Below are 56,546 nucleotides of genomic sequence, written 5' to 3' on the forward strand. Positions count from 1 at the left end.
GTCCCCGCCGAGTTCCACGAGCACCTGCTCGACATCAGCCACGGCCACCCACTCACCCTGTCCATGCTCGTCGACGCGGTGCGGCGAGGCGGTGGCGTTCCGCCACGCACACTCGGGGACCTGCCCGACGTGGTGCGCGGATTGCTGACCCGCACCCTGGACGAAGTGCCGGGTCCGCGCCATCGGCTTGCGTTGGAAGTCTGCGCGCACGCCAACGTCATCACCGAGACCGTCCTGCGATCCGTGCTCGGCGACAACGCCGGGGAGCTGTTCACGTGGCTGCGCACGCTGTCGTTCGTCGAGGAGGGTCCGTACGGCCTGTTCCTGCACGACACGGTCCGCGACATCCTTGACGCCGACCTGCGGTGGCGCGACCCGAAGCGTTACGCCGAGGTGCACACCCAAGTGCGGGCCGACTTGGTCGCACGGATCCGCTCGGCGCCCGACCCACGCGAGCAGCAACGGCTCCTGGCCGACGCCATCGTCGTGACCTGCCCGCGGACCAGGCTCGCCGCATACGTCGCGGCCGCCCGGCCGGTCGATCACCATATCGATGCGCTGCGGCCGGAAGACACGGCCCCCATCGTCGAGATGACGACCCGCGCTCAGGGGGCGGAACAGGCCGAGCTGGTGGCGCACTGGATACGGCGCCAGCCCGGAGCCTTCCGAGTCTTTCGCGGACCGGACGGGGAGCCACAGGGGTTCGGCGCCTGCCTCGAGCTGTGCGCCGAGGATTTGGGGGTGGATCCGGGCGTCGACAGCATGTGGCAGTACACCCAGCAGCACGGCGCGGCACGCCCCGGCGAGCACGTGCGGGCCTGGCGGTTCTTCCTCGACCGTGACCGTGAGCAGGCTTCCTCGCCGTCACTGACCCTGTTCGCCGTGTGCCAGATCCTCGACATCCTCACTCATGACCACTCCGCCTGGACGCTGGTGGGGGCGTACGCGGATGCCGGAATGTGGGAGCCGACACTCGGCTATCTGGACTTCTGGCCGGCAGCCGAGGCGGCGTACACGATCGGGGACACCACCTACCCGGTCTTCGTCCACGACTGGCGACGCACCGGCCTCACCGAGTGGCTCGAACTCACCGCGGCCCGCGAGGTGGGCGCCCCGGCCCGGCCGGCGCAGGAGCAGTCAGCCGAACTCGTCCTATCCCAAACCGAGTTCGCCGAATCGGTCCGCGCGGCGCTGCGCGATCTGCACGCGCCGCAGGCGCTGCGGCGCAATCCGCTGATGAGATCGCGGGTCGTGCGGTCATCCAGCTCAGGGCTCGAGGAGCTCCTCGCGATGGCCGCCGAGCCGTTGCGGGCCGACCGCCGCGGCCTGTTCGAGGTGCTCGACCGCACCTTTCTGCACCCGGCCGGCCCGCAGGAGCGCGTGGCCCAGTCGCTGCACCTGTCCTTCAGCACCTACCGCCGGCACCGGGACCGGGCGGTGGCTCACATCGTGGACTGGATGTGGGAACGCGAGGTCTACGGACACCAGATGGACACCGCTTGACCTGTTTCTGGACAGGAGGAAGCGCCGAGCATTCGTCTCGTGCCAAACGAAAACAACGAAACCGCAGTCGCCCTCGGCGCCGGCTTCGCCGGTCTCCTCACCGCCGCAGTGCTCACCAAGTTCTATCGGCAGGTCACGGTCGTCGACCACGACCCCGCCTCCGGCCAGTACCGCCGGGGCGTCCCTCAGGGCCGGCATGCCCACAACCTCCTTCCGGCCGGCGCGCGAGTCACGCACTATGCAGGACAAGCTCTAAGTCAACCCAACCGAAAAGCAGCGCCTGCATGCTTTAGGGCGGAATCATGAATACTGCTGAACCGGAGGCAGCTTCTATTCATGATATTTCTCCGCAAATGGCTAATCTTCGGGCCCACTGGCTCGCCTGGGGCGGCTCCGACTCGATCCAGGAGGATCTGGTCGTTTACCGCAGTGGCCTCCAGCACGGACTGCTAAATGGTGTCCTGAGGCTCAGCGGTCGTAGTGTTCCTGAGGCCGCTGCTGATGCTGAGCAGCAACTGGCCAACTTGCCCTGGCGATGGTGGGTCGGCCCGGACAGCGACGCCGGCGTGGCAGAGGCATTGCGGGAACGCGGCTACAGCCGCAACGGCAGCATGCCAATCATGGCAGTCCGACTCGACCAGTTGTCTGCACCGCCTCCGCCCGCCAGCCTCATCATCGAACGCGTCGATGGACCGGACGGTGTGACGGACTACGTCGATGCCTACGCGTCCTCTTTCGGAGTCGGCCACACGCTTCAGACCTTGGTAGTAGACGCTGAATCCAACCTCCGCACCGATCTCGGCCGCCTAATCCGCTTGGTCGGGCGGATTGACGGTCGCGCGGTGGCTACATCGGCCGTGCTGATCAGCAACGGTGTTGCAGGTGTCTACTGGGTCGGGACACATCCCACTTATCGTGGGCGGGGCATAGGCGCGGCGCTCACGGCGGCGGCAATGGTCATTGGACGCCAGCATGGAGCACTCGTCTGCACTCTGCAGGCCAGTGACCTGGGCGCGCCGGTCTACCAGCGGCTGGGATTCACACAGGTGAGTGAAGTCGTGCTCTATTCGCCGCCATCGGGACTGTGACCAAAACTGCGCTCGGAGGTGGCAGTGAGGCCTGATCCGGCTTTTTAAGAAGCCGCAACTCACCCGATCATGGAACGGGCGGATCGAACAGGTTTCCCGCCGAGGTGATCTTCCCGTTGTGTGTGCATCAAGGCAGGGCCTCTCGGTGGCTCGGGGATGCGAATCTCAGGGCGAGCAAGTCGTAGGTCACCCGCAGCAGTATGACGCGGGCAGGGCCGACGAGGGCGGGTCTGCCAGACCTAGGAAGAGAGGAACGACCGTGATGCCGCGTCCGGGGTCCAGCATCGCTCCGCTGGTAGCAGCCCGAGCCCTTCTGGCCGGCCGGGAGCGGATCACGAGGACGCCTGGTGGATCTCATCGTCCGGCAGGGGCAGACCGGCCCAAGTGGCGACAGCCGCAAGCAGAGCGCCGTAGACCCAAGTTTCCTCCGCCCCACCTGTTCCGGGACGCGACGATGGCGGTGTGCGGCAGAATGACGCCCACCGATGTGCAATAGCGCAGCCGTGACCGCAAGTGCCCTATCGCACGCGGTCCTTGGGCGTGCGAGGAGAGGAAGACGTGAGCGAGAACCAGAGCGCCACCGCCGCAGTGCAGCGACTCGACACAGGGACAGCGCACAACGCTCGCGTGTGGAACTACTGGCAGGGCGGCAAGGACAACTACGAGGTCGACCAGCAGGTAGGCGATCATGTTGCCGGAATGATCCCCGTCATCCGCGACATCGCGCGCGCCGACCGGCAGTTCCTTGGCCGCGCCGTGCGCTGTCTGGCAGAGGAGCACGGCATCCGTCAGTTCCTCGACATCGGCACCGGCCTGCCCGCCTTGGAGAATACCCACGAGATCGCCCAGCGGATCGCCCCCGAGTCGCGGATCGTGTACGTCGACAATGACCCCATCGTGCTCGCGCACGCCCGCGCCCTGCTGACCAGCGCCCCGGAAGGCGCCACCGACTACATCGACGCCGATGTGCACGACTCGGACACCATTCTGCGCATCTCCGGACGGACACTCGACTTCACCAAGCCCACCGCACTCATGCTGCTCGGCATCCTCAACTTCGTCCTTGACGGTGACGAGGCGCGGGCCATCGCACGTCGGCTCGTGCAGGCACTGCCCCCCGGCAGCTTCCTCGTACTGACCCATCCCACCACGGAGCCCGAACTCGGCGGCGACCTCCAGCTTGAGGCGATGGAGTTCTGGAACGCCAACGCCAAACCGCCGGTCACCGCCCGCAGCAGCGAGGAGGTCGCCCAGTACTTCGACGGGCTCACGCTCCTGGAGCCCGGGCTCGTGTCCTGCTCGCTGTGGCGGCCGGAGCCCGGCGAAGAGCCCACGGTCGTACCCCAGCTGGGAGCCGTGGCGCTGAAGCCGTGATCTCTCGCTTCACCGCGCTGCCACACGCACTCACCGGCGGGCCCGCCCCTCCAGCGGCGGAACGAGGAGATCGACACCTTCAGGTTTCAATTCTCCGCGTCATCGAGGCTTGCAGTAGTCCTCACGCTGGTCAGCGGAGAACGGGCCCGTAGCGGGCGGTTGCCTCGATGCAGGTGTTGGCCAGGAGGCCGACAAGAGCGACATGGGTGCCGGTGCCCCGGTGATCGCATCGAGGAAGCGCTGCAGTGACGGGCGGACCGCCGACGGAGCGGCCAGGCTGCCGAGGAGCCGGATGCGTTCTTCGTTCGGTGGGGGATCCGGCGGTGTGTTCCTGCGCAACGACCTCGTCCGGCTGCGGACGGAGGTCGGGGTGGAACTCCCCGACCCAGGAGCCTCGGGCGAAGTGGTGGAACTCCTGGATCTTCCGCTGAGAAGGGGTCGGGTGCTCCCACGTCTCGTAGTCGCCCGGCTCCCAGCGGCGGTGCGGTACGAACACCACGCGCACACCGTTTTCGCGGGCCGCGGCGACCACGGACCGCAGATGGTTCAGGAGATCGACGCTGAGGGCCACGGGCTCCAGGCGGGGCCAGACCTTGCCGCCTTCCGAGAGGAAGTCCTTGTAGGGGTCGACCAGCAGGACGGCCGTGTGGTGAGGACCGTAGGTTTCGGCCATGGTTCCCCCTCGTGCCGGCCCTACTCGGGAGGTTCGGTTCCGGTCTGCTCGTTGATCATGTACTGGGCGTACCAGTCGGGCCAGTCCCGGATCCTCCTGGCCGACGAGTTTCTCGTGTCTCGGCGTCAGCGAGTGAACAGCTCCGGGTTCTTGCGGACGTACCCGGATACTCCTTCGGCGGACCGCCCGGTGATCTCCTCCATGCCGTCTGCCTGGCGGTCATAGCGCCCGGCCGCGTGCAGGCGAGCCATGGTGGAGATGTGCTGGAGCACATGGGCCGGCAGTCCCAGCGCCGCGAGATCGTTGTCGAGCCATTCCTGCAACGGGACGTCGGTGTAGCCGACCGTGCGGTGCAGAGCATCGGAAATCTCCGCGGCCAGAGCGGCGACGTCCTGTGATCGGGGGCCGGTCAGCTCATAGATCCGGCCGATGCGCCCGGCCGGATCGGCCAGAATCTCCTCGACGGCCGCGGCAACGTCACCGGCCGCGATCGGGGAGGTTCTCGCCTCGCCGAAGGGCCACCTGATCACGCCGTCCTTGGCGATCGAGGCAAACACGGTCTGGAAGAGCGGGTTCTCCATGAAGACGGTGGGCCTGACCTGGACCACGGGCAGGCCTGACCAGCCGAGAACCTGCTCGACCAGCCACTGTTGACGATGCTGATGCGACTCGGAGCCGCTGGTGGCGTCCATCTCGGAGACGGTCAACTGCGACATGTTGACGAACGCCTCCAGGCGTCCGTAGGCGCGCGCGACCGCCGCTGTGGTCACGCCGGCCAGCAGATACTGTGCCGACACGGCCATGCCGAAATACATCCGGCCGCAGCCGTCGAGGGCGTCGGCGACATCACGAGCACACGTCAGATCTCCGACCACGACCTCGGCGCCCGTCGCGCGCAGCGCCTGGGCACGGTCGTCATCCCGGCGCACCAGAGCACGCACCTGGAAGCCCCGGCGCCGCAGCCCTTGGACCACGGTTCTGCCGACGGCACCGACGCTGCCCGCAGCACCGGTCACCAGGATGGGCCGCATGCCTGCTTCCGGACTGGAGTCCATAGGGGCAGCCTGCGGCCCGTACGGCCAGGGCGCAAACCGGGGTGACGTCCGGCCCCGGCGGAAGTCAGGCGATCGGCATGCGTCCGCGGCCCCAACCGCGAGTCCATTCCCTCGTCCGCCGTCTCTCCCTGGCACGCGGAGCCATGAGCCCGGCACCTCCGCGGCGGCGCCGCGACCAGCGGATGGACCAGAGTGTGACGCCAGAGGTCAGCAGGGCGTCGACGGTGTTGTCGACCATCGTCGTGACCCTGACCTCGTCGACCTCGGGCAGCGTCACCGAGTCAACAGCCGGTCCCTCCGCGACGCGAGGTGCTGACCACGCCGCCTCGGCCGCCGAGTGCCCATGATCGTCGCACATGCTAGAAGGCCCCTCCCCGCCGATACGGCCAGCCAGGCAAGCAGATCCCGGTACGAGCCGCAGGCCCACGGCGGTCGCGCCGACCGGCCGCAAGCGCCGCGCGGTGTCGTGCTTCCACTCGCGCGGGCGGGACGACAACGTCGATGAGTCCGGTGGCCACGTCGTACACGATCCCTGAGACGAAGACTCCGGCCCGAAGATCCTGCTTGAGGACGTCGACGTCGACGCGGACGGCGGCGACCGGGTCGGTGACTGCCTTGGCGGCCAGGTCGGCGGCCGGCACGTCGAAGTAATCGGCCAGCAGCTCGGGGAACGCGGCCAGGTCCGTGATCCCGCAGTCGGTGTGGTGCAGGACCGCATAGTGGTTGTCGCCCGGGCCAGGGCCGCCCGTTCGGGACTGCACGACCTTCGCGAGCATGCCCAGCGTCCGGAATGTCGCGGGCGTGACCCGTCCTCCGACGTTGCGGATTACCGCTGCCTCGCCGAGCTTGAGCCCGAGCACCTCCGACGGGTCGACACGAGGATCGACGCATCCGATGACCGTCAGACTGCCTTGCGGCATGAGCTTGAGCTGCGCGAATGATCCGCCGTCGGCGAACCCGGCGTTCCGCTTGACTAGCTCATCCGTGTCGATCACTGTGCCGGTAACCCCATCGTGCTTTGAGCCTGGCCCCTGGTGACGCCGCCGACGACCTCCACTTGCCTCCAAGCCTGGACCGCCGCCGCCTCCCATGCCACTCGACTCCGCGCAAACCGTGACCGTGCAGGTCAACGCCCTACGACATCCGACACCGTATGTCAGAGTGTGATGCCTACCTGAAACCTCGACTGCACCTGCGTGATGAGTCGATACGGCGCAGCGGTGCCCTGGGCGAACGGCGGAGGCTTCTTCTGGCGGCTCTGGCACGCTGTGGCCGGACCGGCAGGGCCGCTCTTTACTCGCCGTTCTCGTCCCGGGCGTCTTCGAAGACGAACAGGGGCTTGGTGCCGTGTGCGGGTGCTTCGGCGAGCGTGACGGCTTCGGCGAAGCGTTCGAGCGGGAACGGACGCCCTTGGGGGATGCTCAGCACCTCGTCGACGACGAGGTCGCGGACCTGGGCCAGCGCGCGCAGCGCGATCTCGGGTGAGGCGGTGCCGAACCAGCGGTTCAGCCAGAAGCCGCGGACTGTCTTGGTCTCGTAGATGACCGAACGGGCCTGCAGCGGGATCGTCAGTGCCGCGGGGTCGGTCTGTCGGTGGGTGGAGAGTGCGCCGTAGACCACCAGCTCTCCTCCCGGAGCCAGCGCCTGGGACACCTGGGCGCCGACGGGGCCCGCGACACAGTCGACGGCCTTGTGCACGCCGGCCGGTCCGGCGATCTCGGCCACACGCTGCATCAGGTCCTCGTCCTCGGTGCAGATGACCTCGTCACCGCCGAACGCTTCGATCTCCTCCACGACGGCGCGCCGCCGTACGACGTTGATCGTGCGGATACCCAAATGTCTGCTCAGCTGGATGACCAGGCGGCCCACGGTGGAGCCCGCGGCCGTCTGCAGCAGCCACTCGCCCGGCCGCACGTCGAGTTCGCGCGTCACGAGGAGCAGCGCGGTCAGCGGGTTGACGGCGAGTTGGCAGGCGGTGGAATCGCTCAGCTGGTCGGGTACCGGCAGGAGCCTTCGGGCGTCGGCCACGAGGTATTCCTGCCAGGTGCCGGCGACGGGGGGCCAGGTACAGCCGGGATCGCGGTGGCCACCACGCGCTCACCGGCCTTCGGTCCTTCGGTGTCCGGGCCCAGGGATTCGATGCGGCCCACGCACTCCATGTTGCCCCCGACAGCGGGGAACTCGGGGGAGAAGCCGTAGCGGCCGCGCAGCACGTGCAGGTCACTGGCGTGAACGGGAGTCGCCTTCACCCGGATCAGGGCCTGCCCGGCTTTCGGTGTGGGAACGGGCCGGGATTCCAGCCGCAGGACGTCGGTGGGCTCGCCGGCCATCACGGCCACGAGCGCGCGCATCGATTGAGGCATGTGTGGCCTTCCGTCTCTCGGCGCCCGGGACGGCTCGGCGTGCTGGCGTCGCGCGGCCTCGGAGGGGACGTGATCAGGACCGTTCGCCGCAGCGCACCATCCCGCCCCCGTCGCTCCACGCTACGCCCGCCCCCGGGAAGATTCCCGGCGGCTGACCATCCTTCGAAAGTCGTTCCTCCCAGGGGGTGACCAGGACCCTGGTTCAGAGGGCCAGGCGGCGGATTGCGACTGCGGCCGCGTCGTCGTTCAGGTGGCCGTGGACGTGGGCCAGAAGGTCGTCGTGGAGAGCGCGCAGGAGTTCGTCGGGGTCGTCCTTGGTCCACGCGGGCGCACGTTCGGTGAGCGGGTAGAAGAGGTGGGCGCTGTCGCGCGCTTCGATGACGCCGTCCGTGTAGAGGAGGAGCAGGTCGCCGACCTCGAACGGAAACGTCTGGACGTCGTAGGCGGCGATGCCGAAGGCGCCGCCGAGTCCGATCGGAAGGTGGCTCGCCGCCGGCGTGAGGGGGGTGAGGTGAGTGCCGCGCAGGAGCAACGGCGGTGGGTGGCCGCAGTTGATGAGGCGGACGACCGGCTCGTGGTCGGGGATGTCGAGCAGGATCGCCGTGGCGAAGTCCTCGTCGGTGTCCTGTTCCGTCCCTGAGCGCCACTGGCTGCTGTCCCAGCGGAACGCGGCGTCCAGGTGGACGGCGAGGCGGGGCAGGGTGGCCTGCCGATGGGCGGCCGCGCGGAAGGCGCCGAGCAGCAGGGCGGTGTTGTTGATCGAGGCCAGGCCGTTGCCGCGGACGTCGCCGATGAGGAGCCGGGTGCTGTGGTGGTCGGTCCGTGCGGCCGCGTACAGGTCCCCACCCAGATCGGCTTCCTCCTCGGCCGGGATGTACAGGCCGGCGATCCGCAGCGGGCCGGCGCGGGCGGGCAAGGGCTGCAGCAGCACGCTCTGCGCCGCCTCGGCGACGGACCGCACCCGGTGCAATTGGCGTTCACGCCGGTCCCGTAGCACGCAGATGCCGACACAGACGGCCGAGACGACGATCAGAGCGGCGATCTGAGCCTGGATGTTGCCGGAGGCCAGGCTCTCTCTCAGCACACCGATCAGCATCTGCGCCGCCACAGCGAGCGCTCCCATCAGCGCCGTCACGCGGGCGCCCGCGAACGCCACCGTGATCGCCGGTGCTGCCACCAGCAGCGGCCCGAGGTGAATGTGCGGCGGCGCCAGCACGTCCACCACACAGACCGTGACGATCAGCCCCAGTGGGATCACCATCAGCGCGGGTGCGTGACCCGGCTGCCAGGAACACCGGAACTCCCGCCACGCTCGCAAGGCCATGCCCCAAGCCTTCCACCCACCTTCCCCTACGGGAACGCGCCGCTCCGGAGGCCATCCGCTGCACAGACGACTGAACGCGCCACCGCGCCTGCGCCATGACGGCCTCCTGCCGATGGGCCGCCGTGCACGGCTCTCCTGCGCGAGGGGCGCTGGGCCCTCGCCAGCCCGGTGACGCCGGCCCTGAACTGTGCATCGCATTCGTCCATCCGGGCCACCTATCGTGCACAGTCACACCCAGGAGCGCATCTTGCGCCGCATCCGCCGGCACATCGCTGATCACGGCCAGGCGCCGACGATGCAGCAGATCGGGGCGGTGGTCGGAATGGGCGTCGGTGCACCATTCAGCTCATCGGGCTGGAGGCGCAGGCCGCGATCGTGCGCGAGCCGGGACGGCCCAGAGGGATCCGCCTCGCGTGAGCAGTCCCGGCCGCTATCACCTGCTCCTCACTTCGGGTGGCCGGGCGGTGCAGCACGGCTGGTGGAACCGCTCGGAGGTGGCGTGGGACAAGTTCCGGCGCTGGGTCGGCGAGTATGGCAGCGCGCCCGGCGCCAGCGTCAGTCTCACCGACCAGGACGCCGGTGAGGTGCTGGCTTCCTGGCTGGATCAGGGATATGCCGCGGCGGTGGCTACTCGTCGGCGGACCGTTCCAGGTTGATCAATTCTTCGGGTGCCTCGGCCACGAACGTGGATCCTAAGCGGCGGGTGTGACGGGCCGGCGATCACACTCACCGCTCGATCGGGTACAGCCGCCATGGGTTGCCGGGCGGACCGCAGGCGGGACCTGGTACGAGGATCACGAACTGCCCGCGATCCTCGAGAGGACTCCCTGTCTCGTGTGTTTCGTTCCGACTGCCGCTGCTGCTGCTGCAGTGCCAGGCACTTGGGGGGGACATGCGTGCGGACTCGTGGTCGGGGCGGAAGGACTTGTCCTACTGGGGTCGGCGGCCGGCGGGTGCGCCGTCTGGGGCGTCCAGCATTGCGATGCGGGCGGTGATGCGTTTGCCGACCGGCTCGCGTTGCGCCTCGAAGCCCTGGGCGAGGGCCATCACGATCTCCAGGCCGTGCTGTCCGACTCGTCCGGCATCCGCGGCCCTTGCCACCGGCAGGACTGGATCGGAGTCCCACACCACCACCTCCAGCAGATCACCGGCGATCCGCAGATCCATCAGCACCGGGCCTGGCGCGTACTTGCAGGCGTTGGTGACCAGCTCGCTCACCACCAGCTGCGTCACATCCATGGCCCGCTCGGAGACCGGCAGCCCGTGCTCGGCCTGCACCCCGGCAAGAAAGTCCGCAGTCAGATGGCGCGCCTGGGCGATGCACGTGCCGTCCCCGTCCAAGGCCACCGTGGTCTGTACGGCCTGCGCCTGCGGTGTCACACCGTCCTCACCCACGGGCACTGATTCCATGGCGGCCGCCTTCGCTACCCCGTTCACATCCCCGCGCGTACCCGCATCGGAGCGGTACAGCTCCTCGGTTCCTCTGTCGGCTCTGTCACATCAGGGCATGATCCCAACCGTTCAGGGCACCACTCGGGGCGACGTTTCAGGGTGCCAGTACCACCGGCATGGCAGAAGGACCAATGGCGGAGAACGAAAGGGCCGGGCGGACACCGCAACCCGGCGGGCTGTCCGTCGTATCCGCCACCACCGACGGCATCCGCGTGCTGACCCTGGCCGGAGAGATCGACCACCACACCGGCGACGAGCTCAGGCAAGCCCTGGACGTCTGTGACACCGTCCGGCCCCGCATCGTGGTCGACATGCGGCAGATCGCCTTCATGGACTCCAGCGGCATCAACCTCTTCATCACCGCACACCAGGCCGTCACCGAGCCGGGAGGATGGCTGCGCCCGGCCGGCCCCACCCGAGCCGTGCGGCGCACCCTGCAACTCGTCGGCGTCTGGCGACCGGTTCCGGAGGCAGTTGGTGATCACCTGGCTTACGGATCTCGGTGAGAAACAACGGCACTGGCGTGTCCACGAACGTGGTACGGCCAGCCTCTCGTCAGAGTGGCTGGCCGTCGAAGAGGTCGCCGGAGCCGGGCGTGAACGTCGTGCCGAGGTCGTACTGCGCGATCCCGAAGGGTCGAAAATCGGCATCGTCAAGGACGCGGTAGAGGAACTCGGAGGTGGACATGTCGTACCGGTGCCATGCGCCGACGTCATTGGACCGCGCGAGGACGGGGTACTCGCCCGGCCGCTCGGCATCGATCAGCCAGAAGTACTCGTCGGCCCATTCGGTAGAGCCCCACTCGACCAGTCCTTTGCCGCCCGGCGCGTAGATCGCATAGGGCTCGACGGCGGATACGTTTTCGAGCTTGCTGTCTTGGTCGACCGACAGGTCGACCCGCCACTGTGTCATGAAGTCGAACGCAGCGCCTTCGTCGCGCCCCAGAAAGTAGAGGGAATCACTGAAAACGCCGCCGCCGAACGCCTCGTAGAGGTCCTTGTAGTCCGCCGGCAGCGGAACACCCAGCTCTCCCTCGACCGCCGGCCAGTCGACGGAGATCCCGAGCGGCTCCCACCCGGTCAGTTCGATCACTCGCTGAACCCACATACAACAATCTTTTAGCACCGATCTTCGTTCCGATGTCCCTCAACGCCCTCGAGGCCCGTGGGTTTGAGGAAACCGAAGGCCCTTCAGCCTGAATCCACGGGTCCACCGGTCTGCGTCAGGCTGGTGCGGCGTCAGGCTGGTGCGTCCGTGGGTTCGGTTGGAAAACGAGGACGCTGTGCGAGCCGAAGAGCTTCGGCCGTGACATCGACGTCGACTGGCACCGGTGTTCTGTCGGCGTATTCGAGGATGTCGTAATCGTCGTCGGTTCGGCGAGTTGCTCGGCCAGGTGTAGCTCGTGCCCGAAGCGTCGGTCTGCCCGTCCTACCCCTTCCCACCGCCGTTGCCCGTCTCGCCTGACTGTCTAGGCGGACGCCCGCCCCGGGGCCGCTAAGTGGTCGGCTCCGGAAGTCCTTCGGGGGTTGCCTTCGGGTGGAGGCGGCTTTGAGGAGGGTGTCGGCGGCTGTGGTGCGGGCGTAGAGGACGGAGCGGCCGGCGCGGTGGGCGCTGACCAGGCCCGCGTTTCGCAGTGCGGTGAGGTATTGGGACACTCCGGCCGTGGACAGGCCGGTTCGGCGGGCTAGTTCGGTGGTGGAAGCCGGGGTCTCCAGTTCGGTCAGCAGCAGGGTGCGCGAGCGGCCGAGTACAGCGGTGAGGGTGTCGGCCCCGGCGAGGGTCCGTGCCTGCCAGAGTGAGCCGACGCCGCGTGCCGGATAGACGAGTTGGGGCGGATCCGGCAGCGTCACCCGGGTGCGCAGCCCCGGTCCGGTGAAGGCCGAGGGGATCAGCAGCAGCCCTGCACCCGCCGTCGTGCGGGTCAGCGGCTGCTTGCGGCGGGCCAGCCGCAGCCCGTTGTCGTCCCAGCTCACCGTGGTGTGCAGGTCGTTGAAGAGGTGGCCCGCGCCGTGCTCGGCGACCTGGCGGGCCCGGTAGAAGATGTCCGCGTCCAGCACTGCCCGGATCCGTGCCCAGTAGGGGGCCAGTGCCAGCTCCCAGTACGTTTCGATCTCTTCGGTGACCTTGGCCAGGCGGGTCTGCGGGTCAGCGTGCAGGGCCCGCAGCCGGGGGCCGAGCTTCCCCTGGTGGCGGGCCAGGTGGTCGAGGTCCTGGCGTACCCGGTCGGCGGGCGAGGCCAGGATCGCATCCCGCTCTGCCGCCGGCGCGGGGGCCGGTCCGGCGGGGGCCGGGTTGAGGAAGTCGGGGACGTAGCCGGTGGGCGGGATCAGCTCGGAGAGCCAACCCCGGTCGAGCCCGGCGGCCACCATGCGCGGCCTTACCTGGTCGGCCCAGGACCGGTGGACCGGATGCTCGGTGCTTGAGGTCAGCAGCCGGAAGCTGGGCGCGACCTCCCACATCGGCGAGACGGCGAACCGTACCTGCGCGAGATCGCTCGCTGAGAACGCCAGCTCTGCCAGGACAACCACTCCTCAATGGATTCAGATATCCCTTAATCAATGGCCGGTCAGCCTACCGTGTGGAGATCATCCCGCCATGACCTCACAGACGATCACCGCGGCGGCATCGGGCACCTGGACGCTAGGCGACCGCACGGTCAACCGGATCGGATTCGGCGCGATGCGCCTGACCCAGCACGGCGAGGCGTTCGCGCCCGACGCCGTCCCGAGCGACCGCGACCTGGCGGTCCGTGTGCTGCGCCGCGCGGCCGAACTCGGCGTGAACCACATCGACACCGCCGCGTTCTACTTCTCGCCGCTGCGCTCCGCCAACGAACTGATCAACCGGGCACTGACCCCCTACCCGGACGACCTCGTCATCACCAGCAAGGTCGGACCGGGACGCGATGCCTCGGGCCAGTGGCTGCCGCACGCCACCCCCAAGCAGCTTCGCGGCCAAGTCGAGGAGAACCTGCGCCAACTCGGCCGCGACCACCTCGACGTGGTGAACCTGCGCATCGTTGGCACCGACTCGATCGCCGAACGCTTCGGCGCACTCGCCGAACTGCGCAACGCCGGACTCATCCGCCACCTGGGCCTGTCCAACATCCGCCCCCACCACCTCGCCGAGGCCCAGAGCATCGCGCCCGTGGTCTGCGTACAGAACCAGTACGGCATCGGCGCCCGGCCCGAGCAGGAGGAATTCGTGCACAAGTGCGGCGAGCAGGGCATCGCGTTCGTGCCCTTCTACGCGATCGCCGGCGCGGGGCGTGAGACAGGCGCGAACGGCACGGACAGCGACGAGGTGCTCGCCATCGCACGGGCCCGGGGCGTGAGCCCGGCACAAGTCCGGCTGGCCTGGACGCTGCACCACGGGCCGCATGTCCTGGCGATCCCCGGTACCGGCAATCCGGATCACCTCACCCAGAACGTGGCCGCCGGCGCACTGCGCCTCACCCCGGACGAACTCACCGTCCTGGACTCGCTCCACCCTGAAACGGCATGAACAAGACACCCCATGACGTCGTGATCCACTTCTGCCGATCGGCCTGTCTGCCTTGCCTTTTGCTTGCGCCCGCCCGATAGCTTTGACCGCCGAAGAGCGAGACCGGTTGAAGAAGAAGGCATATGGCCACAAGACACCTCACCAGGCCAGGGTCCGGGCACGGATGGTGTTCTTGGCGGCTCGGGGCAGGTCCAACGCGTGGATCGCCGTCGAGGCGGGGGTGCACGTGGACACCGTGCGCACCTGGCGGGGCCGGTTCGCCGACTTGGGCTTGCTGGGCCTGGCCGACCGCAAGCGCCCGGGCCGGCCCGCCGCCTTCACCGCGCTACAGACGGCACACAGGTCAAGACCCTGGCGTGTCAGCTTCCCGCCGCGGCAGGCACCTTTGTCACGCTGGTCGTGCCCGGAGCCGGCCCGCGAGGCCGTCGCCCGCCGGATCACCCCGGCCCTCTCGGCGTCCACCGTGCGCCGCGGGCTGGACCAGGACGCCATCAAGCCCTGGCAGCAGCGCTCCTGGATCTTCATCAGCGACCCCGCCTTCCGCCCCAAGGCCGCCCGCGTCCTGGACCTGCTCATCAACGGGGTCGCCCCGAAAGGCTCCGCATCAACGCCTTCGGGCGGGGAGAGCAACCCAGCGAGTTTGCCCACCCCTGAGTACCGAGTGGGAAATATCGCCATCACCGGGGATGCCGGCCACAGCGGAACCTGGAGCGGGCGAAGGCTCCCAGCGGCCGGACGCGGGGCGGTACCCCTTTGAGCGGGTGCTGCCCTGCGACGAGTTCGCCTCTGCGGCACCCGACCACTGCCCCGTGCCTTCGCCCGGGTGAACTTCCCCGGTACTGGCGAACCGATGTGGATCTCGCTCGCACCGCCCGGCCGCACCCATGACCTGACCGCGGCCCGCACCCACCGCATCATCCGGATCTGCGAACGCCAGGGCGTACCCGTCCTCGCCGACCGCGCCTACACCAGGGCCGGCTCCTGGGTGACCACGCCGATCAGACGTCTTCCGTATCAGGACCTCACCGCGACCCAGCGGACGATCAACCGGGCCCTGTCAGAGGCCCGAGCACCGGTCGAACGACGCGTCGCGAGACTGAAGTCCTGGCGTGTCTTCCGGAGAGCCCGCTGTAGCCCCAACCGCATGACGGTCATCGCCGCTGCCGTCCTCACCGGGAGTCGACTCCGGCCCGGCGTGCCGACGTCCGGGCGCTCGACGGCAGCGGGTGGAGGCGGAGATCCGCGCGAAACCCCTTGAAGGGCAGATCCAGGGCTGGTCAACGGGCATCCGATTGCACCACTGGACGCTAACCAGCTAAACGGCTACGTTGTAGCCAATATTAGAGGTGGCAGGAAACGCAGCCGCCTGGGCTCGAGGGCGCTCAAGCCGCGACCGCACGGCCCGCCAGTCTTCACCAGCGCCCCTTCGTCCACAGCGCCGACCCCCGAGGGGTAGACAATGCCCGTCCTGATCGTGATAGCGATCTACGCTATACGGATCGCGCGCGCCCCCTTGGACGCGCGCCTGAAGAAGCGCCACGTCGGACCCCTGTCGGTCACGACCGGAGCCGTCATGCTCTATCTGGCCTGGGACTGGCTCAGGCCCGAGCGCCTCAGCGCTGTCTATTTCGTCGGCGAGTTCGCCGGCGTCCTGTCCGCTTACCTGATGTCCTGCACCCTGGTACTGGCCACCCGCCTGATGTGGCTGGAGCAGTGGTTCGGCGGCCTGGACCGCATGTACCGCCAGCACAAGCTGTACGCCGTATGGTCCATACTCCTGCTCACCCCCCACCTGCTCCTCCACTTCTTCTCCGGTTTCGACGGGAGCCAGTACGGCTACACCCACCGGACCGCATCGGTAGGGATGAGCCATCTCCTCGGCGCCGTCTCCGCCATCGGCCTGCTGCCGCTCGTCCTCGTCTCACTCGGCCAGGTCGGCCGCATCCTCCGACTGCCCTACGAGCGCTGGCTGTTCCTGCATCGCCTCACCGGCCTGCTGCTGCTGTCGGCGCTGTTGCACGGCTGGTTCCTCGATCTCATCATCAACGGATCCACGCCCCTCCTGGCGATCTACGTCACGATGGCCACCATCGGCATGACTGCCTACACCTACGACGAACTGGTGCTACGGCACAGGGAACCCCGGGCGGACTACACCGTCCACCGTGTCGAGCGGCCGACACCCGACATCCTCGACCTCACCCTCACGCCCACCGGCGAGACGACGCTTCCCGTGACAGGGGGCCAGTTCGTCTACCTGCGGGTCGGCGGCTGGCACGAACACCCCTTCAGCGTCGCAGGAACGCAGGCCGATGGCTCGGTACGCCTCACCATCCGTGCCCTGGGCCGCGGTACACGCGGCCTCTACACGGACATAAGTGAAGGACACCCCGCAACCCTCAAGGGTCCTTACGGCATGTTCGACCACACCCTCGGCGGACCCCGGCAGATATGGATCGCGGGGGGCATCGGCATCGCGCCCTTCCTCGGCTGGCTCACCCACCCCGGTGCAGCGCCGCCCCGCACAGACCTCTTCTACTGCGCCCCCACCGCCGAAGACGCACCGTTCCTCCCGGAACTCACCGCAGCGGCAGCACACCGCCCCGAGTTCCGGCTCCACCCGACGTTCAGCCGCAGCCACGGCCGTCTGACCGCCGAAAGAATCCAGGCCGAGGCCGGACCGATCACCCCCGACACACACGTCTTCCTCTGCGGCCCCGCCTCCATGATCGAAAACCTCACTCGCGCCCTCCATCGCCAGGGCGTCCCCCGCCAGCATCTCCACGCCGAGCACTTCGCCTTCCGCTGACGAGCCGCCGACCACACGAGATCACGCGCTCAGCACCAGCAGCTGTGGCGACGCTCCAGGCCGATCGAGATGACTCCGTGGGCGGGCGGCCTCAGGTTCGCATCGTCCTGGCTGGTCAGGCGTCGTCGCGCAGGTGGGCAAGCCCGCTGAGAAGGAGTTCGAGTCCGAAGGAGAACTCGTCCTCGATCGGAACGGGCATCGACCCGGCGACGGTGACCGTTGCCGGGAACAAGGCTGGATCGACGCTTTGAAAGACGGCGGACACTTGTGCGTCGTCGAGTTGCCCGCCGCTGCCATGACCGTTGACCTGCATGGCGAATCCGAGGACGTAGCGGGATAGGGTGGCAAAGGCGTGCGCGGCCAGTCGCGGCGGGAAGCCGCTGCCGAGCAGCGCGGCGACACAGTGCTCCCGCAGCGCCATGGCGTTCGGCCCCAGGGGAATCTCTTCGACCATCAGGCGCGCCGCGTTCCGGTGCCGGGCCAGGGCCTCGAACATGGTGTGCGCGACCGTCCGCAACGCTTGCTGCCAGCCCATCGCGAGGAGTTCGTCGCCATTCAGTTGCACAGCGCCGAACATGCGGTCCACGACATGGGCGACCAGCGCTGCCCGGTTGTCGAAATGCCGGTACAGCGTCGCCGTGCCCGAGCCCAGGCGCTGGGCCAGCGTCCGCATCGAGAGAGCGTCGGCCCCTTCATCGTCCACGATCTGCAGTGCGGTAGAGACGATGCGCTCCAGCGGCACGGGCGGACGCCCCGGGCGCCGAGCCGATGCCGAGGTCGCTCGCGTAGGACCAGCTGCTGCCACTGAACGTCCACCTCCTCGGGCAGCACCATAACAGCAACACCGTATCCAGTATGGAGAACGCCGGTTGGGCATGGAGCGGCGGCACCCCCTTCGATCAGCCCATCGGCGACCGCTCGTCCGAGGTCGGCGACCGCTCCGATACCGTCCTGGACGTCGCCCAGACTGCCCGCTGGTCGGGTTGCCTCGGCAGGGAAGCCACCGTCGTCCCCGTCCCGGCGCCCTCCACGACGTCCTGCTCTCCCGCCGCAAGCCACCGCGAACACGCCTACACCGTGATCACCACCCGCGGGCACTGGAGTCCCCTGGTGGCACTCCCGGGACGCGCCGGCTTCTCCAGCGCGGCTCGCCCTTAGGGAACTGAGCATCGAAGTTGTCCAGCCGGACCACCTATAGCGCTCAGTCACATCGATAACATGTTCGATGATCTGCCGCCGGACCTGGAGCGGCTGAGCACCTTGCGGGTGTGGCATGCGATGTGGCTGGCCCGCATCGACCGCAAGATCGAACTGTTGCTCAAGTCGCAGGCCGAACAGGACCACGGCCGACGGGCGAAACCCAAGCCGCCCGAGTGGATCGTCGAACTCGGCGTCGGTCGGCCACCGGTACAAATCCACCGGGGCACCTGCTACATGCCAGGAAAACGCCGCCGGCCCGTCGAGCAAGACGAAGCCCGCCGTCTGCTCGCCGACGGCACCAGCGCCTGCACCCACTGCCGACCCGACGCGCATCTCGGCATCATCGACTTAGACCGCCTAACAGAGCCGCATCACGACGCCTGATCTTCACCAATCGCCCACGGAGGTAGTCGTCAGCGGTCGCGTAGGGGTGATCCTGGGCGCCGTGGCGGTGCAGCCACGGTGCGCGCTGTGCACGCCGGGGCTGTCAGGGGCATGACGCCGCCGACGGTCTTACTCAGTGCCAGCGGCCTGGCGGCCGGCACACAGGTCTGCGGGGCGCCGAACCGGCGCCCCGCATCCTTTCGCACCTCTGCTACGGGTGTCCTACTGGTTCGGCTTTGCCGCGCTGATGTCGCCGAGGGCCGACTGCGCGTCCCGTTCGATCGCCATGTCACCGAGGGACACGATGCCCACCGGGTGGCCGCCGTCGATGACCGGCAGACGGCGGACGGAGTGCTCGCGCATGAGCTGCACCGCACGATCGAGATCCTCGTCGGGCGTCACGGTGACAAGATCTTCGCTGCAGGCGGAGGCAACGGTCTTCTGCTGCGGATCGCCGCCCTCCGCCAGGACACGCACCACGAGGTCGCGGTCGCTGACCAGACCGCGCAGTTCGTCGCCCTCCGTCACCAGGACGGCTCCGATGTTCTCGTCACGCATCTTCAGGGCCACTGCCGTCACCGAGGCCTGCGGTTCGACCGTCACCAGCTGGCTGGTCATGATGTCACGTACATGCTGCGTCATGAGGCCTCCCTTCTTCCACGCACTGGGCTGGCACCCACCGTGCTGCACCGACCGGGTACCCGACCGCGCGCCGTACCGCACATTGGGCCATCCCGCAGGAGCTAGTGACTTCCACGGCTGTGTGGCCAGGGCGTCCGTGAAAGATCATGGCCACCCTCGACAAGACGGCGCTCGCGTTCCAGAGTTGCCTTGAGGCGCGTGCGCCTCAAGGCTTGTCCCCGTTCCGCGCCGGGCGGGCCGGGGCGCGAGGAGGGTGCAAAGGTCGATGAAGCGGTAGCCACGGGCGGTGATCGCATCCAGTATCGGGGGCAGGGCCTGGGCGTCGATCACCTCGGTCTGCCCTTCGGGCGCGCCGACGTGCATCTGAGGATCGCCCCGGGGCGCAGGGCGTCAGCGCCCTGCGCGTTCCACGCTCATGACGCCTTCGGTGCCCATCCACCCGCTGTATGTGACCGTGTGCCTTTTTAAGCCCTGCTACGCGACAACCGCCCTTTGACGGCCGCACCACCGGCAAGGGCAAGTTGTCGCCGAGGCGGCATGTATCAGTTCCACAGCAACTCGACCACGGCACGGAGCCTGCCTCGCCAAGGGAGTGCCCGAACATTAGTCAACGAAGGCGGGCGCGGCCACAACCAGGCATGACGGCGGTTCCTTCCCGCGATGTCACCACTGCACGCAGCCGCTACAACACCAATCACCGGGATACCGACGATCGTCAACAGCACCGGCAGAATGCCGCCCTCCACGCTGACCACGACCTCGCCCAGGAAGAGCGGGCCGGCAACAAATCCCGCCAGAAGCCGGCAGAGCAGCCCATGAGAGGTAAGCCAGCCGGGGGCGAGCGCGAGTGTCACACCGAGCAGTAGACCCAGCAGCGCACCCGCAAAGAGGCTGCCGCCCACGAGGATCACTTCGGAGACGAGAGCCGAAGGCACGACGTGCCAGTGCCCCAGCACCAACGCGCCGATCACGCCAGCCGTCCACACGGCACCCCAGCCCAGCGCGCAGACCCCTCCAACGACCAGGCCGAAGCGCACACCTCGCGTCACTACGCCACGCTTCACCGATCCCCCTACTCGCGCCGCAGCTTACGACCGCGGACGCACGCGTACGCAGCAGGGCAGGTCTATCCGTGTCACACCCATGCCGACATATGGCGGAAGGCATCAGGGAACCACTCGGCCACCCATCAACACCCTTCCGACCACGAGTCATGGATTTGGTCCACTTCTTTAGACAAGGATCAGCCCCGGACAGTGCACGCTGTCCGGGGCTGATCCTGAAAACGGTGTGATCGTGAAGGGCGGTCGCCCACGCGGCGAAAGGCACAGCAAGGCTTCAGCCGAACGATCGTCCCTGCAGGCAATAGGTGAGGCCCGGGGACACTGTCCCCTTCACAACCGCGTCTCTCACAACCACCCGCGCCCAGGGAACATTCCCGCCCCACGGCACTGGGCCGACAGCGGGACACATGCAGGTTGCTGTCCCAGCCCGGGAGAAGGCGGTCGAGGCGCTCCGCCAGGAGATGCCAGCATGCCGGCACCGCCGCACAGGCTCTTCGCGGCGGTCTCCTTCTGCTTCGGCAGTTCGTGCACCTCGGCGTCGGCCTCGCCGCGGGCCGCCTTGGCCTTGGACACCGATTCCTGCAGCGCGGCCATCAGGTCCAGCACCTGGGACGGCTCCTCATGCTCGGGCGTCTCGGGGAGCGGCTTCTCCTCGCGCTTCGCCTCGATGATCTGGGTGATTGCCTCGGTGTAGCGGTCCTGGAAGTCGGGGCCTTCCAGCTTGTCCACGGTCAGGGTGTCCATGAGTGCGAGGGCTCCCTCGATCTCCTCGTCGGATACCTGGACCGGCGGTGGCAGCAGCTCGGTGGGGTCGCGGATCTCGTCCGGCCAGCGCATCGCGTGCAGGACCACTGGTACTGGTGGCGACCGGAGTCCGGTGTAAATGAGGAACGGGCGTAGGTTCCGGCTTCATGGTGAGGTTACGCGGTGCGGTGGCGGTTCGGTGTGATCGGCTTTGCGGGGCTGGTGGCGTGTTGGGGTCGGAGGTGGCCGCTGAGGTCAGGGGCGTAGGGCTGTTGTGGCGGATTGGAGCAGGTGGACGAGGCTGTCGCGTTGGGTGCTGGGCCAGGAGCTGAAGCGGGTGGTCAGGGTGGTGTTGATGGCCTGCTGGAACTGGCCGGTGACCGCCTCGCCCTGGGGGGTGAGGTGGACGCGAGTCATCCGGCGGTCGCTGGGGTCGGGTTGGCGGGTGAGCAGGCCGCGTCGCTGAAGCCGGTCGACCAGGCCGGTGATGTTGGTCTTGTCGCAGTGCAGCAGGGTCGCGAGCTCGCCGAAGGACGGCTGCAGATGTTGGGCGAAGCACAGCAGTTGCGCCTGCTGGGGGGTTAGTCCTAGTTGGCGGCTCGTCGTGCTGAACAGGCCATCAATCTCCATGAAGACGCCGATCAGCGTCTCGACGAGTTCGTCATCGGGTGCGGCGACCATGGCAGGCAGTCTACTACCTGGACAGTTGACACCCTCTACCAAATTAGTCGATGCTATGGACTATCCATAGAGTCGACCAATTGGAGGGGTCATGCGTATCGAGGATCGGGTCGCAGTCGTCACCGGCGGATCACGCGGCATCGGACGGGCGATCAGCGACCGGCTCGCCGCGGCGGGGATGCGCGTCGTCATCGGCTCCCGCTACCAGGAGACCGCTGCGCGGGCCGTGGACCAGATCAAGGACGCGGGCGGGCAGGCCACCGCGGTCCGCACTGACATCACCCGCCCCGAAGCGGTCACGGAGCTGTTCGATGCGGCCGAGAGCCAGTACGGCCGGGTGGATGTGTGGGTGAACAACGCGGCCACGGCGACCGCTGGGCCGCTGGCCCGCGCCACCGATGACGACTTCGACCAGTACCTGCACGCCAACGTGCGGGCCACGTTCGTCGCCCTGCGCGAGGCCGCGCAGCGCATCAGCGACCACGGCCGGATCATCTTGATCTCTTCCGCCCTGACCGTATCGCCGTTGCCCGGCATGGCGCTGCTGGCCGCCAGCAAGGCCGCCGGTGACCAACTCGCCCGTACGCTGGCCTGGGAGGTGGGCTCCAGATCCGTCACGGTCAACAGCGTCCTGCCCGGCCTGACCCGTACCGACGTCATAGCCACCGTGCCCCCGCACGTCATCGACGACGCCAAGGCCCGCACACCGCTGGGCCGCCTGGGCGAACCCGCCGACATCGCCGACGTCGTCGCGTTCCTGGCCTCCGACGCCGCCCGCTGGATCACCGGCCAGACCATCAACGCCGCCGGAGGCATGATCTAACGAGTTGGCGCCGGGCCAGAGCCGGATGGCACACAATCCCAAAGACCTTGGCCACGATCACCGGACCGTCCGCAGGCTGGTTACGCGATCGCGGTGATGGTCTGGTGATCGGCAGGGTGGAGTGGGGCGGTGTCTCGGGGGCGGAGCTGGCGAGGCGGGTCGCGGAGCGAGTGGCGCAGGTCCTGCACGAGCCGGAGCCCTGCGGGTGTCATGGTCAGTCCGCGCCAGTCGCGGGAAGCGCAGTCAAGGACGGCCCTGACATCCGCGCCGTCATCACCCAGCGCTTCCGCAGGTGCACCCGGGGAGCCGTACGTAGCTGGTGTACGTGTCCTTGTCACTCACTGCGCCAGCCTAGAAGTGCCCTGGACCGTTCGTGGAACGCGCCGCACAGCGACGGCCTGCCGGAGACCGCACCACCTGACAGGCGAACATCATTGCTGGACCTCTGCGAGAACCTGCGGCGGCGCGTCGGCCGACGCACCCGAGCCGACCGGTTGATTCAAGTGGGCGCGGTGTCCTCGTCGGCGGCCGCGACGTCGACGACGACCAGGCCCGGCCGACTGACGTGCACCTCATTGATCGGCTCCATGTACGACACTACGCCTGGTCTGCTGAGCGGGTTCCGCAGCGGCGGTGTCTTCACCCGACCAAGTGGCGGGCCACCAGGGGCTGTCGCCGCCCCTTCGCTAGCGTTCTCTAGCCTGCCCCCCAGGGGGGTGCCAGCCCACCGCCGGTACGACCGCGCGGCGCAGTCAGTGCCGGCAGCCGGTGGCGACCAGCCCGCCGCTGAGCGAATTCCGTCGTTGTGGCCTGGAATTCCCGGCTGAGCGGGAGGCGGGAACGGAGGATGCCGTCCCGGCCGAGGGGTGGCGTCCCTCGTCCAGCCGGAAGACCGACAACGAGCAGGAGTGGTAAAGCATCCCCTCGTGCAAGTGCTCCAAGTAGCGCCCCGGCAGAGCCGAGTGACGGCATGATGACTGACTGTGAGAAACGGGGGACACGGCCCGGGGCCGAAGCACGTAGGCACGCTGTACCTGCTGGCGCTGGTGCTGACATTGAGCGGGGCACTGCTACTCGCCTGGTACTTCCATTCGGGCAGGGCCGCGATGACGGCCACGCTGCTGCCCACCCCGGCCCCCGCCTACCTGAGCTGGAAAGCCTTCCAACACGACCGGGCCGACGCCCACCCGACTGCGGACCCCGCGCCCTGCACGCGCTAGCGCTCGACGCACTCAACCGGGCCCTGGCCGCCAAACACCCCCTGGTACGGCTCGGGCAGCCGCTTCCGGGCGACTGCCCGACCCGTCCCGGCGGCTCTCCCGGGCCGGGGATACGGCAGTAGTCGGGCGCCCCGACATGCAGTGGGACTTCCGCTCAAGATGCTCGCCCGGGTGGGGTGTCCCTGGGCGTGGATGTGGAGTGCCAGATCTCGGACGGTGTCGAGGCGGATCTCGATGGTCTTGAGCTGGTTCGGTCGCAGCCCGAGGCGCTCGGCATTGCTGTCGGGATCCCCACCACGTAGACAAGGGAAAGACCGGGGCCGGACAAGGCACACGCGGCGACCGCACCACCTCCGGCCCCGCGAGCAGGCCCGCATCCCGCCACCCCGGCCCAGCTGACCCCGTTACGGATTCACGCGAGCACGGCGACAACGAGCGCAACTGGCAGCGCGGCGTGACCGAGACCCGCCCCCTGTACGAGCACAGCCGAGGCCAGGACGACTGACGTCCGTTCCCGAACGCTGCGCCCGGCTGGCGTCCTGGTTCCTCCGGGGTGCGCCGACTGTCAGGCGCTGAGCGCGTAGGCCCCGCGGACGCGCAACGCCCTTTGACGGCCGCCGGATCCCCCGACGCCCCGCCACCACGGCCGCCCTTCCCTTCCCGGAGCGTGTAAGCGTTCTGGGTCTGTTTCGTACTCGGTGGTGATGGAGGGTGCGGTCAGCTCAGGAGGATGCGGTGGCGGAGGAGAGGGAAGCTCGCGCGGCCGTACATCTGGCGCTTGATCAGCTTGGTTTTGTTGTTGCCCCCTTCGGTGCCGCCGTTGTGGTGCGGCAGGGTGAGGGCGGCGTCGACTGCGGCGCGGTCCTTCTCGAGGCCCCGGGTGAAGGCATGCGGGTGGGGCAGGTCCTCAGCCTGGGCCGAGGCGATCCAGGTGCTCAGCAGGGCGGCGTTGCCGTCGGCGGGATCCAGCAGTACGGCGAAGCAGTGGATGAGGTCGGCCAGAGCGGTCATCTCGTGGCAGGCGGTGCGGGCGGCCTCGATGCGTTCCCGCTGGTGGTCCTTGAGGCGGTCGGGGCGGGTGAGCAGGTAGCGGGCGAGGCGCCGGGGCGAGAGTGCGGGCCGGTCGGCCTCGACGCGGCCCTGGTTGATGTAGCGGACGAGGAGGTTCGAGCTGCAGGTGTAGCCCAGTTCCCTGATCTCCTGGAGGAGGTGGGTGACGGGGACGGCCGGGTTCTCCAGCCGGCGTCGGCGCAGGTGGTCGCGGTAGGGGTCCACAAGGGTGGGCCGGTACTTGGGGGCGCGGATGAGGCGCTCAGGCTCGGCCACGCGGTCGTAGCGCTTGACGGTGTTGAGAGCCAGGTTCAAGCGGCGCGCGCACTCCAGAAGTCCGACTCCTCGCTCGCGCAGGGCGTGGACTTGCTGCCAGCGCTCGCGGGTGGTGGCGGCCTGTCTCCCCTCGGCCGGGGGCGGGCCCGCTTGCGCCCAGCAGGTGCTGTGCGCGGCCACTTCTTTGCGGACGGCCTCGGCGAGGTTGTGCCACAGGTGCCAGCGGTCGCTGATCTGGACCGCGTCGGGTAGGGCTCGGCGGACCGCCTCGGCGTAGGTGGCCGATCCGTCCCGGCACACGGCCTCGATGCCCGGATGTCCGCGCAGCCAGGCTTCCAAAGTGGCGGCTTCGCGGCCGGGCAGTACCTCGATTCGCTCACCGCTCCCGGTGTTGATGATGATCGTGGCGTAGCTGTGTCGGCGCCGCAGGGCGAAGTCGTCGACCCCGATCACCTGCGGGATCCGCGCCTCCGGCAGGGGCACCCGCCGCAGCAGCCGCAGGGCGGAGGCGTACGACACGGGCACGGCCAGGGATCGGGCGACTCGCGCGGACGCCCGGCCGCATAACTCCTTGACCAGCTTGGAGAGTTGGCCGGTCAGACGTGTGGTGCGGCGCTGATGGCGCTCCAGGAGCCCGGGGACCTGTTCTCGGAAGGTCTGCCGCCTGCAGCCCAGGACCGGACAGACCAGCCGTCGTATCCTCACCTGGACCACGACCTGTCGACCGGCACATCCCGCACCGTCCGGCCGTGATACCCGTGGACCCTACCCGTCACCACCCCGCACACCGGACAGGGAACGGGCACATCCCGGGTCCGAGCCGAAACCCGGACTGTCTCGCCACCGTCCGCCACATCCTCGATGACCAACGCCGACAACCCCGAAAACACCGTTCCCACGAGCCTGTTCGCATCATGCACGCTCAATGATCACAGGCGAGCACCCACCGTCACCACCGACTACGGAACAGACCCGCTCGTTTGACAGACCCCACCGCCCCGGCGGCCCGTCGAACTTCCTGGCCGCAAGGCCCCAACCGGACGGGGGAGTTGTTCGTGATACCGGGTGAGGGGATCGGAGGGAATGTGGCCGAATGGTCGAGACTGCTGTCCGAGCTCGCGCAGGAGCGCGGCGCGGAGCTGAACCGGTACGGCTTCCTGCTGTGCGGCGATCGCGCGGAGGCCGCCGACCTGGTTCAGGAGGCACTGGTACGGGTCTTCTCCCGGCCCCGCCGTGCGTGGGAACTGGGAGAGGCGGAGGCATACGTGCGTCGCACGATGCTCAACCGCTACCTGGACCTGCACCGGCGCCGAGCCCGTTGGATCCGCGCGCTTCCACGGCTCGTGTCCTCGGCACCGGTCGCCGACCACAGCACGGACGTCCTGCACCGGATCGACCTCATGGACGCCATGCGCGGACTGTCGCCGAGGCAGCGGGCCTGCGTGGTGCTCCGTTACTACGAGGACGTGTCCACCACGGACATCGCGGCGCGGCTCGGCTGCGGTGAGGGGACGGTCAAACGTCATCTGAGCGACGCGCTGGCCAGACTGGGCGCCCAGTTGCGGCCACCCACCCAGCATGTCGCGGAGGAAAGGCTGGAGACATGAAGCCCAACGATCTGCGCGAACAGTTGCTGGCCGCAGCGCAACGCACACCGCTGGCGGGGATCGACACCGAGCGGATCCGGACTCGGGTCCGCCGGCGCAGAGCCGCCCGGTACACCGTCGTGGCCGGGGCGGGCCTGGCCGTGGCCGCCGCCGTGGTGCTGAACACGCTGCCGTCCGCCTCGACGCCGGAGATCAAGTCTCCGGCGGGCAAGGTACACAGGCAGCCTGCGGCGACCGGTGGCTCAGCTCCGGGGCTCCCTCACTACACCTGCGGCGCGAGAGTCCCGGCGAGTACCGGCCGGGGAGCCGTGACCGTGCACATCTCCGACGTGCGCGCGGCCCCAAACGGAGCCCCTCAGATCACCTACGCGGTGAAGGCGACCGCCCCATCGGTCCTGTCCGGCGGGCCACGGGTCCTCGTCCTGAAGGACGGCCGGGTCGTGGCCGGTCAGGATCCATCCGGACCGGCATCCGAGAACACCGCGCACAAGGTGACCATCACCCCCGCCCGTCCACACCGCGCCGAACTCGGACCGGTGCCGGGCCGGCCGTGCGTGGGAACCACCTGGAGCTCGGCGTGGAAGGACGGCTACGAAGTGGCCGTCGTCCTCGTCACCCAGCCTGCTGCGCCATCCGGCACCGAGGCCCCCGATTCACTGATCGTCGCCCGTGCACCCCTGGCCGGATGAAACGCCCGACCTCATGGCCGGCTTCTCCCTCTCAACTCGCACTGCTCTCGACACCTCCTGGAGGAACTCATGCGTCGCGCCCTGGTGCCCGCCGTCCCCGTCCTGCTGCTCTCCCTCGCCGGATGCGGGGGGAGTTCCGACGCGGTGACCGGTGACCAGGCCCACCCCGCCCCGACCACAACGAGCCCGCCGCGGAAGCAACAGGACCGCTCCCTGCCCTGCGACAGCACCGTCGAACGCCCCGTCGTCGTCAGTGGCCCCGACGAGCCTCTGCAACTGACCGTCACATCCCTGCGGCGGCAGGGCTCCGCCCTTCGGACCACCTACAAGATCACCTCCCGCGAGCGGACTCAGGCACTCAGCCTGCCGATCGGTGAGGTCCCCCCCACAGCCCTCCTACTCAAGCACGGCGTAATCGCCGGCCGCCAGAAGCCCGTCGCCCACACCGGTCCGGCCCGCCTGTCGGCCCTCCTGTACCCCGTCGGCCGGCGCCCCTACACCAAGACCCTGCCGATCGACAGCCTCTGCCCCGGCACCACGTGGTCCGACGTGGACAAGCACCCTGGCGACTACCAGGTGGTCGTCGTCATGTCGGTCCAGTCGCAGGGAGAACCCTCCGACGCCACGCCGGCAGACGGTGTCCACCCGCTGCCCCTCCTCGAAGCCACCCGCGACATCTCCACGAAGAGCCAGTGAACCCGATAGACGCACCCCGGACCCACACAATGGAAGCCCGCCAAGGGCCGGGGTGACGGAGACCAGGTCGCTCGTGCGACATGTGGACACCGTGCCGCGGATCAACCCGTCCGACGGTGCGGATTCCTGCCGACCTGCCGTGCGCCTCGCCAGCACCCTCGCTGCACGAGGCGACCACAGTGAACGACGCGCCGTCCTGCGCGCTCTCACCGCAGCCGAGAAACACCTGGGCGACGCTGGCGCCGACCGGCCCACCTGGTGCGCCTGGGTGTCCGAAGCCGTTATGTGACCTGCACGGGTGTCTCAGACCCAGGGTGTCGCAGGCGGCGCACCTCTGTAGACGAGACGCGTTCGCTGCCGATGGTTCGGGGGGCCGAAGAAGGAATTGCGCCGCGCGGCCGTCGGCGCGGCACAGATAGCCTGCGCGAATGAAGCGGATTCAGCGGGCCGCTGTCGCGGTCGTCGGCTCAGCGGTGGGTGACGCCCTGGGCGGCCCCTTCGAGTTCGGTCCACACGGCGCATTCTCCGCGCGGTTTCCCGCCTGGTCCGGTGGCGAGATGTGCGGAGGCGGTGGCTGGGACCCAGGCGAAGCCACTGACGACACGCAGATGGCCCTCCTGGTCGGGAAGTCGCTGCTGGAGCTCTGCGTTCCTGGCAGCCGCCTGCCGTTCCGCTGTGGACAGCCGGATCAGACCGTGACGGGGGTGCCGAGCATCACGGAGGCGTGCTGCATCGGGCTGAGAATGTCCGGGGGCGCTGCCTTGGGAACGGCGCGGCAGGTGAAGCCGAGCTGAGTCATGGCCCGCAGGACTTCGCCGGCGCTGAAGTCTCGGTGGTCCTGGCGGGTGATGACTTGGCCGACTTGCTTGAGGGGGTAGTGGCGGCGGCCGATGATCACCGAAGCTCCGGTGACCGGTTCAGGCTTGATGCCCTTCATCGATTCCAGCACTCCGCCTCTGGTGAGCTCGAAGTGGAAGCGGGCGATGACGCAGCGCATGTGGCCTCACAGGGAGAAGGGAAGAACGGTCCGACCAGGGGCGAGGTGTTTCAGCGGGAGAGGGCGAGGATGCCCAGGCCGCTGCCTTGCTCGTCGACCACCGGCAGGACACCGAGCCGACGGGAGCGCATCGCCTGCCCGGCTTCGGCCACCGTGGTCACGGGTTAGGCGAACGAACCGTGGTCGCCGAGGATGTCGCGCAGGCGGACACGGTGCGTGTAGTCGGAGCTGTCACGGACGGCGGCGAGTTCGGTACGGGTTACCAGGCCGGTGCACTGGTCGTCCTGGTCGCAGACGACCAGTCGGCCCGTGCGTGCGGCGGCCATGACGGCCAGCGCCACCTCGACGCTCATGTCGTCACAGACCTGCGGTTCGGCCTCGTCCATGCCCTCCACCGCCGTCCCGTGCGCGGGGTTGGCGCCCGCCGGGCGGGGCTGCGTCTGGATCAGCGTCAAAAGGTGCCTCCTGCGAGATGGGCCCAGCTTCCTGATCGCGAAGGTTCTAGGCCACCGTGTCGAGGACGGGCTGGCGTACGCGGGCGCGCCGGGTCACCGAGGAAGGGCGGCGTCGGCCTCGGGAGGTGGCGTCGCGCTTGGGGCGTTCGACCACCGGTGCGGTGATCACGACCGGGATGCCGGCCGGGGCCTGGGCGCCGGTGATCCGGCTCAGGGCCTCGTCGCCCGAGCGGATCTGGGTGGTCTGCGGCCGGATTCCGGCGTCCGACATGAGGCGGACCGTGCTGCGGCGCAGGTTCGGCGTGACGAGCGCGACTACGCTGCCGGACTCGCCGGCGCGGGCGGTACGGCCGCCGCAGTGGAGGTAGTCCTTGTGATCGGTCGGCGGATCGACGTTGACGACCAGGTCGAGGTTGTCTACGTGGATGCCACGCGCCGCGACATTGGTCGCCACCAGCACGGTGACGTGCCCGGTCTTGAACTGCGCCAGCGTGCGGGTGCGCTGCGGCTGCAACTTGCCGCCGTGCAGCGCGGCGGCGCGTACCCCGCTGTTGAGCAGCTCCTGGGTCAGCCGGTCGACGGCGTGCTTGGTGTCCAGGAACATGATCACGCGGCCGTCGCGGGCGGCGATCTCGATCGTGGCGGCGTGCTTGTCGGCGCCATGGACGTGCAGGACGTGGTGCTCCATCGTGGTGACCGCACCGGCCGACGGGTCGACCGAATGCACGACGGGGTCGGTCAGATAGCGGCGCACCAGCAGGTCGACGTTGCGGTCCAGGGTGGCGGAGAACAGCATGCGCTGCCCCTCCGGGCGCACCTGGTCGAGCAGCGCGGTGACCTGGGGCATGAAGCCCATGTCGGCCATCTGGTCGGCCTCGTCCAGCACGGTGATGCCGACGAGGTTCAGCCGGCAGTCGCCGCGGTCGATGAGGTCCTTGAGCCGCCCCGGTGTCGCGACGACGACCTCGGCTCCGCCGCGCAGCGCGCTGGCCTGCCTGCCGATCGACATGCCGCCCGCCACCGTGGCCAGCCGCAGCCGCACGGAGCGGGCGTACGGGGTGAGCGCGTCGGTCACCTGCTGCGCCAGCTCACGCGTCGGTACGAGGATCAGCCCCAGCGGCTGGCGGGGCTCGGCACGCTGTCCGGCGGTGCGGGCGAGCAGGGCGAGGCCGAAGGCGAGGGTCTTGCCGGAACCGGTGCGGCCGCGGCCCAGGATGTCACGGCCCGTCAGGGAGTTCGGCAGCGTCGCTCCCTGGATCGGGAACGGTGCGGTCACACCCTGCCTGCCGAGTTCGCTCGGGCATGTCGAGATCGGCGAAGCCCTCAACGGCGGGCAGTGCGGGGGTGATCGTCCTGGGCAGCGCGAACTCACCCTGCACTGCGGCGGGCCGACGGCCGTAACCGCCGGAGCGGACGGGCCCGCCGGTACGGCGCGGTGCCTGCGAGCCGTAGCCGCTGCCGCCCCTTCCGGCGTCGGCACGGCCGTCACGGGTGCGGGCGGGGCGGTCGTTCGTGTACGCGCGGTTCATGCGGAACCTTCCTCGATGTGGCACATATCAAGGAATTCCCGCCGCGATGAATGGCACGGAGAATTACAAGTATGGACCGGTGGCAAAAGAAAGCAGATTTGGTCGGCGAAACATCCGTGGGCACAGGTGCTGAAATGGGTGACGCGATGGGGACCTTGCGATCCGGGCGCCGGCTGCGGTGCAGCGCTTCAGGATGCGCCCGCTGCGGGATACGCATGCAGCTGGGGCCCGCACCCCGAAGGATGCGGGCCCCAGCTACGGATTGCGTGTGAGGTCAGGCCGGAACGATGTTCTCGGCCGTCGGGCCCTTCTGGCCCTGCGCGATGTCGAAGGTCACCTTCTGACCCTCGAGCAGCTCACGGAAGCCCTGCGCGGCAATGTTCGAGTAGTGGGCGAACACGTCGGCGCCGCCGCCGTCCTGCTCGATGAAGCCGAAGCCCTTTTCCGCGTTGAACCACTTCACGGTACCAGTAGCCATGTCATATCTCCTTTGGGGCAGTGCATCGGCGTCCGCACCACGCGGACGCCGTGTCGCCGCGATGATCACCCCGCCCGGAAATGACCGGAAATACAAAAGTGCTCCCGACCGGCAGAAGCCTGGTGGGGGCACTTGAAGTTTCGGGAACCACAACTGCAACTGAGATAGACAGTAGCACGCCGAAGCGGCCCGCGTGCGGTGGATTAATTCCACTCTGCTCTTCGTGGCAAAAACTCCCACTGCACGCACCCCCAAAATCTGATCCCTCGGGAACAGATATTGATTCACTCGGAGCTTAACGTCTCAGGAGGAGTTGCCAACCGGCACGCTGCGCGACGGCTGGAGTAAATCCGCTGCCGCCCAGGAAACGCAGTTGCGAGACTGGGGCGATGACCACGCAGCGGCTGCCGTTCCGGTCCCGGACGAGCGAGCCCACCTCCTCAGTGTGGGTGAGGCGTCTGGTCATAAAGGTGATGGCGGCCCAGGTGATCAGGCTCTCGGACTGCTGGATGAACCGTTCGTACCCGCGCATGCCGACGGGACGTCTTCGTGTACTACTCCGACAGAGTGGCCAGGCAGGCCGACGGTGCGACGTGTGCCGGTGACCGTCGGCTGAAGCGCCCACTTGCATCACATCAGCCAAACGGGCCGACAGGTCAGAGCACTTCTTCCAACAGTTTTTCGGTCCAGATGGTTTCGCCCGCAACGGTGTAGCGGCTGCCCCAACGATGGGTCAGTCGCGCCAGCAGGAACAGACCGCGGCCACCTTCGTCCTTCCACGGGGCCCGTCGCAGATGCGGCTGCGTATGGCTGGGATCGGAGACCTCGCAGATCACAGGTTGACCCCGAATCAGCCGCAGGCCCACTGGGGCGTCGCCGTAGCGGTTGACGTTGCCGTCTGCACGATCACTCTCATGCTGTCGTTGCTCGCTGCACGGCCTGCCTGGTCACGGGCGAGCGCGATGAACCCGCCCGAGGCCGTCCAGCTGACCAGCGTGCCCGCGGGCACCTCGGTCACCCGCAGCCCCGGAAACCCGGTGTCCGAAGCGCCGAGCACCTCAAAGCCGGCCTGGACCGGCAAGAGCTCACCCGGGACACGAGTTCAGCCGGGACGCACGACACGCCGCGGTGTGTCCGGAGACGTTGTGCCTTCAGCGGGTCGCGTGACGGTGCGAATGCCGGCTGCCGGTGACGAGGCGGTAGAGGGCGAGCAGGATGACGGAGCCGGCGATCGCGGCGATCCAGGTGGAGAGATCGAAGAACCCGTCGATGGAGTCGACACCGAAGATGACCTTGCCGAGCCAGCCGCCGAACAGACCGCCGACGACGCCTATGAGCATGGTGACGATGATGCCGCCCGGGTCCTTGCCCGGCATCAAAGCCTTGGCGATGGCGCCGACGAGCAGGCCGATAATGATCCACGCGACGATGCCCATGGCGCCTTTCCACTTCGTCACATAAAGGCTGTGTCAGCTCATCGTCTGCACCGATCACGCCCGAACAAACATCTTCCCCGAACCCGGCCGTGCCAGTTCCTGACCCCATCTCCCGCCGTCGGCGCGGCCGCGACGTCAGGCGGCGAACAGCTCCGTAATGATCTTTCGGTCGGACACGCGGGCGCCAGCTTCTGGGATCGGGCGTCGCCCACCTCCACTGGCAACCAAACCTGGCCGAATAGGGCCGCCGCACCGGCACCGAGTCGAGCAACCACCGTGGACCGGAGCGGCATCGGCCCGTTCCCGGATCGCTCGCCATGCAGTCGACATGCTGTTTCCTCCGCGTCCCATGTCCGCCGACGCACCGGCCGCACGATCGCCCACGAACGCCGCCTGACGAAGGCGGGACGTGCTCGCACCGATCTGGAATCCTGCCCTGACCAGGCAAAATGGGCAAAATATGTGAGGTTGCACAGACTCGGGGAAGAAGGTGCGGCAACCGACAGGAGGTTGCTGTGAACGGTGGAGATCTGGAACTGGGCGAGTTGCTGGCCGCTGCGGAAGCGGCCCCGCCCGGTGAGTCCGTCGACGTGGTGGCACACGACCTGCAGAAGCGGTTCGGTGCCGAGGCCGTGTCCTTCCTGTTCGTCGACCTCATCGGCCAGCGGCTGGTACGCCTCGCCGCGACCGGTGACAAGGTCGCCGACCCTGGCGAGCCGATCGACCTGCAGGGCAGCGTCTACGACAGCGTTCTGCAAAGCCAGCGCCAGAATGTGGAACCGGACGGCCAAGGCGGACGACGCGTCATCACGCCCGTCACCAACCGCGGCGACTGCATCGGCGTCCTGGAGGTGAGCCTGCAGTCCGCAGACGACACCGTGCTGCGCCAGGTCCGCCACGCGGCCCACGCGCTGGCCTACATCATCGTCACGGACCGCCGCTTCACCGATCTGTACCACCAGAGCCGGCGCACTACCGAGACCAGCCTGGCGGCGGAGATCCAGCACCAGTTGCTTCCCTCGGCCTCCTGCTGCGAGGCGGACCAGTTCACTCTGGCCGCCGGACTGGTCCCGGCCGACGACATCGGTGGCGACACCTACGACTACACGCTGGACCGCGACACTCTGCACCTGTCGATCACCGACGCCATGGGCCACGACACGAACTCTGCTCTGTTGGCCAGCTTGCTGGTCGGCGCGCTGCGGCGGGCACGTCGCAGCGGCTGTGACGCCCTCAAGCAGGCCCGCCACGCCCACGAGGCCCTGCTGACCCACAGCCGCGGCCTGGCCACAGGACAGCTGCTGTGCGTCGACCTCGCAACGGGCCTGTGCGAACTGGTCAACGCCGGCCACCCCCGGCCCCTGCTGTTGCGTGACAACGCCGTCGAAGAGGTGAGACTCGCCGTCAACCTGCCCTTCGGTGTGGCGGCACCCACCACCTACCGCCTACAGAAGCTACTCCTGAGACCCGGGGACCGCCTGGTCCTGCTCACCGACGGAATGCAGGAACGCGGTGCCGCGGCCGTCGACCTGGCCTCGGTCATTCACGACACCCGCGCGCTGCACCCGCGAGAAGCCGTCCGGACCCTGACCGCCGCGGTGCTCGACGCCTGCCACGGCAACCTCAAGGACGACGCCACGGTCCTGATACTGGACTGGCACAGCAATCGCAGCCGTCCGGCCGGACCGAGCCCCGACCCCGCAGCCATGATGGCCTCCTCCTGAGTCCCCACGTGGAGCGGGCCTGCTCGACGGTGGGGTGGCAGGGGATGAGCACGGCGATACACAGTCACCTTTGAGCGTCACTCACGTGCCGGTGAGCGGTGGGGAAGACGTTGATCGGTAACGCTATCGGGGGTGGTCGATACGTGGCCCGGCCGTGATGCGGCGTCGCGCGAGTCCGCCGTCGTGGACCTCGCAGACGACCCGGTCGCTCTCGGCCCAGATCCGCAGCGTGCCCGAACCGGCGCCGTGGACCACGCTGCTGGTGGTCAGCTCCGCACGGCGCTCAGAAGTCGAGGCCGAGTTCGGCCCAGACCGTTTTGCCGGGCTGAGCCGGGGTGACGCCCCAGCGTCGAGCGAGTCGGTCGAGGAGCTGGATGCCAAAACCTCCGGGCTCGGTGTTCGCAGTGGCGCGTTTGCCGGGCCAACGGTCGCTGGAATCGCTGACGGCTATGCGCAGCCACCGCCCGTTCCAGGTGAGCCGGATCAGGGGCGGGCCGGAACCGTGGCGGATGGCATTGGTGATCAGCTCCGAGACGAGCAGTTCGGCGGTCTCGATCATCCGGTGCTGGCGCAGCGGGCCGCCGAAACCGTCCACGCACTCGCGGACCCAGTGCCGGGCGGCCGTGATGCTCGCCGTGACTGCGGGAAAGCGCGTCTCGCACGATGGGATGGTCAATTCGCCGTTCACGAGGTTCCTCCAGCGCGGGTGCTCTGGGCCGCCGCCGACCGGTGCTCTGCGCACCTGGTGGAAGCCATCTGTCGGGTTACCCATGCCTGCCCGGTGAACCATCTGTGTCTGCCGGGTGACCGGCAGATCCCGCGAAAGTCATCCGCCGGGAATTCGACAGTGCCGGCGCGTGCTGGGTGAGTGCGCTGCAGCCCCCTCGAGGCCTTCGGCACCGGGATGGACGACGACACCGCCGTCCTGGCCGTTCCCGCACCCCGCCCCGACGGCGAAGCACAGCGGTGAGCGACATGCCCGCCGACACGAGGCGCACTCCCTCTGGGCATCACCGTGCTCGTGACCGTCTGGCACCGCATCGAAACCGTCGGCTGTTCCTGACCGAAAACCAGCCAGGAAACCAGCGATGCCCATCGTCCTGCTGTCTGTCCATGGTCGGCGGGGGCCGGTCCCTCGGCGCAGCCTGCCGACAGCACGGCAGACTGCGCCGTGTAAACGGGTTGTCTCCTCGTGTCAGATCCGCGATTGCGTGAGCACGGCGGCTGAGGCAGCGTACGGCGTCGGTGCAGCCCAGTGCGTTGACGCCTTCTGGGACCGCGGTGCCCTGTTCGCCGAGAGCCCCGACCCGGCAGACACGCAGTGAAGGCCCGGTGGATACCGGGCCTTCACGTTTGAGTAGCGGGGACAGGATTTGAACCTGCGACCTCTGGGTTATGAGCCCAGCGAGCTACCGAGCTGCTCCACCCCGCGTCGGTACGGTGAACTGTACGGCACCGATCGGAATCGGCCCAATCGACTTTCGCCTGCGCACCGAGGGGGCCCGATTACTCATGATCGACCGACATGGCCACTGCTCATCACAGCATCGTGTGACGTTCACAGAGCAGCTCTTGCAAGAGCTCGCGGAGGCTGGCGGCAGGATCGTCAAGAGCGGCAGCGGTGAGGATTCCGGGGACGAAGGAGCTGTACAGAAGCTGGTGCCGTGACGGGCACGAGATCGAGCTCGTCGACGTCCCCGCCTGGCACCTTGCCATCCTCGTGCCCTCGCGGCTCACTCGGACGCACACCGTTATCCGGGCCATGCAGAACGAACACCGGCCGCTCGGCCTGACCAAGCCCGCCCCCTGATCTGGACCAGGGCGACGGCTACAAGTTCTGCTCGGATGCGGCCGAGCTCCAGGCATACGAGGTCGCGGTCATCCGGGAGAAGCTCACCGAGATCCGCCGGTTCCTCACCGCGTCGTCATCCCGCATGCCGTCCTACAGCCGAAAGGACGGTGGATCAAGCATCTGAACACCCAGCTCAGCTCGGTCGAGTCCCACGCCGTATCCGATGGCGTGGAAGACCACCACCCGCACCATCGCCACAGCCCGCAGTACGTCGAAATGCACATAGCGTGCCGTTTTCATGCCCGCGATCTTCTTCTGGCGCGGATGAGGATTCGATGAGGGCAGCGGGCCCCGCGGCACTCGGCCACAGCCATCGACCAAGCGCAGCCCGAAGCCGACGAACGCGAGCGCCAGGAGCAGGAAGCCCAGCAGGCCGCGCGGAAGGTCGGTGGCCGGGCCCTCCCGGTCTCGCGCCTGACCCGGGGCGCGTCTTCCGCCCGGCGCGGGCAACCCCCCACTGGCTCTGGGCAAGCCAGAACCGGTCCGTGAAGGCCGAGGGCTAACCGGGCACCCCGCACTTCGAACATGTTCGTTACGGTCGGGTTATGACCGCGAGAAGAGAGCCGATCAGCCGCCGGGAGCGCCCGGCGAAGCCCGCCCTGTCCCGGCGCTGGATCGTCGACACCGCCGTGAAAATCATGCGATCGGAGGGACTGGGGAAGGTCACGATGCGCCGCCTGGCGCAGGAGCTGGACACCGGCCCTGCGTCGCTGTACGTCTACGTCGCCAACACCGCCGAACTGCATGCGGCCGTGCTGGATTCCCTGCTCGGCGAGGTCGACCTGACCGGACGGGACGGCGGAGAGGACTGGCGCGAGCAGCTCCGCGCCGTCATGACGTCGTACACCCAGCTGCTGTTCGAGCACCCGCAGCTCGCGCGGGCCGCGCTCGTCGCCCGCCCGAGCGGCGAGAACTACCTGCGCCTGGTGGAGCGCATCCTCGACCTCCTCGCGCAGAGCGGCGCCGGCCGCGAGCAGGTCGCCTGGGGGGTGGACAAACTGCTCCAGGACGCGACAGCCACCGCTGCCGAGCACTCGACGCGCGAGCACGACCCCGCCTCCGAGGAGGACTGGGACGCCACCGTGCGCGCCCTGCATGCCGTGGACGCCGCCACACATCCGGCGATCACCGCGCACATGCCCGCCCTGATCGTCGGCTCGGTGCCGGACAGGATCCGCTGGAGCTTCGACGTCCTCGTCAACGGCATCACCCACACACCCGTCCCGGGCGCAGTGGACTGAGCCTGGGGCCGGGCGGCCCGCCCTGCGGCGGATGCGGCTTGGGGAACGCACGTTTTCCTCGCCGCCCGCCCAGTGACCGCCCTGACGAACTTGTTCGCAACGAACGTGTTCGCTACCTTGAGGAGGTGGCCGAGGCATCCCTTGCCGCCCCGTCGCGCACGCCGCCCTGCGAAAGGGGGCTTGCGGCGTCGGCGGCGCTGACTCGACGCACCGAGGTGTTTCCCCCTACTGCTTTCGGAGGCCCCCATGAACACCACTCATTTCCCGATAGCGATCATCGGCGCGGGTCTTGGTGGCCTGACCGCCGCCCGCGTCCTGCACGTCAACGGCATCGAGTCGGCGATCTTCGAGCTGGAGGCGTCGGCGGCGGACCGTACGCAGGGCGGGATGCTCGACATCCACGAGACCAACGGGCAGAAGGCCCTGCGCGCCGCCGGTCTCCACGACGACTTCCTCAAGATCGTCCACGAGGGCGGTCAGGCCATGCGCCTGCTCGGCCCCGACGGCACCGTGCACGTGGCCGAGGAGGACGACGGCAGCGGTGGCCGGCCGGAGGTGGACCGCGGCGACCTGCGTGACCTGCTGCTGGGCTACCTGCCCGACGGCACGATCCACTGGGGCCGCAAGGTCACCAGGGCCCGGCCTCTGGGCGACGGGCGTCACGAGGTGACGTTCGCCGACGGCTCGGCCATCACCACCGATCTCCTGATCGGCGCGGACGGCGCCTGGTCCCGGATCCGGCCACTGGTCTCGAGCGCCTGGCCCGCCTACACCGGCATCTCCTTCGTCGAGACCGACCTGTTCGACGCCGACACCCGCCACCCGCGCAGCGCCGCGGTCATCGGCGGCGGGTTCTTCATCGCCCTGGGGGACGAACGCGGTGTCCTCGCCCACCGGGAGACCGACGGCAGCCTCCACGTCTACACCGCGCTCAAGGCCGCCGAAGGCTGGCTGGACACGGTCGACTTCACCAACCAGGCCACCGCCAAGGCCGCGGTCCTCGCCCACTTCCATGACTGGGACGAGAGCCTGCGCGCCCTGGTCGCCGACGCAGACACGATCACCCCGCGCCGTATCCACGCCCTGCCCGTCGGGCACCGCTGGGACCGGGTCCCGGGCGTGACGCTGCTCGGCGACGCCGCCCACCTGATGTCCCCCTTCGCCGGAGAAGGTGCCAACCTCGCGATGCTCGACGGCGCCGAACTCGCCCTGGCCATCGCCGCCCACCCCGGCGACACCGAGGCCGCGCTGGCCGCGTACGAGGAGGTCCTCTTCCCGCGCAGCGAGGAGTCCGCCGCCGAGTCCGCCGCCAACCTGGACACGATGTTCGGCGAGCGCAGCCTGGAGCAGATGGTCGCCTTCTTCACCTCCGGCCCGGCAGCCCACTGAGGCCCGCGCTCACGGCCACCGTGCCCTCAGCCACCGAGCACCCCGCGTCCAGGAGCACCTCATGCCCCCCCCCTGCAGCGCACCATCCCTGTACGGCCCGGTCTCGACCTCGAAGTGCGCGAGGCAGGCACGGGCAGCAGCCCGGTCCTCGTCCTGCACGGCGGCCCCGGCCCCGCCAGCATCAATCCCCTGATCGACCACCTGGCACCGGATCACAGGATGGTCGCGCCCACCCATCCGGGCTGGGAGGGCACCATGCGGCCTGACGATCTGGACTCCGTGTCCGCACTCGCCGCTTCCTACCTGGACCTGCTCGGCCACCTCGGGCTGAACGACGTGACGGTGATCGGCACGTCCTTCGGCGGCTGGGTCGCCACCCAGACCGTCCTGGACGACCGCGAGGGCCGGATCTCCCGGCTCGTCCTCATGGACGCCATCGGCCCCGCCATACCCGGCCGGCAGATCACCGTGCCCGCCGGGCCACCGGCTCCGGCGGCCGCAGGACAGGCGCCGCAGGGCGCCCCGTCCGCGCAGTCGATGGCCGCCCTGCGCGCCTACGCCGGGCCGGCCATGGCAGACCCCGGCATGCTGCCCCGCCTTTCCACCGTCACCTGCCCGGTACTGGTGATCTGGGGCACCGACGACACAGTCGTCACCCCCGACTTCGGCCGCGCCTACGCCGCGGCGTTCCCCCACGCGCGATTCGAACTCATCCCCGGCGCAGGGCACCTGCCCATCCGCGAGCAGCCCGAGACGGTCTTCGCCCGCCTCGACGCCTTCCTCACCACCAGCCACTGAACCGGGCCATCACGCTCGGTCGCCGAACGACCTGTCCCGGGGCCTGCAGCCAACTGCTCCTTCCACCTATCGGAGGCACGATGACGAAGATCGCAATCATTCTCGGCAGCACCCGCACCGGACGTGCCGGCGAACGCGTCGCACAGTGGGTTCTGGAGCAGGCCCGAAAGCGCGGCGACGCCGAGTACGAACTGATCGATCTCGCTCGGCGTGAGCGACTACCACAGCCTCCTGGTCCTCACCAACCGGTTCAGCCCGCACGGAGGCAGGCCCGCGGGGCCCGACACCGCCCGGCTCACCTGCGTCGACTTGCGGCTGACCGATCCAAAGGCGATCGAGGCACTGGCCGAGCGGCTTACGGCTGCCGACCACCCGCACCAGCATGCCGGGACACGCCTGACCACATACGATCCCTCCGGGAACCCACTGCGCTTCTCCGTCCTCGGCTCCGCCAAGCCGGCACCGAGGAGGGACACGTAGCCCCGCGGCCAGAACGCTGTGGTGGACCTGCGCTACCGCCTGGCCGACGGCAGTGCGCAACTCGTCGCCGCTCGCGGCCTCGACGCGGCTGTGCCCGGCGTGTCCTGACCGCCCAGCCGCAGCCCCGCAGCGTGATCTGCCCGGTCGGCAGTCAGGATGCGGGAGGCACTGCGCGGCTCAGGGGTCCCAGGTCGCCGTACAGGGCGGCGTGGAGCGCAGCGGCGAGTTCGCGGGCTCGTCCTTCGCTTTGCACGCCGTGCATCATGAAGTAGATCGGTCCTGCGTAGGCGTCCAGGTCGACCTCACGGTTTTCGATCGGGCGGATCCCTCTGGGCCGCCCTGGCTGGCTTCGTTCATCTCTAGTGCGCTGACCACGAACGTTCACCGGGTGGGACTTCGTGTCGTGTGGCGGGGTGGTGGCTGGCTTCAGGTGTGGCTCAGGTGAACCAGCTGTTGTGAGTGGCGCTCAAGCTGTCTGGCGGTGGGTCCGGGAGCAGTTGGAAGAACTTCCATGCGTACTCGTACGGATCGAGGCATTCGACGTACCGTTCGCCCCACGGTGCGTCGATTGGGCCGGTGGTGACTTGGCATCCGGCCGAGCGGCAGTAGTCCGCGGTCGCGTCGACGTCTGTCACCTCGATGCCGATGACCACACCGAGGCCCCGCGGGCCGGTTCTCGTCAAGCGTTCACGGTCGCTGTCGGGAAATGGCATGCCGACCAGGGCGTCGACGAGTAGCTGGAGGGCACCGCGTCTGAGGATCGTCATGATCGTCCGGCCGTCGGGACTGGGGATCGATCCGGTCTGCTCAAACCCGAGTCCCTGATAGAACGTGGCTGCCTCGGTCACATCCCCAACACGAAGTCCTACCCGGAAGGAAGCCTCATCGGTCATTGTGCCTCCGCTTGGCGATCGGTTTCACACCGTCACGATGCACGAGCGCGGGGAGCGGTGGCCAGTGAAGATGTGATTCACCGTGTGCAGAGAGTCGCTGAGGTGCCGGTGGTGGGGAGGGGCCCGAAAGCCGGGCACGGTTCGGACCCATCGTCCGCGTACGCCCACGGGGAGATGACGTCCCGTGAGCCTCCGCCATCTTGACGTCGCAGGGTCAACGGCAGATGAGTGGTGAGCAGCCGCTCTCGCGTCTCGGGGCGCTGCGCTTCGCCCGGCGCGTCGTGGAGCAGCAGACCGTCCGACAGCTGCAGGTGATCGACCGGTGGATAGCCGAGGAGGAACGGCGTGAAGCCGAGCGGCCAGGGCGAGGAGTGGCGGCCGCCTCCGCCAGAGTGGCTGATCCAGTACGGGCTCAACCGCAGGTACGTCGACGCCAGATAACGGATCACGGACAGCCAACACCCGCCCCACAGGCCCACGTCACGGTCCCCGGCCAGAGATCACCCACCCGAGGCGCGCGTTCATCGCCCGCCGCCGAGCCCTGCGCCCCAGCGAGGAAACCGCACCCCCGCATCCGAGGAATGGGACGCCTTCCTCGGCCACTCCGGACGACGCAAGCTCTCCGTCGGCATCTGCGCCTGCGCCTGCGGCACCTCCTGTATCCACCAACACGCCTGCATCCGCTGGTTCATGCTCCGCCCCGCCTTTGCCCAACGCACCCGCCTGACGGAGATCCGCGACAACCTTCTCGCCCGAATCACCGAAGCCGGACGCGAAGGATGGCTGGGCGAGTGAGGCAGAACCGCCAGTAACACCCGTGATGCGCTTGGCTTCGTCGATACTCCGCCCGGTGCGGGCACGTTGGTGGGGCCTTGACTATCCGGGAGTCCACGACGCAGGCGGTCGGCTCGTCGCGTCGCCCTTCGGCCGGGTCGGCTGTCCTTCTCCGAAAGGAGATGCTGTGGTCCATTGAAGAGCTGTGTGCGAATTGGCCGGATATGGAAGCCTGATGGAGGGGAAGTTCACGCGCGGCCTTCGCCGCGACGACTGGGGGGAGTGCACGGTGGCTCGTGCTGTCGGGATCGATCTTGGTACGGCGCATTCTGTGGTGAGTGTTCTCGAAGGTGGTGATCCGACCGTCATCACCAACGCGGAGGGCGCCAGGTCCACGCCCTCCGTCGTCGCCTTCACGAAGAGCGGTGAGGTGCTGGTCGGCGAGCCGGCCAAGCGGCAGTCGGTGGCCAACGCGGACCGCACCGTCTGTTCGGTCAAGCGTCACATGGGCACCGGCTGGAAGGTATGCATCGACGGCACGGACTTCACGCCGCAGCAGATAAGCGCGTTCATCCTGCAGAAGCTGAAGCGGGACGCCGAGTCGTACCTGGGCGAGCGGGTCACCGATGCGGTGATCACCGTCCCGGCGTACTTCGGCTATTGCGAGCGGCGGGCGACCAAGGAGGCCGGCCAGATCGCGGGGCTGAACGTCCTGCGCATCGTCAGCGAGCCGACCGCCGCCGCTCTCGCCTACGGCCTGGACCGGGATGAGGAGACAGTCATGGTCATCCACTTCGGCGGCGGCACTTTCGACGTGTCGCTGCTGGGGATCAGCGACGGCGTTGTGGACGTGATGGCCACCAGCGGCGACAACGAACTCGGCGGTGACGACTGGGACCAGCGCATCGTCGACCATCTGGTCAAGCGATTCGCCGACGACCACGGCGTCGATCTCGCCGAGGACAGGACAGCGCTTCGGCGTCTGTGCGAGGCCGCGCAGAGGGCAAAGGTCGAACTCTCTTCGACCACCGAGACTACGGTCGACCTGCCCTACATCGCGGCTTCCGCTCAGGGCCCGCTGCACTTGGGCGAGAGGCTCACCCGGAACGGGTTCCAGCAGCTCACCGCTGATTTGCTGGAGCGCTGCAAGGCGCCGTTCCACAACGTCATCCGGGATGCCGGTGTAGGGCTCGAGGAGATCGACTACGTCATCCTCGTCGGAGGCTCGACGCGCATGCCCGCGATCATCGAGCTGGTCGACGAACTGACCGGCGGCAAGGAACGCCAACGCGTCCGTTCGGACGACCCGGTCGCCGTCGGCGCAGCCCTCCAGGCCGGCATCCTCAAGGGCGAGGTCAGGGACGTCCTGCTGCTCGACGCCACCCCGCTCTCTCTGGGCATCGAGACCAAGGGCGGCATCATGAACAAGCTCATCGCACGCAACACCTCGATTGCGACCAGGCGCTCCGAGATCTTCACGACGGCACGGGACAACCAGACGGAGCTGGAGATCAAGGTTTACGAGGGTGAGCACGAGCTCACGGTTCACAACAGGAAGATCGCCACGCTCAAACTGACCGGTCTGCCTCCTGCGAAGGCCGGCGAGCTCCAGATCGAGGTCACTTTCGACATCGACGCCAACGGCATCATGCACGTTTCCGCCAAGGAGCTGCGCACCGGCAAGGAACAACGCGTAATGGTCACCGGTGAATCCGCCCTGCCGCAGGCCGACCTCGAGCGCATGATGCGTGAGGCCGCACGGTACGCGGAGCAGGAACGTCAGCGCCGCGCATCCGCCGAGCTTCGCGATCGGGCCCAGCAACTCGTCTACACCATCGAGAGGTCTCTTAAGGACCACGCGGACACAGTACCGGGCGACATCAAGACCAAGGCTGAGGCCGCGGTCGGCGAGCTAAAGGAAGCCCTGAAGAACGGGGATGACGCGGCCGTCCGCGAGGCCACCGAGGAGGCCGCCATCACCGTGGAAACACCACCGTTGAAACACCACTGAGGTAGCGCGGATCGTGGAGCGCCCGGAGCAGCCCGCACCACCAACATCCTGCTCTTACGAGACCGACCGTTGCCAAGGAAGTGACGCGAGGAACCTCGCCACGTCGACCAGCACTCAAGGCCCTGACCACGAGTGATCTTGCGGACGAAATTGGAGCGGGGCTGGCACACGGTCTGCCCCGCTCCGCTACCTGTACTCGGGGCAACAGCGTCCGCTCGTTCATCACTGACGGCATGGCGTTCAGCCCGGAGGGCAACACCGTCGCCAGCGGCGGGGCCGAATAGGGCCGCTGGCGCCAGTCGCATTGCGCAGGCTCGGTGGAGGAGATTCGGGAGGCGTTCGGCCGGCGGTGCTGGCTCCAGTTCATGCCGCACGCCGGAGCGATCGAGGTCCGTGACATCGGGTGGGCGGGCTGATCACTTCCCCTGCCGGTCGGCCTTACAGGGGTGCTTCGTGGGATGCCGGACGGATCGTGCCTCATCGAGGCTCTGCTACAGCGCGGTCATGAGGTCGACAGCGGGTTCGCGCCGGGGCGGTCCGGCCAGCTCGTCTCCTGTGACGACGGCGTCGACCAGCTGCTCCAGGGCTTGGGCGTACCCGTCGTGGTCCACGCTGTCGTCGACGCCGGTCATCTCCTGCACCAGTCACTTCCGCCAGCCGTCGCTCACGGTCGCTGAGCGGGACGGCGGGGACCAGGTGGGCGAGGTCTGCGGGGTCGCATGGCCGCCATGCTTCGTCCGGGAGAGGACCTCCACCAGCAGGGGCGTAAGGCCGGTCCGTGTTCCCTGTGGCGGGGCGACGTAGTGGGGCCGGTCGTAGCTGATCGGGACCGCCCGTCGGCTCGATGAATACCGCAGTGACCGTCACCCAGCTGCGCAAGGTGGTCACCCGGCTGGTGCGTGCCGGGCAGTGGCGGCCGGACGACGCGGACATCCTCGTCGTGAGGGACACCGGCTACGACGCAACCGCCTCGCCAATGTCCTGGCCAGCCCGGTCGCCGTGCGGTGCCCCGGCAGGGCGGATGAGGTCTGCCGGGGCACTGTTGTGGCCTATCCCTGGCGCCAAAGCTGATTGTTGTTGCCGACCTGGCACTGCCAGATCTGGATCTGCGTCCCGTTCGATGACGAACCGTCCCTGAGATCGAGGCAGAACGGCGCCTTTGCGCTCACCACGGTCAGATACCCCGGGACGCCCGGCGCGACGCTCAGCTTCCACCGCTGGTAAAGGTCGTTGCCGCAGACGTGGTCCTTGACTCCTTGCCCGTTCACCGCGGTGGCGAAGTCCAGGCACATGTTGGTGTTGAGGTTCCGCAGACGGTAGAAGCCGTTGCCGACGGATTCGGGTAGCCAGTTCTGGTTGGGATCGGTGTTGTTGGCCAGGCAGTCGTTCTCCACCACCCAACTGTTGTCCTCCAGCGATCCGCCCGCGACCTCCGCGCACTTGTTCGTCCCTCTGTTGATCAGGGTGAAGGCTGCCCCGATACTGAACGGCCGGACGGACGTGGCTGCCGCTGATACGGCTCCCGGGTTCGCCTGCGCGCTTGCCCCAGCTGACGTGGCGATCAGGCCGGCGAAAGCCATCGCCGACGCGGCGATGAGCACTTGCAGTCTCTTTGGCATGGTGACCTTCATCGGTTCCACGGCTCCTTCAGTCTCGATCGAGCTCTATGTGTCAAGCAGTGACAGTGTCCGGACTCATCGCCGTGCCGCACTCGGCCCGTCATCACGCGGACCAGCGGAATCCGCGGGAGCGGTTACTGCCTCGCACCAAGGTGCCGGGCCGGCCATGGACAAACGTTGGACAATCATTGAATCGGGCTCTTCGAACGGGTAGGAACAGGCGTGCGGTAGCCAGCTTGGGGGCAGGATGACGGTGGAATTCGGCGTGCTGGGCAGTATCGAGGCCGGCATCGACGGCCGGTCCGCGATGTTGGGCCATGCCCGCCAGAGGGGCGTGCTGGCGGTGCTGCTGGTGGACGTCAACCATCTGGTGACGGCCGATCAGCTGATGGACCGGGTCTGGGGAGACCGTCCGCCGCGGCAGGCTGTCACTACCCTGCGCGGTTATCTCTCCCGGCTGAGACAGGCCCTGGCCGCCACGAGCGAGGCGGTCATCGCGCGACAGCCGGGCGGCTACGTGCTGAACACCGCCGACACCGTGACCGTGGACATGCACACCTTCCGTCGCCTCCTGGCACAGGCCCGCGCCGTCGGCGACGACACCCGCGCCGCGGCCCTGTTCGAACAGGCCCTGCGGCTGTGGCGCGCGGACCCCTTCGCAACTCTGGACACTCCCTGGCTGAACGCCCTGCGCGACACCCTGGTCGAGGAACGACTGGCGGCTCAACTGGACCTGAACGACTCGCGATTACGCCTCGGACAGCACGCCGCGCTGCTGCCCGAGCTGTCCGCCCGCGCCGCGGCGCATCCGCTGGACGAACGCCTGGCCGGCCAGCTGATGCTCGCACTGCATTGCTGCGGCCGTTCCGCCGAAGCCCTGGACCACTACCATCGCGTCCGCGGCCGACTGGCCCGCGAGCTGGGCATCGACCCCGGCCCGGCGCTGCGGGACATCCAGGCGGCCGTCCTACGCCAGGACACCGCCCCCACCCCCCTGCGGGGAACATCCGCGATGCCCTACATGTTGCCCGCCCAACTGCCCCTGGCTGTCGCGGCCTTCACCGGCCGCGACAATGAACTCGCCCAGCTCGACGACCTCTTGCCCGCCCCTACCAGTAGCGGCCCGGTGCCGCCGCCCGCGGTGGTGATCTCGGCGGTGTCGGGCACTGCCGGGGTGGGCAAGACCGCACTGGCAGTGCACTGGGCCCATCGGATACGGGACGCCTTCCCCGACGGGCAGTTGTATGTGAACCTCCGCGGATTCGACCCCGGCGGTTCCGTGGTGGGCCCGGCCGAGGCGGTCCGTGGGTTCCTGGACGCCTTCGGAGTGCCCCCGGCCCGCATCCCGAACTCCCTGGAAGCACAGGCGGGCCTGTACCGGAGTCTTCTGGCCAACCGGCAGGTACTTGTGGTGCTGGACAACGCCCGCGACGCCGAACAGGTCCGGCCGTTGCTGCCTGGCGCACCCGGCTGTCTGGCTCTGGTAACCAGCCGCAACCACCTCACCAGCCTGGCTGCGGCAGAAGGCGCCCATCTGCTGACCATCGACCTGCTCACCCCCGCTCAGGCCCGGGACCTGCTGACCGGACGTCTCGGCTCCCACCGGACGGCTGCCGAACCCGCCGCTGTCGACGAGATCGTCGCCCGGTGCGCCGGGCTGCCGCTCGCCCTGGCGATCGTGGCCGCCCGCGCCTGCGCCCAGCCCCGCCTCCCGCTCACCGCCCTCGCCGGCGAACTGCGTCAGGCCGACAGCCGCCTGGACGCCCTGGACGGCGGAGACCCGGCCACTCGGATACGGGCGGTGTTCTCCACGTCGTACCAGACACTGAGCAGCGATGCCGCCCGGCTCTTCCGGCTCCTCGGACTCCATCCCGGGCCCGACACCGCCCTGCCCGCAGCCGCCTCGCTGGCCGGTCTGTCGCGCGCCCGCACCGGCGTCCTGCTGACCGAACTGACCCGCGGCAACCTCCTCGCCGAACACGCCCCAGGCCGATATGCCTTCCACGACCTGCTTCGCACCTATGCCACCGAGCTGGTCACCACACACGACGGCGACGACACCCGGGGATCGGCCGTACGCCGTATGCTCGACCACTACCTGCACACAGCCCACGCCGCCGACTCGCTGCTGACCTGCACACGGGACCCGATCGCCGTTGCCCCGGCCCGACCGGGCGTCACCCTCCAGGAACTCAACGACCACCAGCAGGCGCTCACCTGGCTCACCGCCGAGCGCCCCGTCCTCCTCACCACCATCAACCAAGCCCCCGCCGGCTTCGACACCCATACTTGGCAGCTCGCCGCTGTCCTCACCACCTTCCTCGACCGGCAGGGACACTGGCCTGCGCTAGCCGCCTCCCTCACCACCGCCCTTCACGCTGCGCGGCGCCAGGACGACAAGACCGGACAGGCCACCTCCCACCGCGGTCTCGGATTCATCCACGACCGTATGGGGCACCAGGACGATGCCCGCACCCACTACACGCTCGCGCTGAGCCTGTTCAGTGAACTCGGCGACCACGCAGGCGAGGCCCGCATCCACCACGAACTCGGCCGGATCTCCTTGAACCAGGGCCACTGCCGGGAGGCACTCGGTCACGCGCACCAAGCCCTCACGCACTTCCGGGCCGCCCACAACCGTGGCGGACAGGTCATCGCCCTCAACCACATCGGCCGGTATCACGCCAGGCTCGGCGACCGCCGACAGGCCCTCACTCAGAGTCGGGAAGCCCTCGCACTGGCCGAAGAGATCGAGGACCCCGACGCTCAGGCGTACGCCTGGGACGCCCTCGGCTACGTCCACCACCACCTGGGCCAGTACCGGCAGGCGGTCGACTGCTACCGGCAAGCTCTCGATCTGTTCCGCAAGACCGGCGACCGGTACCACGAAGCCTCCAGCTCCGCCGACCTCGGCGACACCCACCATGCCGCCGCCAACTCCACCGCCGCCCATGAAGCCTGGACGCGGGCCCTGACGATTTTCGGCGAGCTCGGCCACCCGAAGGCAGCCCCACTGCGCATCAAGCTCCTCGACAACCTGGACAGGCTCCCGGCCGATGCCCCCCTCACACCGCTGGCGTAGCCCACTCGTCTCGATTGCGCGCTCGTCTTGCTGCCTCAGCCGTTGCTGTCGCCGTCGCCTGTGTCTTCTTCAGCGCACCGGCCGCATCCGCGGCGACGCTGTGGTCGACCAACACCGCTCACCACTGCATCCACCACGCCACCCCGGCAGCGTTCGGCCCCTCACCCGAATCGGCGCCGAAGCGTTCCGCCTGGGCCTGCGTGGTCTCCATCAGTTCCGGACCCATGATGCCGTCGCGGAAGCCGGGACGGCCCGTCGCCACATCCACAGTGCGGACGGTGACGGGCCGCAGGCAGAGAGAAGGGGCGGTCAGCCCGCCGCCGGGGAGCTGCCCAGTTTGTCGACAGCCTGGTAGTAGGTCCAGGCGGTCGCGTTGCAGGCGGTCAGTTTGGCGCCGGTGTAGGCCGTGCAGACCCTCTTCAGGTCAGCGTAGAGGGCGCTGTCCAGGCGAGCTTTGTTGGCCGCAAACGTCCCTGCCGCCTTGTAGTTGCGGTAACCGAAGTCGTGACGGGCGCTGGGCATCTTGAAGGGAAAGCCCAAGGGGTTGTCGGGGGATGAGGAGCAGTAGTCGGTGCTTCAGTCGAAGGCGTAGGCACTCCAGGCACCCTGGTTGGCCCGGGCGGCGGCCCAGGCGTCGTAGCTGCTCGCGCTGGTCTGTGTCCAACCGGCGACCACTTGGGGCTTGTCGCCCGGTACGGCCGTGGCCGGCGTGATGGCCAGGGCGCATAACGCGATGCGACGGCAGTCATGGTGAAAACGGATCGGCTGGGCCATGCTGGCACTGGTCATCGGTCTCCTGCCATCGAACCGGAACTTGGTGGCCGTCGCCGGGCTGGCAGGGTGGTCAGGACTGTGACGGTGCCTGTCGCGAAGGCCCCTATCGGGACACACCCGCCGGCCTGGCGGCAGCAAGTGCCGTCCCGGACAGTGGCCGACAGATCAAGACTCAGGACAAGTCAGTCAGTCGTATCGCGGGTCAGGCCACCGCCGAGACGGCACCGCCATCCTCACAGTCGTATCGAGTGGCGATGCCACGGAAACCCTTGATCTGGTTGAAGCAGCGTTCGACGACGTTGCGTCTGCGGTAGATCTGCCGATCGAATGCCGGCGGTCGGCCTCCGTGGCGGCCGCGGTTGTGGCGGTGTCGCTGCTGGTCGGTCTTCTCCGGGATGGTGCACGCGATGCCGCGTCGTCGCAGGTAGGCGCGGAAAGAGCGGGAGCTGTAGGCCTTATCGGCGACGACCTGGTCGGGTCTGCAGCGGGGCCGGCCCTGGCCGGTGCGTGGGAGGCGGATGCGTTCCAGGACGGGGCGTGCGCAGATGCTGTCGTGGCGTTGGCCCGGGGTCAGCAGGATCGCGAGCGGGCGTCCCTTGCCGTCGCAGGCGAGGTGGATCTTGGTGGTCAGTCCGCCTCGGGATCGGCCGAGGGCGTGATCGTCCGGTTCGTCCGGCCGGTGGATCCCCTTTTTCGCCCTGTCACGGCGGCGTGCTGGTGGGCGCGGACGATGGTGGAGTCGATCTGCACGAGCCAGTCGACATCGCCGGCCGCGTCCGCACGGGCTTGGATCTGCTGAAGAGCTCGGGTGAACACACCGTCCAGGGCGTAGCGGCGGAAGCGGGTGTAGACCGTCTGCCATGAGCCATAGCGTTCCGGCAGGTCGCGCCAGGAGATCCCGGTTCGGATCTTGTAGACCATCCCGTTGACGACCTGTTGTGGGCCGATGCCCTGTGAGCTGGCCGCATACATGACGCCACCGCCGCCACCGCCGCCCGCAACGAGTGGATCGCCGTCTGCCTCCAGTACTTCCCCGGCTTGGAAGTCCTCCTGAACGACGGCACCTCGGACTGAGTCGCGACCACCTGGGGCAGGCGATCACCCCGCCCAGAAAACTGCGGCCTGGAGCGCTGCCCGGAGATTGGAACAGTGGGAACGTGACCGCCACGGAGCCTCGTCCGACCGCATCACCATCGAACACGCCCCGCCGACCACAAATGTTGGCGGACGACTGAAAACGTGCCGCGAACGGGCCAGGCATGCCTCACCCGCTATCACCGCACCAACCCGTCAGTTGGAGGTCCACAGATAGAGCGCGGCCGACGCCGCGCCGCCGACAAGTCCGCCGGCGATCGCTCCGGCGATCGTGCCAACGCCCGGGATCGGGATAATCATGGAGCCTAGGGCGGCCCCGGCCAGCACGGCGCTGCCAAGGCCGATGGACTGCGCTGTCGACGCGCTCGCGCCAGCCTTTTCCGCCCCGTACCGGGCCGCGTGGCCGGCCACCGCGCCGACGACACCGACTCCGGCCGCGACGGGCAGCGCCCTCGCGGCGGCCCCCAGTGGCCCGGCCAACGGTGCGGTGAGCTTGCTGCCCAGAGCCAGGTACGACCCCGAGAGCAGCGTCGCCTCGGCCTCGACAACGAACGGCACCGCTCGTCCGAGCTCGCCCACCTCGGCCGCCGGATTGAACCGGAACCCCTGGTAGCGGAACCCTGTCTGGACGCTCCCGGACGGAGCGTTGCCGCCAAGTGACGGGCCGGGCGAGGTGTCCTTCTTGGGGAAGGTGGTGACGGGAACTTTCTGCGTGGGTGGTGGCGCGGGGTTGGTGGGCGTTGCCGGGGTCAGCCGCTTGGCCAGGACCCGCTGGATTGGAGTGCCCGCTTTGGCGTCGCGCGCTACCCCCTCCGCCTTGACCCAGGACACCAGCTCCTTGGCGGCAATCTGCGGCGCTTTCGAGAGGTCCGCCGGACTGAGTTTACCGCCGGCCTGGACGTGCTGCACCGACAGTAGGTAGGCGTTCCGGAGATCGACTGGCCGGCCCTGGGCGAGCGCGGAGCGCAGGCCTGCTCCATAACTCAGGTCCCGTGACGTCTTTGGTTCGGCCAGCGAGTTGGGCAGCATGACGGCCCAGGCGTTCGCGTACGTCCGGCTCGCCAGCGTGTCGGACATCTGTTTGCCGTAGGTCTCCTCGAAGCCGTACTGCAGCCAGCTGCCCGGGATGAAGTGCTCGCGAGTATGGCCGGGCTGGGTGTCCAGCGCCTGGTACCGGCCCTCGTCCCCGAAGACGGTCTGGAACCCGCCGGGGTCCGTCCCGTTCACCGGGTCACCGCGGACGAACTCGTAGAGGTTCGGGCCGTCCTGGATCCCGAGCGGGTCCGGCGACGACCAGCGTCCCAGCCATGGGGCGTAGGAGCGGGCGCCGTGGTGGGCCAGGCCGCTCTCCTCGTCGCGTGCCTTGGCCTGGAACCGGAAGCGCTTGCGGGCGTAGCTGCCGAAGGACGTCTCCCCGTACGGCAGGTACTCCTCACGGTTCAGGACGCCGCCGTCGGGGGCCAGTGTCGCGGTGACGCTCGTGAGCCGGTCGCCCAGCTGATAGAGGACGGGCTGCGGCAACGGGTCGTCCGGGAGCGGCGTGCCCCGCCGGATGACGGCCAGACGGTTGCTCTCGTCCATGAGGTGCACCTCGTCGTGCACGGTCTGGTTCGCGCCCACGGTGCCTCGCAGGATCCGCTCGAAGCCGCCGACGGAGAGGGTGACGAGGTCCGCACCGGCGCTGCGCCGCACCACCTTCAGCACCCGCTGGCCTGCGGCGTCGTAGCGGTACTGTGCGTAGACGCTGGGCCGGCCGGCGCCCGCTTGGTCCCTGAAGGTCGCCAGCCGGTCGGCCGCGTCCCACTCGAAGAACCGGTTGGTCGCCTCGGTCAGCAGGTTGCCGCAGGCGTCGTACGTGTATGGGACGGTGAGGTTCCCCGATCCGAGGGAGGTCAGCCGGTTGCTGTTCGGCGGCACGGTGTAGGTGCGGGTGTAGGCGCCGGTGCCAGCGGTGTCGGTCGCGTGCGCCAGTGACAGCAGGGTGCCGATGACGTCGTACTCGTAGGTCTCGGTGTATCGTCGCGCACGCGTGAGGTCGGTGCTCCGGGGGGTGTCCGTCCACGGCTTCTCGGGGGCTATGTCGGTCTCGCGTCCGGTGGCGAGCGTCAGTCGGCCCAGAGCGTCGTAGGCGAACTGGCGGTCCAGCCGGTCCGGAGTCGGCGCGACACCGCAGCCTGGGGTGCGGTCGGCGAGTGTCAGCAGTCGGCCGGTGAGGTCGTGGCGGAACGTGTGGTCCTGCAGGACCGGTCCGTCGCAGGTCCACGTCGTGGCTCCGGTCGGCCCGCTCGCGGCGTGCTCAGCGCGAAGGCGGCGTAGTCGCAGGGTTCGCGCGCTGTAGCCGTAGCGCACGAGCACGCCGTTGCCCAGCAGCGCGAGGATACGCCGACCCTGTGCGTCGTAAACGACCTGCCTCAGGTGAGGTATGCCGTCGACCGAGACGGCCGTCACTCCGCCGCCGCGACCGTAGCTGAACTCGATGTGTGCCCGCGCGCCGGTGGCATCCACGGGTGCCGTGGTCCCGGTTCGCCGACCGAGCGCGTCGAAGGACAGGTCGAGGGCGTAGTCGGTGTCATCGAGCAGCGCGTCCGCGCGGTCGGACAGGGTTTCGCCGGGACCTGGCTGCCAGTCGACGGCGTACGCGGTGCCCGCCCAGGCTCCGGATGCGGGCAACTTCGACAGCAGCAGTGCGGGGCTCAGCACCCGGCGGACGGTGCTGGTGGGGTTGCCGTTGAGGTCGTACCCGTCGGTCCGCATCCGGCCGGCCTCGTCGTACTGGACGACCACCCGCCCGCGTGCGTTCGCGGCAAGGGCCTGGTCCGCGGTCAGGCTCGAGGCTGCCGGGTCGTCGCCGTAACCGATGATCTGTCGTAGCGTCGGCGCCTGGTCCGCCCGGTCGGCGGCCCACGCCCGGACGACGCGGTGCGCGCGGTCGTACACGTTGAGCACCACGGCACCCTTGTCGTCACGCGACTCGACGATGCCGCCGAGGGCGTCGTGCACGGTCCGCCGGGTACCGGCGTCGAGCAGCCAGCTCGTCCATGCCCGGCCGGCGAGGTCGAAGACCGTCGCGGCGATTCGGCGTCCCAGCGGGTCGGTGACAGCGACCACCTGTCCGTCGATGTCGTAGTCCATGGTGGTGACGACGTCCTCGGCCGGGCCGCGCCGTACGGTACGAACCGTCCGGCCGAACGCGTCGAGGACCGCGCTGCCGGGGGTGTTCCACTGCTGCCAGCGGTCCAGGGACTCGGTGGGGTGCGTCCGTCCGGCGTTGTCCTCGGCCCCATAGGTCCAGCTCTCCCACGGGGTCGGCGTGACGCTGACCGGGTCGGCGGGGTTCGCCGGCCTGCCGTGCACTACCCGGGTCTGGCTGCCGTCCGGCGCGACGGTGACCGTCGGCCGGCCGCACGGGTCGTGGTGCTGGCGGACCGCCGCGAGGCCTGCCAGCCGATCCGCCGTCGGCGGCGCGTAGGCCCAGCCGACGTCGCGGAAGGGCTCGAACGTGACCACGGGCCGGCTCTTGTTGTCGTAGACCTTCCACCCGCTCACGACGACGGCGGGCCCGTCCCCGGCGGTGTCGGCCAGGACAGCGCGCGCCGCGGGGGAAACGTCCTCCGGCAGCCCCACGTCACCGACCGCCAGGTCGTCGGCCTGCGTGCGCGTTTGCAGCAGCCTGGCCAGCCCGTCGGTGAACTCGACGACGCGGAGGAATCGTTCCGGGTGGTCCTCCTCCTCCGTCGTTGCGAACATCGCGGTGATCTGGTCCGGCGTGAGCGGCTGTTCTCCGGCCGAGGTCCGGCGGGCGTTCTCCCGGTCGACGAGCGTCCACCGGTGGTGGACCCGGCGGACGCCGGTCACGCTCATCGGCTGCAGGTCTCCTCCGTCCGCCACGGACCGGTCGTACGCGGCGAGGTCATAGCTGAATCGCTGGCCGGGCTGGTCGACTGTGTCGCCTTCGGAGCGTCCGGCGCGGCCGAGTTCGGCGATCCAGGCGAGCAGGCCGAGCGGTGTGTGGCCGACGGCGGTCCGGTTGCCGTTGGGATCCGTGACCAAGTTGGCCTTCAGAACCCGGTAGTCGTAAGTGGCGCTTGTGGTCAGCCCGGCGGCGTCGGACGTCGCCACCGGCAGCAGGTCGTAGTCGTCCCAGCTCGTCGTGGTGTTGCTCCCGAAGGCGTCTCGTGTCACCAGGAGCATGCCGCGGGGTGTCTTCCCGGCCACCGGGGTGTGGACGTCGTAGCTCGTCCGGCTGGTTTGCGCGTAGTAGCCCGCGACGTGTGGCCCGGCCGCGTCGTGCCACACGTACCCGACGTGCGTTCCGCGTTCGATGGGTGCTGTCAGCACGGTGTCGCGGAACTCGTCGGGGTAAGAGGCCGGCCAGGCGCCGCTCGCCGGCGTGGTGCCGTCGGGCGCGAGATAGGGCGGGGTGGGTGCCGGCGTCCCGCCCTGCACTGCGGGTGCGCCGATCCGCGCCAGCAGGTCGGGGGTGAGCACCAGTTGCTCCACACGGGTCGGCAGGCCGTAGTTGCCCAGCTCGCCCAGGGCCAGCCCGGTGAACGCCGGGCCGTCGTAGTAGGTGAGCTGCAGCGAACGGGGGTCTTGGGATGGGGTCGCTCCGAGCACGGCCGCGATCAGGTCGAGCACCGGGCCAGTCCCCGGATCGGTCACTTCGTATCGGGCCGTGCGGGCCACTCGGTCCAGAAGGAACAAGTCTTCGTCGTCCCGGGTGGCGAAGTCGGTCGTCGTCACCGTGCCGAGGCAGGGTTCGCCCGCATTACGGGGATTACGCCCCCGGGCCACGCCGAACTCGGCTGAGACGTGGGCACGGCCGTAGTCGTCGAATCCGCCCGATGCGGACAACCGGACCATCGGCTCGTCGCCGCGGTCCCACGTCGCTTCCCGCGCGAGGACGGCGCGGACCGCCACGACGGGGTGGGCTGTCCAGGCCGGGTCTGTTGAGCTTCGCCCGTCGAGCACCGGGACGACGGCGAAGGCCGAGTCGTGCACCTCGATGGGCCGCGTGCCGCGTGCCGGGTCACCGTCGTCGGCGTACACCTCACGGCGCAGGACACGGCCGCGCACCGCCCGCAGGGCCTCGCGCAGCGTGGATCGCGGCAGTCCGTCCGGCAGCGCGGAGAGATCGAGGTGGGGGCGCAGGATCGGGTCACCAGGCCAGTAGTCGTCGCTGGGGTCCACTGCGGTCCACGCGCCGGCGCTCGGGCCGACGGGGCCGAGCGCGAACCATGTCACCGACTGCACCGGTGGGCCGTCGACCGGCTCGGCGGGTACGTCCGAGATCCGCGCCCAGGCGTGGTCCAGGAAGATCTCCGCGCCTCCCGGGTCCGCCGCGGTCACCGACATCCGGCCGGCGGAACCACTCGCGCTGCCGACGGACACGAGGGTCCATTGGCCCGTCGGGTCGAGTGTCGCGTCGGTGGCGTCGTGTCCGTCACCGGTGCCGATCCGCACGCGCACCCGGCCCCGGACGGCCTTCACCCATACGGTGGCGATCACTTGCGCGGGCGCGCCGTCCGCCCCGCCGACGTCCTGCTCCACGCCACAGTCTTCGCCGCTGGTGGTGATGTGCAACATCTGTCCGTCCTTGCCCTGGGGCAAGTCGCTGGCGACCAGGTCCGTGACCGTGGTTGCCGGGGCCGTGTTCCGCGCCGTCCATCCCGGCGCTGCTGCCTCCTCGCTGCCCTGC

51 protein-coding genes, 1 tRNA gene and 10 pseudogenes (1 of these 62 running past the window's edge) are annotated in these 56,546 nt (G+C 68.8%); 27 read left to right on the forward strand and 35 right to left on the reverse strand.

Annotated elements, in window-relative coordinates:
• The 3 genes from ACFY01_RS39605 to ACFY01_RS39615 form a co-directional block, all read left to right on the forward strand.
• Nucleotides 1-1,503: hypothetical protein (locus tag ACFY01_RS39605; RefSeq protein ID WP_390740637.1), on the forward strand; the 1,503-nt coding region annotated here is incomplete at its 5' end.
• 302 nt (nt 1,504-1,805) lie between these two features.
• On the forward strand, nt 1,806-2,591 hold the full coding sequence (locus tag ACFY01_RS39610; protein ID WP_390740638.1) for a GNAT family N-acetyltransferase: 786 nt from the start codon (nt 1,806-1,808) through the stop codon (nt 2,589-2,591).
• 558 nt (nt 2,592-3,149) lie between these two features.
• Nucleotides 3,150-3,965 (forward strand): SAM-dependent methyltransferase, encoded by an 816-nt coding sequence (locus tag ACFY01_RS39615; protein ID WP_390740639.1) that lies wholly within the window; start codon nt 3,150-3,152, stop codon nt 3,963-3,965.
• Nucleotides 3,966-4,095: 130 nt separating this feature from the next.
• Here the strand turns inward: ACFY01_RS39615 and ACFY01_RS39620 are convergent, their stop codons facing one another.
• The 6 genes from ACFY01_RS39620 to ACFY01_RS39645 all read right to left on the reverse strand — a co-directional run bounded on the left by ACFY01_RS39620 (nt 4,096) and on the right by ACFY01_RS39645 (nt 9,380).
• The gene (locus ACFY01_RS39620; protein ID WP_390740640.1) at nt 4,096-4,638 is read right to left on the reverse strand and encodes an isochorismatase family protein; all 543 of its coding nucleotides are present in this window, start codon (nt 4,636-4,638) and stop codon (nt 4,096-4,098) included.
• A gap of 125 nt (nt 4,639-4,763) precedes the next feature.
• Nucleotides 4,764-5,669 (reverse strand): NmrA family NAD(P)-binding protein, encoded by a 906-nt coding sequence (locus ACFY01_RS39625; protein ID WP_390740641.1) that lies wholly within the window; start codon nt 5,667-5,669, stop codon nt 4,764-4,766.
• Between the two features lie 383 nt (nt 5,670-6,052).
• Entirely contained in the window at nt 6,053-6,688 is a 636-nt protein-coding gene (locus ACFY01_RS39630; RefSeq protein WP_390740642.1) for a carbonic anhydrase, read from the reverse strand.
• Between the two features lie 298 nt (nt 6,689-6,986).
• Entirely contained in the window at nt 6,987-7,721 is a 735-nt protein-coding gene (locus ACFY01_RS39635) for a zinc-dependent alcohol dehydrogenase family protein (protein WP_390740643.1), read from the reverse strand.
• On the reverse strand, nt 7,679-8,056 hold the full coding sequence (locus ACFY01_RS39640) for an alcohol dehydrogenase catalytic domain-containing protein (protein ID WP_390740644.1): 378 nt from the start codon (nt 8,054-8,056) through the stop codon (nt 7,679-7,681). Before ACFY01_RS39640 ends, ACFY01_RS39635 begins: the two co-directional genes overlap by 43 nt.
• Before the next feature lie 202 nt (nt 8,057-8,258).
• The gene (locus tag ACFY01_RS39645; protein WP_390740645.1) at nt 8,259-9,380 is read right to left on the reverse strand and encodes a PP2C family protein-serine/threonine phosphatase; all 1,122 of its coding nucleotides are present in this window, start codon (nt 9,378-9,380) and stop codon (nt 8,259-8,261) included.
• A gap of 413 nt (nt 9,381-9,793) precedes the next feature.
• Between ACFY01_RS39645 and ACFY01_RS39650 the strand changes: the two genes are divergently transcribed.
• Nucleotides 9,794-10,036: a hypothetical protein gene (locus ACFY01_RS39650; RefSeq protein WP_390740646.1), complete on the forward strand. Its 243-nt coding sequence runs from the start codon at nt 9,794-9,796 to the stop codon at nt 10,034-10,036.
• Nucleotides 10,037-10,310: 274 nt separating this feature from the next.
• Here the strand turns inward: ACFY01_RS39650 and ACFY01_RS39655 are convergent, their stop codons facing one another.
• Nucleotides 10,311-10,790 (reverse strand): ATP-binding protein, encoded by a 480-nt coding sequence (locus ACFY01_RS39655; protein WP_390740647.1) that lies wholly within the window; start codon nt 10,788-10,790, stop codon nt 10,311-10,313.
• A gap of 173 nt (nt 10,791-10,963) precedes the next feature.
• Between ACFY01_RS39655 and ACFY01_RS39660 the strand changes: the two genes are divergently transcribed.
• On the forward strand, nt 10,964-11,338 hold the full coding sequence (locus ACFY01_RS39660; protein ID WP_390740648.1) for an STAS domain-containing protein: 375 nt from the start codon (nt 10,964-10,966) through the stop codon (nt 11,336-11,338).
• Nucleotides 11,339-11,387: 49 nt separating this feature from the next.
• On the opposite strand, the gene ACFY01_RS39665 is transcribed toward ACFY01_RS39660, so the two are convergent.
• Nucleotides 11,388-11,924 carry an SMI1/KNR4 family protein gene (locus ACFY01_RS39665; protein ID WP_390740649.1) on the reverse strand — a complete coding sequence of 179 codons (537 nt, stop codon included), beginning with the start codon at nt 11,922-11,924 and terminating at the stop codon, nt 11,388-11,390.
• Between the two features lie 146 nt (nt 11,925-12,070).
• Nucleotides 12,071-13,360 (reverse strand): ArsR/SmtB family transcription factor, encoded by a 1,290-nt coding sequence (locus ACFY01_RS39670; RefSeq protein ID WP_390740650.1) that lies wholly within the window; start codon nt 13,358-13,360, stop codon nt 12,071-12,073.
• 67 nt (nt 13,361-13,427) lie between these two features.
• Between ACFY01_RS39670 and ACFY01_RS39675 the strand changes: the two genes are divergently transcribed.
• From ACFY01_RS39675 to ACFY01_RS39690, 4 genes and pseudogenes are all read left to right on the forward strand, one after another.
• Nucleotides 13,428-14,336, forward strand: a complete 909-nt coding sequence (locus ACFY01_RS39675) for an oxidoreductase (protein ID WP_390740651.1) — start codon at nt 13,428-13,430, stop codon at nt 14,334-14,336.
• Nucleotides 14,337-14,499: 163 nt separating this feature from the next.
• A complete protein-coding gene (locus tag ACFY01_RS39680) occupies nt 14,500-15,093 on the forward strand; it encodes a helix-turn-helix domain-containing protein (RefSeq protein ID WP_390740652.1) in 594 nt (197 codons plus the stop codon).
• A gap of 81 nt (nt 15,094-15,174) precedes the next feature.
• A pseudogene (locus ACFY01_RS39685) lies at nt 15,175-15,525 on the forward strand (transposase family protein); the annotation flags it as partial.
• Between the two features lie 270 nt (nt 15,526-15,795).
• Nucleotides 15,796-17,145, forward strand: coding sequence for a ferric reductase-like transmembrane domain-containing protein (locus tag ACFY01_RS39690; RefSeq protein ID WP_390740653.1), 1,350 nt, complete (start codon nt 15,796-15,798; stop codon nt 17,143-17,145).
• A gap of 115 nt (nt 17,146-17,260) precedes the next feature.
• On the opposite strand, the gene ACFY01_RS39695 is transcribed toward ACFY01_RS39690, so the two are convergent.
• Nucleotides 17,261-17,887, reverse strand: coding sequence for a TetR/AcrR family transcriptional regulator (locus ACFY01_RS39695; protein ID WP_390740654.1), 627 nt, complete (start codon nt 17,885-17,887; stop codon nt 17,261-17,263).
• Between the two features lie 113 nt (nt 17,888-18,000).
• Here ACFY01_RS39695 and ACFY01_RS39700 point away from each other — a divergent pair, with 113 nt between their 5' ends.
• Nucleotides 18,001-18,303 carry a hypothetical protein gene (locus tag ACFY01_RS39700; protein WP_390740655.1) on the forward strand — a complete coding sequence of 101 codons (303 nt, stop codon included), beginning with the start codon at nt 18,001-18,003 and terminating at the stop codon, nt 18,301-18,303.
• A 60-nt stretch (nt 18,304-18,363) separates the two neighbouring features.
• Nucleotides 18,364-18,729 carry a DUF6233 domain-containing protein gene (locus tag ACFY01_RS39705; protein WP_390740656.1) on the forward strand — a complete coding sequence of 122 codons (366 nt, stop codon included), beginning with the start codon at nt 18,364-18,366 and terminating at the stop codon, nt 18,727-18,729.
• 222 nt (nt 18,730-18,951) lie between these two features.
• Here ACFY01_RS39705 and ACFY01_RS39710 read toward each other — a convergent pair whose 3' ends face one another.
• From ACFY01_RS39710 to ACFY01_RS39725, 4 genes are all read right to left on the reverse strand, one after another.
• Nucleotides 18,952-19,371: a CBS domain-containing protein gene (locus tag ACFY01_RS39710; protein ID WP_390740657.1), complete on the reverse strand. Its 420-nt coding sequence runs from the start codon at nt 19,369-19,371 to the stop codon at nt 18,952-18,954.
• 542 nt (nt 19,372-19,913) lie between these two features.
• Entirely contained in the window at nt 19,914-20,408 is a 495-nt protein-coding gene (locus tag ACFY01_RS39715; RefSeq protein ID WP_390740658.1) for a hypothetical protein, read from the reverse strand.
• Between the two features lie 372 nt (nt 20,409-20,780).
• A complete protein-coding gene (locus ACFY01_RS39720; RefSeq protein WP_390740659.1) occupies nt 20,781-21,272 on the reverse strand; it encodes a hypothetical protein in 492 nt (163 codons plus the stop codon).
• Nucleotides 21,273-21,434: 162 nt separating this feature from the next.
• Complete coding sequence (locus tag ACFY01_RS39725; protein ID WP_390740660.1) at nt 21,435-21,860, reverse strand: MarR family winged helix-turn-helix transcriptional regulator; 426 nt, start codon at nt 21,858-21,860, stop codon at nt 21,435-21,437.
• A gap of 91 nt (nt 21,861-21,951) precedes the next feature.
• Here ACFY01_RS39725 and ACFY01_RS39730 point away from each other — a divergent pair, with 91 nt between their 5' ends.
• Entirely contained in the window at nt 21,952-22,683 is a 732-nt protein-coding gene (locus ACFY01_RS39730; protein WP_390740661.1) for an SDR family NAD(P)-dependent oxidoreductase, read from the forward strand.
• A 499-nt stretch (nt 22,684-23,182) separates the two neighbouring features.
• Here ACFY01_RS39730 and ACFY01_RS39735 read toward each other — a convergent pair whose 3' ends face one another.
• Nucleotides 23,183-23,272: a DUF6207 family protein gene (locus tag ACFY01_RS39735; RefSeq protein WP_390740662.1), complete on the reverse strand. Its 90-nt coding sequence runs from the start codon at nt 23,270-23,272 to the stop codon at nt 23,183-23,185.
• A gap of 394 nt (nt 23,273-23,666) precedes the next feature.
• Between ACFY01_RS39735 and ACFY01_RS39740 the strand changes: the two genes are divergently transcribed.
• Entirely contained in the window at nt 23,667-23,903 is a 237-nt protein-coding gene (locus tag ACFY01_RS39740; RefSeq protein WP_390740663.1) for a hypothetical protein, read from the forward strand.
• A 717-nt stretch (nt 23,904-24,620) separates the two neighbouring features.
• Here the strand turns inward: ACFY01_RS39740 and ACFY01_RS39745 are convergent.
• Nucleotides 24,621-26,119, reverse strand: a pseudogene (locus ACFY01_RS39745) (ISL3 family transposase).
• Between the two features lie 195 nt (nt 26,120-26,314).
• Between ACFY01_RS39745 and ACFY01_RS39750 the strand changes: the two are divergent.
• From ACFY01_RS39750 to ACFY01_RS39765, 4 genes and pseudogenes are all read left to right on the forward strand, one after another.
• On the forward strand, nt 26,315-26,836 hold the full coding sequence (locus tag ACFY01_RS39750; RefSeq protein WP_390740664.1) for a sigma-70 family RNA polymerase sigma factor: 522 nt from the start codon (nt 26,315-26,317) through the stop codon (nt 26,834-26,836).
• On the forward strand, nt 26,833-27,525 hold the full coding sequence (locus ACFY01_RS39755) for a hypothetical protein (protein ID WP_390740665.1): 693 nt from the start codon (nt 26,833-26,835) through the stop codon (nt 27,523-27,525). The genes ACFY01_RS39750 and ACFY01_RS39755 overlap by 4 nt, the downstream gene beginning before the upstream one ends.
• 69 nt (nt 27,526-27,594) lie before the next feature.
• On the forward strand, nt 27,595-28,221 hold the full coding sequence (locus ACFY01_RS39760; protein ID WP_390740666.1) for a hypothetical protein: 627 nt from the start codon (nt 27,595-27,597) through the stop codon (nt 28,219-28,221).
• A gap of 428 nt (nt 28,222-28,649) precedes the next feature.
• Nucleotides 28,650-28,862 (forward strand): annotated as a pseudogene (locus ACFY01_RS39765) (ADP-ribosylglycohydrolase family protein); the annotation flags it as partial.
• A gap of 47 nt (nt 28,863-28,909) precedes the next feature.
• Here ACFY01_RS39765 and ACFY01_RS39770 read toward each other — a convergent pair.
• The 8 genes and pseudogenes from ACFY01_RS39770 to ACFY01_RS39805 all read right to left on the reverse strand — a co-directional run bounded on the left by ACFY01_RS39770 (nt 28,910) and on the right by ACFY01_RS39805 (nt 33,116).
• Nucleotides 28,910-29,218 (reverse strand): SCO5918 family protein, encoded by a 309-nt coding sequence (locus ACFY01_RS39770; RefSeq protein ID WP_390740667.1) that lies wholly within the window; start codon nt 29,216-29,218, stop codon nt 28,910-28,912.
• Between the two features lie 50 nt (nt 29,219-29,268).
• Nucleotides 29,269-29,673, reverse strand: a pseudogene (locus tag ACFY01_RS39775) (CBS domain-containing protein).
• Between the two features lie 46 nt (nt 29,674-29,719).
• A pseudogene (locus tag ACFY01_RS39780) lies at nt 29,720-31,202 on the reverse strand (DEAD/DEAH box helicase).
• A 274-nt stretch (nt 31,203-31,476) separates the two neighbouring features.
• A complete protein-coding gene (locus tag ACFY01_RS39785; protein WP_006136369.1) occupies nt 31,477-31,680 on the reverse strand; it encodes a cold-shock protein in 204 nt (67 codons plus the stop codon).
• Nucleotides 31,681-32,110: 430 nt separating this feature from the next.
• Nucleotides 32,111-32,222, reverse strand: a pseudogene (locus tag ACFY01_RS39790) (IS5/IS1182 family transposase); the annotation flags it as partial.
• A 114-nt stretch (nt 32,223-32,336) separates the two neighbouring features.
• On the reverse strand, nt 32,337-32,516 hold the full coding sequence (locus ACFY01_RS39795) for an ATP-binding protein (protein ID WP_390740668.1): 180 nt from the start codon (nt 32,514-32,516) through the stop codon (nt 32,337-32,339).
• 14 nt (nt 32,517-32,530) lie between these two features.
• Complete coding sequence (locus ACFY01_RS39800) at nt 32,531-32,761, reverse strand: hypothetical protein (RefSeq protein WP_390740669.1); 231 nt, start codon at nt 32,759-32,761, stop codon at nt 32,531-32,533.
• Between the two features lie 70 nt (nt 32,762-32,831).
• On the reverse strand, nt 32,832-33,116 hold the full coding sequence (locus ACFY01_RS39805) for a GlsB/YeaQ/YmgE family stress response membrane protein (protein WP_390740670.1): 285 nt from the start codon (nt 33,114-33,116) through the stop codon (nt 32,832-32,834).
• Between the two features lie 515 nt (nt 33,117-33,631).
• Here ACFY01_RS39805 and ACFY01_RS39810 point away from each other — a divergent pair.
• Nucleotides 33,632-34,840, forward strand: a complete 1,209-nt coding sequence (locus ACFY01_RS39810) for a PP2C family protein-serine/threonine phosphatase (RefSeq protein ID WP_390740671.1) — start codon at nt 33,632-33,634, stop codon at nt 34,838-34,840.
• 123 nt (nt 34,841-34,963) lie between these two features.
• Here the strand turns inward: ACFY01_RS39810 and ACFY01_RS39815 are convergent, their stop codons facing one another.
• The 3 genes from ACFY01_RS39815 to ACFY01_RS39825 all read right to left on the reverse strand — a co-directional run bounded on the left by ACFY01_RS39815 (nt 34,964) and on the right by ACFY01_RS39825 (nt 36,272).
• Nucleotides 34,964-35,095 carry a hypothetical protein gene (locus tag ACFY01_RS39815; RefSeq protein ID WP_390740672.1) on the reverse strand — a complete coding sequence of 44 codons (132 nt, stop codon included), beginning with the start codon at nt 35,093-35,095 and terminating at the stop codon, nt 34,964-34,966.
• Nucleotides 35,096-35,123: 28 nt separating this feature from the next.
• Entirely contained in the window at nt 35,124-35,528 is a 405-nt protein-coding gene (locus ACFY01_RS39820) for an ATP-binding protein (protein ID WP_390740673.1), read from the reverse strand.
• A gap of 670 nt (nt 35,529-36,198) precedes the next feature.
• A tRNA-Met gene (locus ACFY01_RS39825) sits at nt 36,199-36,272 on the reverse strand.
• 189 nt (nt 36,273-36,461) lie between these two features.
• Here ACFY01_RS39825 and ACFY01_RS39830 point away from each other — a divergent pair.
• On the forward strand, nt 36,462-36,650 hold the full coding sequence (locus tag ACFY01_RS39830) for a hypothetical protein (protein ID WP_390740674.1): 189 nt from the start codon (nt 36,462-36,464) through the stop codon (nt 36,648-36,650).
• 132 nt (nt 36,651-36,782) lie between these two features.
• Here ACFY01_RS39830 and ACFY01_RS39835 read toward each other — a convergent pair whose 3' ends face one another.
• Nucleotides 36,783-37,142, reverse strand: coding sequence for a hypothetical protein (locus tag ACFY01_RS39835; RefSeq protein WP_390740675.1), 360 nt, complete (start codon nt 37,140-37,142; stop codon nt 36,783-36,785).
• A 95-nt stretch (nt 37,143-37,237) separates the two neighbouring features.
• Here ACFY01_RS39835 and ACFY01_RS39840 point away from each other — a divergent pair, with 95 nt between their 5' ends.
• From ACFY01_RS39840 to ACFY01_RS39865, 6 genes and pseudogenes are all read left to right on the forward strand, one after another.
• Nucleotides 37,238-37,933, forward strand: a complete 696-nt coding sequence (locus tag ACFY01_RS39840) for a TetR/AcrR family transcriptional regulator (protein ID WP_390740676.1) — start codon at nt 37,238-37,240, stop codon at nt 37,931-37,933.
• A 246-nt stretch (nt 37,934-38,179) separates the two neighbouring features.
• Entirely contained in the window at nt 38,180-39,322 is a 1,143-nt protein-coding gene (locus tag ACFY01_RS39845; RefSeq protein ID WP_390740677.1) for an FAD-dependent oxidoreductase, read from the forward strand.
• Between the two features lie 114 nt (nt 39,323-39,436).
• Complete coding sequence (locus ACFY01_RS39850) at nt 39,437-40,120, forward strand: alpha/beta fold hydrolase (protein ID WP_390740678.1); 684 nt, start codon at nt 39,437-39,439, stop codon at nt 40,118-40,120.
• 80 nt (nt 40,121-40,200) lie between these two features.
• Nucleotides 40,201-40,293: pseudogene (locus ACFY01_RS39855) on the forward strand (NAD(P)H-dependent oxidoreductase); the annotation flags it as partial.
• Nucleotides 40,294-40,330: 37 nt separating this feature from the next.
• Nucleotides 40,331-40,600, forward strand: a complete 270-nt coding sequence (locus ACFY01_RS39860) for a hypothetical protein (protein ID WP_390740728.1) — start codon at nt 40,331-40,333, stop codon at nt 40,598-40,600.
• A 6-nt stretch (nt 40,601-40,606) separates the two neighbouring features.
• Nucleotides 40,607-40,708 (forward strand): annotated as a pseudogene (locus tag ACFY01_RS39865) (carbonic anhydrase); the annotation flags it as partial.
• Nucleotides 40,709-41,037: 329 nt separating this feature from the next.
• Here the strand turns inward: ACFY01_RS39865 and ACFY01_RS39870 are convergent.
• Nucleotides 41,038-41,493 (reverse strand): VOC family protein, encoded by a 456-nt coding sequence (locus ACFY01_RS39870; RefSeq protein WP_390740679.1) that lies wholly within the window; start codon nt 41,491-41,493, stop codon nt 41,038-41,040.
• 1,063 nt (nt 41,494-42,556) lie between these two features.
• Here ACFY01_RS39870 and dnaK point away from each other — a divergent pair.
• Nucleotides 42,557-44,278: a molecular chaperone DnaK gene (dnaK, locus tag ACFY01_RS39875; protein WP_390740726.1), complete on the forward strand. Its 1,722-nt coding sequence runs from the start codon at nt 42,557-42,559 to the stop codon at nt 44,276-44,278.
• Between the two features lie 491 nt (nt 44,279-44,769).
• Here the strand turns inward: dnaK and ACFY01_RS39880 are convergent, their stop codons facing one another.
• Nucleotides 44,770-44,919, reverse strand: coding sequence for a hypothetical protein (locus tag ACFY01_RS39880; protein ID WP_390740680.1), 150 nt, complete (start codon nt 44,917-44,919; stop codon nt 44,770-44,772).
• A gap of 408 nt (nt 44,920-45,327) precedes the next feature.
• Nucleotides 45,328-45,909 carry an RICIN domain-containing protein gene (locus ACFY01_RS39885; RefSeq protein ID WP_390740681.1) on the reverse strand — a complete coding sequence of 194 codons (582 nt, stop codon included), beginning with the start codon at nt 45,907-45,909 and terminating at the stop codon, nt 45,328-45,330.
• A 235-nt stretch (nt 45,910-46,144) separates the two neighbouring features.
• Between ACFY01_RS39885 and ACFY01_RS39890 the strand changes: the two genes are divergently transcribed.
• A complete protein-coding gene (locus ACFY01_RS39890; RefSeq protein WP_390740682.1) occupies nt 46,145-48,979 on the forward strand; it encodes a BTAD domain-containing putative transcriptional regulator in 2,835 nt (944 codons plus the stop codon).
• Nucleotides 48,980-49,097: 118 nt separating this feature from the next.
• On the opposite strand, the gene ACFY01_RS39895 is transcribed toward ACFY01_RS39890, so the two are convergent.
• The 4 genes and pseudogenes from ACFY01_RS39895 to ACFY01_RS39910 form a co-directional block, all read right to left on the reverse strand.
• The gene (locus ACFY01_RS39895) at nt 49,098-49,247 is read right to left on the reverse strand and encodes a hypothetical protein (RefSeq protein ID WP_390740729.1); all 150 of its coding nucleotides are present in this window, start codon (nt 49,245-49,247) and stop codon (nt 49,098-49,100) included.
• Between the two features lie 41 nt (nt 49,248-49,288).
• Nucleotides 49,289-49,753: pseudogene (locus ACFY01_RS39900) on the reverse strand (phospholipase).
• A gap of 238 nt (nt 49,754-49,991) precedes the next feature.
• Nucleotides 49,992-50,686 (reverse strand): annotated as a pseudogene (locus ACFY01_RS39905) (IS5 family transposase); the annotation flags it as partial.
• Nucleotides 50,687-51,043: 357 nt separating this feature from the next.
• On the reverse strand, nt 51,044-56,546 hold the 3' portion of the coding sequence (locus ACFY01_RS39910; RefSeq protein WP_390740683.1) for a SpvB/TcaC N-terminal domain-containing protein. 2,402 nt of this gene lie beyond the right edge of the window; the window shows 5,503 of its 7,905 coding nt (coding positions 2,403-7,905); the start codon falls outside the window, past its right edge; the stop codon is at nt 51,044-51,046.

Origin of the sequence: Streptomyces sp. NPDC001480 (assembly GCF_042894725.1) — a bacterium.
Taxonomy (GTDB): domain Bacteria; phylum Actinomycetota; class Actinomycetes; order Streptomycetales; family Streptomycetaceae; genus Streptomyces.

Bases quoted from the DNA above. Each gene is read 5' to 3' on its own strand.
- ACFY01_RS39610 (WP_390740638.1), top strand. From the start codon at position 1,806: ATGAATACTGCTGAACCGGAGGCAGCTTCTATTCATGATATTTCTCCG.
- ACFY01_RS39620 (WP_390740640.1), bottom strand. From the start codon at position 4,638: ATGGCCGAAACCTACGGTCCTCACCACACGGCCGTCCTGCTGGTCGAC.
- ACFY01_RS39625 (WP_390740641.1), bottom strand. From the start codon at position 5,669: ATGCGGCCCATCCTGGTGACCGGTGCTGCGGGCAGCGTCGGTGCCGTC.
- ACFY01_RS39640 (WP_390740644.1), bottom strand. From the start codon at position 8,056: ATGCCTCAATCGATGCGCGCGCTCGTGGCCGTGATGGCCGGCGAGCCC.
- ACFY01_RS39645 (WP_390740645.1), bottom strand. From the start codon at position 9,380: ATGGCCTTGCGAGCGTGGCGGGAGTTCCGGTGTTCCTGGCAGCCGGGT.
- ACFY01_RS39655 (WP_390740647.1), bottom strand. From the start codon at position 10,790: ATGGAATCAGTGCCCGTGGGTGAGGACGGTGTGACACCGCAGGCGCAG.
- ACFY01_RS39660 (WP_390740648.1), top strand. From the start codon at position 10,964: ATGGCGGAGAACGAAAGGGCCGGGCGGACACCGCAACCCGGCGGGCTG.
- ACFY01_RS39675 (WP_390740651.1), top strand. From the start codon at position 13,428: ATGACCTCACAGACGATCACCGCGGCGGCATCGGGCACCTGGACGCTA.
- ACFY01_RS39680 (WP_390740652.1), top strand. From the start codon at position 14,500: ATGGTGTTCTTGGCGGCTCGGGGCAGGTCCAACGCGTGGATCGCCGTC.
- ACFY01_RS39690 (WP_390740653.1), top strand. From the start codon at position 15,796: ATGCCCGTCCTGATCGTGATAGCGATCTACGCTATACGGATCGCGCGC.
- ACFY01_RS39700 (WP_390740655.1), top strand. From the start codon at position 18,001: ATGGAGAACGCCGGTTGGGCATGGAGCGGCGGCACCCCCTTCGATCAG.
- ACFY01_RS39705 (WP_390740656.1), top strand. From the start codon at position 18,364: ATGTTCGATGATCTGCCGCCGGACCTGGAGCGGCTGAGCACCTTGCGG.
- ACFY01_RS39710 (WP_390740657.1), bottom strand. From the start codon at position 19,371: ATGACGCAGCATGTACGTGACATCATGACCAGCCAGCTGGTGACGGTC.
- ACFY01_RS39720 (WP_390740659.1), bottom strand. From the start codon at position 21,272: ATGCGCTGGCCGGACGAGATCCGCGACCCCACCGAGCTGCTGCCACCG.
- ACFY01_RS39725 (WP_390740660.1), bottom strand. From the start codon at position 21,860: ATGGTCGCCGCACCCGATGACGAACTCGTCGAGACGCTGATCGGCGTC.
- ACFY01_RS39730 (WP_390740661.1), top strand. From the start codon at position 21,952: ATGCGTATCGAGGATCGGGTCGCAGTCGTCACCGGCGGATCACGCGGC.
- ACFY01_RS39735 (WP_390740662.1), bottom strand. From the start codon at position 23,272: ATGGAGCCGATCAATGAGGTGCACGTCAGTCGGCCGGGCCTGGTCGTC.
- ACFY01_RS39755 (WP_390740665.1), top strand. From the start codon at position 26,833: ATGAAGCCCAACGATCTGCGCGAACAGTTGCTGGCCGCAGCGCAACGC.
- ACFY01_RS39760 (WP_390740666.1), top strand. From the start codon at position 27,595: ATGCGTCGCGCCCTGGTGCCCGCCGTCCCCGTCCTGCTGCTCTCCCTC.
- ACFY01_RS39770 (WP_390740667.1), bottom strand. From the start codon at position 29,218: ATGCGCTGCGTCATCGCCCGCTTCCACTTCGAGCTCACCAGAGGCGGA.
- ACFY01_RS39785 (WP_006136369.1), bottom strand. From the start codon at position 31,680: ATGGCTACTGGTACCGTGAAGTGGTTCAACGCGGAAAAGGGCTTCGGC.
- ACFY01_RS39805 (WP_390740670.1), bottom strand. From the start codon at position 33,116: ATGGGCATCGTCGCGTGGATCATTATCGGCCTGCTCGTCGGCGCCATC.
- ACFY01_RS39840 (WP_390740676.1), top strand. From the start codon at position 37,238: ATGACCGCGAGAAGAGAGCCGATCAGCCGCCGGGAGCGCCCGGCGAAG.
- ACFY01_RS39845 (WP_390740677.1), top strand. From the start codon at position 38,180: ATGAACACCACTCATTTCCCGATAGCGATCATCGGCGCGGGTCTTGGT.
- ACFY01_RS39870 (WP_390740679.1), bottom strand. From the start codon at position 41,493: ATGACCGATGAGGCTTCCTTCCGGGTAGGACTTCGTGTTGGGGATGTG.
- ACFY01_RS39885 (WP_390740681.1), bottom strand. From the start codon at position 45,909: ATGAAGGTCACCATGCCAAAGAGACTGCAAGTGCTCATCGCCGCGTCG.
- ACFY01_RS39890 (WP_390740682.1), top strand. From the start codon at position 46,145: ATGACGGTGGAATTCGGCGTGCTGGGCAGTATCGAGGCCGGCATCGAC.